Origin of the sequence: Saccharomonospora cyanea NA-134, from assembly GCF_000244975.1 — a bacterium.
Taxonomy (GTDB): Bacteria; Actinomycetota; Actinomycetes; order Mycobacteriales; family Pseudonocardiaceae; genus Saccharomonospora; species Saccharomonospora cyanea.
In genome coordinates this window covers 3727352-3785022 of record NZ_CM001440.1, presented here as the reverse complement: position 1 = coordinate 3785022, position 57671 = coordinate 3727352, and the positions used below count along the sequence as shown (strand labels likewise).

Sequence of the window (57671 nt, the reverse complement as noted above, 5' to 3'; positions counted from 1 at the left end):
CTGGTGGTTCGGCCGGTGACACACGGAAGGGTGGACGACTGTGACGACGAGGGGCACGGTGGCCGTGCTCGATGTGGGGTGCTTCAGCGCGCGACTGCTGGCGGTGGACCCCGGTGGGTCGCTGCTGGAACCGGTGGTGAGCCACAAGACCCGGCTCCGCCTCGACCGGTCGCTCGATGCCTCGGGACGGTTGCGTGGCGACGGGGTGGACGCGATCGTCTCCGCCGTCCGCGTGGCCGGTGAGATCGCGCGGCGACACGGCGTCGAGGACCTGTTCTGCCTCGCGACGTCGTCGATCCGCGACGCACGCAACGCCGACGAGGTGATCGCGCGTGTGGAGTCCGACACCGGACAGAACCTGCGGTTCCTCAGCGGGGCGGACGAGGCTCGCCTGTCCTACCGGGCCGCGCGTGCCTGGTTCGGTGCCGGTGTCGGCCCTCTGTCGGTCCTCGACATCGGTGGCGGCACGCTCGAACTGGCGGCCGGTCACGGGATGCACGCCGACTTCGCCCGGTCACTGCCCCTTGGCGCTCGCGAGACCACACGGGCGTGGCGGCTCGACGTCGAGCGTCCCCCGGAGCACACCATCGCGGCGCTGCGGAACCACGCCATCGAGGAGATCCGCGAGGCGCTCGGCGAGGACGAGGAACGACTGCGCGAGTTCGGCATCGTGGGCTGCTCCAAGATGCTGCGCCAGTTGGCCGTCCTGGCGGGACGCCGTCGCAAGGGCGCGCTCAGGACCAGGGAGCTGCACCTCGACGACGTCCGGCAGGTGATCCCGAGGCTGGCGGCGCTGCCGCCGTCGCGGCGCGCCGAGCTCCCGGGTATCTCCCGGCCCAGGGCCCGGCAGTCGCTGGCGGGTGCCGTGGTCGCCGAAGCCCTTCTCACCGTGTTCGGCGGGCCCGCCGTCATCTGCCCCTGGTCCACCACGCACGGGCTGCTGCTGTCGCTGATGGAAACCCCGGACGAACTGTGGGAACGACCGGGAATGCGAGCCAGCGCCGCCTGAGGAGCGACAGAAGAGGCAAGGAGAGTGAGACCGATGCGACCGGACGACCACGTCCCCGGTGGGACCGAGCCGGAGCCGCCGGAGCGGCCGGACTCCGGCAACGACCGCACCCCGGCGAGCGACGGTCGTGACCTCGGCGGGTTGCCGTCCCGCGACGTCCCCGAGCCGCCGAACCGGGACGAGGTACGGCCCGACGACGACGTGACTCCCGACGCGGGCACGATCGAGCCGCCAGACTGACGGCCCGCCCCACCTACGCCTGCGACACTGTGGCAGCCGGGCTCGGAGACTCCGCCGGGGTGACGGGCGCGGGCTGTGCGACCCGCCTCAGCGGTGCGCGCCACGCGGGCTGGGAGGGACGTTCCAACTGCTCGCCCACCGGGATCGGCATCGTGACGGGCTCCTCGGACACCGTCACCGGCACGCCGTAGTGGGTGATGGTGAACGGCGTGCCGTACGAGAGCCGGTAGCGAGCGAGGTCCTGCTGGATCTCCACGGAGAACTGGTTGCCGCGGAAACACATGCGGAACGCGATGCGGCGGGGCACCGGGGGCAGCCGGGGTTTGAAGCTCAACTCGCCGTCGTAGTCGCGCATGCCACCGAAGCCGGCCACGATCGCCAGCCACGACCCCGCCAGCGACGCCATGTGCAGGCCGTTGCGGACGTTGTTGTGCAGGTCGTGCAGGTCCGTGAGCACGGCCTCGGCGAAGTAGTCGTAGGCCAGGTCGAGATGACCGCACTCGGCGGCCATCACCGACTGGGTGGCGGCGGACAGCGAGGAGTCCCGCACGGTCAACGCCTCGTAGTACGCGAAGTTGCGGCGCTTCTGTTCGAGTGAGAACGCGTCGCCGCGCAGGTGCATGGCAAGCACGAGGTCGGCCTGCTTGACGACCTGCTTGCGGTAGAGGTCGAAGTAGGGGTAGTTCAGCAGCAACGGGTAGCGGTCGGGCGGGGTGTTCGCGAAGTCCCACTTGGCGTGTTCGGTGAACCGCTCGGACTGCGGGTGCACCTTCAGCAGTTCGTCGTAGGGGATTCGCATCTTCCGGGCGGCTTCCCGCCAGCCCGCGACCTCGATGTGGTCGACCCCGAGTGCGTCGGCGATGTCGGGTTGCCGCTCGCAGGAGTCGGCCGCGGCGCGCAGGTTCCGTTGCGCCATCAGGTTGGTGTAGACGTTGTTGTCCACGACGGCGGAGTACTCGTCGGGTCCGGTGACACCGTCGATGCGGAAGCCGCCGTGGGGGTCGTGGTGGCCGAGTGAGATCCACAGCCGTGCGGTCTCGGTGAGCAGTTCGGTGCCGCACTCACGTTCGAACTCGACGTCGTGGGTGGCGTTCAGGTACCGCAGCACGGCGTCGGCGATGTCGGCGTTGACGTGGAAGGCCGCCGTGCCCGCGGGCCAGTACGCCGAGCACTCGGCACCGTTGATCGAGCGCCAGGGGAACGCCGCGCCCCGAAGTCCGAGTTGCCTCGCCCTTTCCTTCGCCTTGTCCAGTGTGGAGTGTCTCCAGCGGAGTGCGTCTCTCGCGGCGTCGGGCAACGTGTAGGTCAGCAACTGCAGAACGAACGTCTCGGTGTCCCAGAAGGCGTGCCCGTCGTAGCCGGGGCCGGTGAGGCCCTTGCCCGGGATCGCGCGGCTCTCACCTCGGGCCCCGGCCTGCAACACGTGGAAGAGCGCGAACCGGATGGCCTGTTGCAGTTCGGGGTCGCCGTCGAGCTCGACGTCGGCACTTGCCCAGAAGCTGTCGAGGAACGCCCGCTGCTCGGCCAGCAGCCCGTCCCAGCCGGTCTGGAGCGCACCCGCCAGCGCCGCGTCGACCTGAGCGCGCAAGGCGGGGATGGAGCGCTGCGCCGACCAGCCGTAGGCGAGGTACTTGGTGAACCGGAGTTTGCTGCCCATCGGCACGTCGACGGCGAGGGTCAGGCGGGCGAGGTCCTCCTCGCACTCCATGTCGGTGCGCAGGCCGGGGCTCACCTCGATCTGGTGGTCCATGGCGGCGGCCATGCGCAGACCGGACCGCTTCGTGCGGTGGACGAGCACAGCGCGGTAGTCCTCGGCCTTGGAGTACTCGCAGAGCAGTGGAGCCTCCAGCGCCGCGGCTACCCGCGGGTCGCCGGATTCCTGCTCGATCGGTTCGTTGGTGATCAGATCGGACTGGGCGACCAGCTGGATGCGGCCGTCGAGGGGTTCGACCTCGTAGCGAACGGCGGCCACCGCGCGTTGGGTGAACGACACGAGCCGTTCGGTGCGGACGCGGACGCGGCGGCCCGTGGGGGAGGTCCACTCGGTCTCCCGCCGCAGGGTCCCGGAGCGGAAGTCGAGCACCCGGTGATGACTGGTGGCCTGGCCGTAGCGCATGTCGAGCGGCTCGTCCTCCACCAGTAGGCGGATGACCTTGCCGTCGGTGACGTTCACGACCGTCTGCCCCGCCTCCGGATAGCCGTAACCGGCTTCGGCGTAGGGCAGTTCGTGCTCCTCGTAGAAGCCGTTGAGGTAGGTACCGGGCAGACCGCGAGGTTCGGCCTCCTCCAGTGTGCCCCGCATCCCGATGTGCCCGTTGGACAGCGCGAACGTCGATTCGGTGCGCTGCAGCTGGTCCACGTCGAGCCCCTGCCAGCGCAGTTCCCACGGTGAGCGGGCGTATCCGCGTTCCGCTCTCGGCACGTTGCCGGTCACGCTCCCTCCTCCAGCAGTTCGGCGAGATCGTCCACGACGATGTCGGCGCCCTGTTCTCGCAGGGCCTTCTCCTGGTCGGCGTGCGCGTCGCCCTCGGCGCGGTTGACGCCCACGACGTAGCCGAAGCCACCGTCCCGCCCGGCGCGTACCCCGGCCTGCGCATCCTCGAACACCGCTGCCGAGGAGGGCCGGACTCCGAGCTCGGCGGCGCACGCGAGGAACGAGTCGGGCGCGGGCTTGCCGCGCAGCCCTCGGTCCCGGATGACGATGCCGTCGACGCGGGCCCGCACGTAGTCGCTGAGCCCGGCCGCGCTCAGCACCGTCGCGCCGTTGGCCGACGACGTGACCACGCCGATGGCGAGTCCGTGCCGGCGGGCGGCGTCGAGGTAGCGGACCGAGCCCGGGTACGGGGTGACGCCGTCGGCGATCAGCCGCAGCAACAGGCGGTTCTTGCGGTTGCCGACACCGTGCACGGTTTCGGCGTCGACGTCGTCGTTCTCCGCGCCTTCCGGGAGCTCGATGCCCCGGGACGCCAGGAACGCCCGGACGCCGTCGAGCCGGGAGCGGCCGTCGACGTAGGTGACGTAGTCCCGTTCGCCGAACGGGGCCGCACCGGGGTCGTGCTCGTTCAGGAACTCGTCGAAGGTCTGCTTCCAGGCGCGCATGTGCACGGTGGCGGTGCTGGTCAGAACGCCGTCGAGGTCGAAGAGGCACGCGGTGACCGCGTCGGGTAACCCGATCATGCCCATCACGCTAGTAGCCGGACGACCACTCGGCATGACGAGCAGCCCGGGCAGTCGAACGACCGACGGGCCCTGCCACGTCGTTCGCGCTACTCGCGCGCCGCCTGGAGCCGCTGTGGGGTTTCGTCCTCGATCGTGTCCGGCGACGGGCCGGTCGGCCCGCCCCACACCAGCTCGGTGACGAATGCGACCGCCTGGTCCACTGCGGCCTCGACCTCGGGGCTGAGCCCGACGCCCGTCGTGGTCCGAGGCTCGCAGCCGACGATGACCAGCCGCGCGGCATCACCACCGAGCAGCCGCAGGAGTGTGAGTGCGGCGGTCGGGGTGATGCCGTGGGCGTTCGGCGGAGTGAGTGCGTCGGCGACCCCGGCACCGGTGAGGTCCACGTCCGTGACCCGTAACCGCCCCGGACGTCCACCCCGGGGCGAACCGTCCACCAGCACGGTGGTGTCGTAGTCGCCGAGCAGGTCACAGTCGAGCCTGCCCGAACCGATGCCGTGATCGGCGAGCTGCACCCACGCGGGCAGCCGTTGCTCCGCCAACCGCTGGACCACTTCCAGGGCGAAGCCCTCGTCCCCGCGCAGGATGGTGCCGATACCCGTGACCAGCACGCGTGGCCTCATGGTTGCCACGGTATGCGCGGGCGCGGGTGAACACAACGCCTCGGGCGGCGGTCCGACCGGGCGCGCCGGTCACGTGGCTTCAGGTGGCGGGTTTCAGCGGATCGTGGCCGATCGTCATCAGCCGGTGGCGCCAGTTGGCGTCCCCGGCCGTGGGTTCGAGATCGTCGCGGCGTTGCCCGTGTACGCGGTCGACGACCCGCTGCATCACGTCCACGTCGTCGTCGACGAGGTCGGTCTTGCGCTTGCCGAGGATCTCCAGCACCCGCCTGCCCAGCTGCGGCCCGGCCCGGTCCGGCAGCTCCTCTTCCTCCGGCGTGGCAGAGCGGGTCCGCAGCCATTCGGAGAGCTCCCGCGACGACATGTTGACGACCCGGTGGAACTCGTCCCACAGCTCGTCGGTCCTGGGGTCCATGCAGCACCTCCTCGGTGGTTGCCTGTCTGTCAGCCCGGGGTCGTCTCGCCGCCGAGTGCGGCCATGACCTCACCGGTGTAGTACGACGACATCTGGTTCGCGGCGAGGAACACGTACGACGGCGCGAGCTCGTCCGGGTCGGCGGCACGGCCCATGGGCACCTGCTGGCCGAACTGCTCGACGTGTTCCTCGGACATCGTGGCCGGAATCAGCGGAGTCCAGACCGGGCCAGGGGCGACGCAGTTGACCCGGATTCCCCTCGGCACCAGTGACTGGGCCATCGCGAACGTCCACGAGTGCACGGCGCCCTTCGTGGCCGAGTAGTCGATGAGCTTCTTGTTGCCCCTCAGGCCGTTGACGGACCCGCTGTTGATGATCGCGCTGCCTTCGGGCATGTGCCGCAGTGCCGCGGCGGTCACGCGGAAGTAGGAGTGGATGTTCACGTCGAAGGTGCGCATCCACTCCTCGTCGTCGATCTCGTCGAAGGACTCGTGCTCCTGCTGGGTCGCGACGTTGTTCACCAGCAGGTCGAGGCCGCCGAACTCGCGCACGGTGTCGGCGACCACCTGCTCGCAGTGAGTCCGGTCGGCCAGGTCCCCCGGCAGCAGCAGGCACCGGCGGCCCTGGTCACGCACCAGCTTGGCGGTGTGCTCGGCGTCGTCGTGCTCGGTGAGATAGGCGATGGCGACGTCGGCGCCCTCCTTCGCGAACGCCACGGCGACGGCACGGCCGATGCCGGAGTCGCCGCCCGTGATGAGCGCCTTGCGGTCGCGGAGCAGGTCACGACCCACCCAGTCGCGCATCTCGTCTCGTGGTTGCGGGGCCATGCGGCCGGTGTCGCCGGGCGGTTGCTGGCTCTGCTGCGGCTGGTTCACCGATCACTCCTCACACGGTCAGGTTGGGGTCGAACACCTTGTCGTTCGTGATGGGCAGGTCGCGGACCCGCACGCCGGTGGCGTGGTGGACGGCGTTGGCGATCGCGGCGGCCGTGCCGACGATGCCGATCTCGCCGATGCCCTTGCTGCCCATGGGATTCGGGTACGGGTCGTCCTCGGCGATCCAGGTGGCCTCCACCGAGGGCACGTCCGCGCACGTCGCGATGTGGTACTCGGCGAAGTCGTGGTTGACCACGAAACCGAAGCGCTCGTCGAGCACGCTCGTCTCGTGCAGAGCCATCGACAGCCCCATCGTCATGCCACCGACGAGCTGCGACCGGGCCGTACGCGGATTGATCACCCGGCCGACGGCGAACACGCCGAGCAGTCTCGGCACGCGGATCTCGCCGGTGTACACGTTGACCCGCACCTCGGCGAACTGCGCGCCGTAGGCGGCCATGGCGAACCGCTTGCCGTTGCCGTCGTCGGGCATGGCGGCGGTGCACTCGTCGCCGTCGGCGGGGTCGGGCCCGTACTTGTCGCGGAACTGCCGGGCCGCCGCCACGACGGCCGAACCCCAGTTCGTGGTGCCCGACGACCCACCCGCCACCGGTGCGCGCGGAAGGTCGCTGTCGCCGATGCGCACGTCGACGTCGGTGGGGGAGACGTCGAGTGCGTCGGACGCGATCTGAGTCAGCACCGTCCACGCTCCGGTACCCAGGTCGGCGGCTCCGATCGACACCTCGTACCGGCCGGTGCCGGCACCGCCCTTCCCTCGGTAACGCACCGACGCCCACGCCGAACCGGGTTGCCTCATGACCGGATACGTGGAGCCGGCCACGCCGGTGCCGACCCACCAGTCGCCGTCGAGCGTCGACCGAGGCAGGCGGGGCCGGGAGCCCCAGCCGAACCGCCGCGCGCCCTCGGTCAGGCACGCCACGAAGTTGCGCGTCGAGTGCGGCTTCCCGCTGTCGGGATCGTGCGAGGGCTCGTTGCGGATCCGCAGCTCGATGGGATCGAGGCCGCAGGCTTCGGCGAGTTCGTCCATGGCGACCTCGGGGGCGAACATGCCGGGACACTCGCCGGGCGCGCGCATCCACGACGGCACCGACACGTCGAGAGCCGCCAGGCGATGCGTGGTGCGCCGGTGAGCGGCGGCATACATCGTCCGAGTCGGTATTCCGGTCTGCTCGGCGAACTCCTTGTAGCGTGAAGTCAGCTCGACGATGTCGTTGCTGATGCCGGTGAGCCTGCCGTCGACGTCGGCGGCCAACCGCACCCGCTGGATGGTGGGTGTGCGGTACCCGACGAACGAGAACATCTGCTGCCGGGTCACGGCGAACTTGACGGCTCGCCCCTCGGTGCGGGCGGCGGCGAGTGCCGCGAGAGCCACGTGCGCGTGCGGGGTGCCCTTCGACCCGAACCCACCGCCGACGTACGGGGCCACGACGCGCACGCGCTCCGGTTCGAGCTCGAACATCGCCGCCACGGCGTCGCGCAGCGGATGCACGCCCTGGGTGGAGTCGTACAGGGTGAGCGCGGGGGAGCCGTTCTCGCCGTGCCAGAGCGCCACGGTCGTGTGTGGCTCCAGCGGGTTGTTGTGGTACATCGCCGTGGTGTAGGTGGCTTCCACCGCCCTGGAGGCGGACTCGAAGGCCGAGTCGGGATCGCCGGTGAGGGTGTCGGTGGGATGGCTCGGGTTCACCACGTCGGGCTTGTAGAGGTCGTCGCGATCGGCTGACAGCGTGACGTCGTGCGGCCGGACGTCGTAGGTGACCCGGACCAGATCGGCGGCCTGGCGGGCGACCTCCGGCGTCTCGGCCACCACCGCCGCGACGATCTGTCCCCGGAACCACACCTCGTCGGACTGCAACACCTCCAGCTCCGTGTCGTAGCCGCGTCGCAGCCGGGGCGCGTTGAACGGTGTCAGCACCGTGAGCACACCGTCGAGCGCGGTGGCCGCTCTCGCGTCCACCTCGGTGACCCGCCCCCTCGCGACGGTCGACTGGACGGGACGCAGGTACGCGGGCTCGGGAACCGGATGCTCGTAGGCGTACGGAGCCGTGCCCGTCACCTTCGCCCACCCGTCGACCCGCTCGTGAGCGGTCCCTACGGCCTGCGGGCGTAGTGGCTCGCTCATGCTCCGCCCTCCTGTGCCAGCTCCCGCAACACGGACACGAGCATCGAGCGCGCCATGGGGATCTTGAAGGCGTTGTCCCGCAGCGGCCTCGCGTCGGCGAGTTCGGCCTCGGCCGCCGCGCGGAACGCCTCGGGCGTCGCCTCGGCACCCCGCAACGTGCGCTCGGCGGCCGTCGCGCGCCACGGTTTGTGCGCGAGCCCTCCGAACGCGATGCGCACGTCCCGCACCACCCCGTCGGCGAGGTCGAGAGCCGCCGCCACGGACACCAGCGCGAAGGCGAAGGACGCGCGGTCGCGGGCCTTGGCATACCGGGACCGCACGGCGAACGGCAGCACGGGCAGGTCCACGGCGGTGATCAGCTCACCGTGTTCGAGCACCGTGTCCCGGTCGGGGTGCTCACCGGGCAGTCGATGCAACTCGACGGCGGGTACGGTGCGCTCACCGTCCGCCGTGCGGATGCGTACGACGGCGTCGAGCGCCGCGAGTGCCACGGCCATGTCGGACGGATGCACGGCGACACAACGTTGTGAGGCGCCGAGCACGGCGTGGTAGCGCGTGTAGCCGTCGAGCGCCGAGCAACCCTCGCCGGGAGCACGTTTGTTACAGGGCGTCGTGACGTCCTGGAAGTACACGCAGCGGGTGCGTTGCAACAGGTTGCCGCCCACCGTGGCGAGGTTGCGCAGTTGACCGGACGCGCCGGTGAGCAGGGCCTGCGACAGCACGGGGTAGCGGTGGCGGACCAGTGGATGGGCGGCGACCTCGCTGTTGAGGGAGCCCGCGCCGAGCCGCACCCCGCCGCCGGGCAGCTCCTCGATGCCGTCGAGCGGCAGGTTCGTGATGTCGACGAGCACCTCGGGCGCCGCGATGCCGAGCTTCATGTGGTCGACGAGGTTCGTGCCGCCCGCGAGGTAAGCGGCCCTGCGGTTGCCCGTCACCGTCGCGACCGCGGTCTCGGTGTCGGTGGCCCTCTCGTAGTCGAAGGGGATCACGACGCCGCGCCCCGCTGTTCGTCGTCGGCCGGGCTGCTCAGGCCCTGAGCCGCGGCCACCGTCTCGACGGCCGCGACGATGCCCTGGTACGCGCCGCAGCGACACAGGTTCCCGCTCATGCGTTCGCGGATCTCGTCGGCGTCGAGAGTGGGCGTGACCGCGGTCGGAGGGGTCACCGAGCTCGGCCAACCGGCCTGCGCCTCGGCCAGCACCCCCGCCGCCGAGCAGATCTGACCCGGGGTGCAGTACCCGCACTGGAGACCGTCGTGGTCGAGGAAGGCGCGGTGCAGCGAGTGAAGGGCACCGTCGTCGCGCAGACCGTCGCTCGTGGTGATGGTGGACCCGTCCGCCGCGACGGCGAACGTCAGGCAGGTCGTGACCCTCCGGCCGTCCCGCAGCACGGTGCACGAACCGCACTGGCCGTGGTCACAGCCCTTCTTCGGCGACGTGACGCCGAGCCTGTCGCGTAGCGCGTCGAGGAGTGTGACGCGGGTGTCGACCGACACCCGGTGGTGCTCGCCGTCGACGATGAGCGTGATCTCGCTGTGCATGCCACCCCGTCCGGATCGTCGCGAACACGTGCCTTGCGCGGCTCGGCTGCGGCTTACCCCGCCGGTGGTGGCACCAAACGACGCGTCCTCACCACCGGCTCACTCGGTGAGCCTGCTGCGGAGGAACTCGAGCGTGCGCGCGAGAAGTCGCGACACGTGCATCTGGGAGATGCCCACACGCTCGGCGATCTGGGTCTGCGTCATGTTGCCGAAGAAGCGCAGGATGAGCACCCGGCGTTCTCGCTCGGGCAGGCTTGCGAGCAGTGGTTGGAGTGACTCGTGGAACTCGACGTTCTCCAACTGCACGTCGTCCTCGCCGACGGTCTCGGCCAGCGGCAGCGTGCCCTCGTCGTCGTAGGCGGCGTCCATCGACACCGACTGGTAGGCGTTGCCCGCGAGCAGGCCGTCCCACACGTCCTCGGGGGAGAGGTCGAGTTCGGCGGCGAGTTCACTCGGAGTCGGAGCCCGGCCGAGCCGCTGGGCCAGTTTGCCGCTCGCCTGGCTCAACGACAGGTGCAGCTCCTTCAGTCTCCTGGGAACCCGGACCGCCCAACTGGAGTCGCGGAAGTGGCGCCTGACCTCGCCCATGATCGTGGGCACGGCGAAGGCGACGAACTCGGTGCCCCGGGACGCGTCGAAGCGGTCGATGGCGTTGAGCAGTCCCAGCCTGGCGACCTGCACCAGATCGTCCCGCGGCTCACCACGGCCGACGAAGCGCCGGGCGATGTGCTCGGCGAGTGGGAGGCAGCGGGTGATGATCTCGTCGCGTACGGCCGTCCTTCGCGGATCATGCGGGTCCAGTGCGGCCAGTGTGTTGAACAGTGGAGCGAGATCCTCGTATCCGCTTGAGCCTCCCGCTTGTTCGCGCGCCTGCACGCGGGATTGCTCGTCAGGGGTCACGGGAGCGTGGCTACCCCGCCGCGAGGGGGGCCACACCCCCGCAACGGCTGGTCGGGCGAGGGGGCTTGACACGTCCGGCACCGCTCCGGGAGCCCTCTCCGGTACTCGCGGTCAGTGACAATCGACGCTGGTCAGCTCGCAACGGCGTCACCCGATGGCATGACGCTACGAGCGATCCCGCGGGCCGCTGCCGAGCGTCGCACGGGCGAGCGAGGAGGACCGACCGCGTGGGTGGGTGATTATGTATCCACTGTGGACGTTTGTCCAGTGTTGTTACCGGCTGTGTTCACTAATCGTTGTGCTTGCGACATGAACGGCGCTGGGCGTACGGTCTGAGGCGGTGGTTGTGACCCAGCCGTGCCGGGAGAATCCGTTCAGACGGAAGGCGGCGACCGGATGGCGTGCACGAAGGACGACGTCGACGTACAGGTCGACCGGCCGGTGGTCGGGCTGGTCGTGATCAGGGTTGTCGGCGAGGTCGACATCCTCGGAGCGCCGAAACTCCGTGAGCGCGTGGAAGCCGTCCTCCCCGGCGTGCGTGCGCTCGTCCTGGATCTGAGCCGCACCACCTTCTTCGGCGCCGCCGGACTGTCGGTGCTGGTGCACACGTCCGCTCTCGCCGAGCGGCTTCGCGTGCGCTGGGCGTTGGTGTGCCCCGCCGTGATACTGCGACTCCTGCGGATCACCGACCTCGACCGCGAGTTGCCGGTGTGCGCGGATTTCGCCGAGGCGGTGCTGACGGCCACGGCGCCGTCTCCCGCGCTCTCGTGACGGTCCTCCCGGATCACCCGGCGTGTCGCGAGCGGTAGGTGCGCATCTTCTGCCGCGCACCGCAGACGTCCATGCTGCACCAGACGCTGTTCTGGGCGGGAGATCGGTCGTAGAACACCCACCGGCAGTCCTGGTTGCGGCAGACCTTGAGTCGCTCCAGTTCGCCGGTCAGGCCGGATGTGAAGACCAGTGCGAGGCACTCGCCGAGGTAGGTGTCGAGCGGGCCGGTCTTCTTGGGAGGGAGAACGGGTTCCCCCCGCGACGACCACCGGGGCGGCGCCAGCAGCGACTTCGCGAGCTTGTTGAGTTCGGACGTTCGTTCCTGGCCGTCGAGGTGGTCTCGCACGGTCTCCCGCAGCTTCAGCAGCAGCTCGTGTTCCTTGCGGTTGAGCTCACCGGCGTCCACGCCGGTCGCTCGCAGCCACGCGGAGGCACTCGCGGCCGTGATCAGTGCGTCCTCGGTGTAGAGCAGCCGTGCCGAGTTGCAGAGTTCCTCCAGCTTCTTCAACTCGCCCGGCGCCTCTGTCCTTGGGAACGACATGTCGACGATGTTACCGTCTGAAGGTCTAAGACGGTAACTGGGGAAGGATTGGACATGGCGATTTGGGAACTGCCGGAGCGATTCGAGACGCCGGGCGGCACGGTGCGGTGGGGGCGGTTCGGTAGCGGACGCCCCGTCGTGTTACTGCACGGTACGCCGTTCTCGTCCTGGGTGTGGCGGGACGTGGCGACCGCGTTGGCCGACCGGTACGAGGTCTTCGTGTGGGATCTACTGGGGTACGGCGAGTCGGAGCAGCGTGACGGTCAGGACGTGTCGCTGCGGGCGCAGGGGGAGATCTTCGCGGCCCTGCTCGACCACTGGGGGCTGACCGCCCCAGATGTGGTCGCGCACGACTTCGGCGGCGCGGTCTCGCTGCGCGTCCACCTGTTGCACGGCGCGCGCTACCGCAGTCTTGCCCTGGTGGACGTCGTCGCCCTCGCGCCGTGGGGATCGCCGTTCTTCCGCCTCGTGGCCGATCACGCGGCCGTGTTCGAGCAACTGCCTCCGCGGCTGCACGCGGCACTGGTGCGTGAGTACGTCGCGGGGGCCCTGCACCGGCCGACGTCCGCTGCCGTCCTGGACCGTCTGGTGAAACCCTGGCTCGGTCGGCGGGGACAGGCCGCGTTCTACCGGCAGATCGCCCAGGCCGACCAGCGGTACACCGACGAGATCGAGGAGCGCCTCGGTGAGTTGGAGCTGCCCGTGCTGGTGTGCTGGGGTGAGGACGACGAGTGGCTGTCACCGCAGCATGGTGACGAGCTGGTGCGCCGCATCCCGGGTGCGCGGCTGCGCCGGATCGCCGATGCGGGACATCTGGTGCAGCACGACGCCCCCGCCGCGCTGACCGCGGCGCTGCTCGACTTCCTGGGTTGATCCGGCGGGCGGGTCAGTCGCGGGGAGAGACGAACGTGCCCTTCGACTTCAGTGTCTGCACCAGCCCGCGCTCCCGCAGGATTCTCGTGGCCTTGCGTACCGTGTCCAGGGCGACGCCGTATTCCTCGGACAGGGCGCGCTCGCCGGGGATACGGCTTCCGGCCGGCCATTCGCCCTTGTCGATGAGACCTGCGAGATGGTCGGCGAGCAGAACGTATTCGTACCCCGTCTTGTTGTCCGGGTTGTACTTCTTCCGTTCGGGACCGTTCATGGCAGCACGATAGAACTGCGCCGCGCTGCGCTCACGTGCGGACCGCGGCGCGACGCGGCGCGCAGCGTCGGCTCCGTTCCGTCAGGCCGGACTTGGCACGCTGGTGCGCTGCTCGGGGATCGGGCTGGTGGCGATCTGGCGGGTCACCTCCAGCAACCTCGTGGCCGCCTTCTCGGCGTCGGCCGCCGAGAACCGTACCGCGGGAGCCGTGACGCCGATCGCCACGGGAAGGCGCGTGCCGGGCAGCGGAGCGGCGACACACCGGCTGTCCTCGTCGGTGCTGGTCACATAGCCCTGTCGCCGTGCCTCGGCGAGTTCGGCGAGCAGGGTGTCACCGACGGTGTCCTGGCCGCTCGCGTTGCCGGCGAGCTCGCGGGTCTGGGCCTCGGTGAACCGGCTGACGATCGCGCGGCCGAGTGCGGTGGCGAACAGTGTCTCCCGGGATCCCCTGGCCGAGGCGAACCGGACCTGCTTCCGGCTCTCCACGACATCGAGGTAGACGACGTGATCACCGTCCAGAATGGCTAGATTGACCGTTTCGCCGAATTCGTCGCGTAGCTTTTCCAACCACGGACGAGCGCGTTCCCTCAGCACTTCCAGGTGTCGTGACTGCATGCCGACGAACCCGAGCCCGAGCCGGTAGAGGCCGGTGGTGCCGTCACGCTCGACATAGCGGTGGGCTTCCAGGGTCCACAGGTAGCGGAACGCCGACGACTTCGGCAGTTCGGTTTCCTGGGCGACCTCGATGAGGGACGCACCCTCCACGGATTCCTGTAGCAGGTTGAGGATCGAACAGACCCGCTCGACGGCGCGAACGGTGTAGTCACGCTCCTCGCCTCTGCTGGTGTTGTCCGCGTAGTCGTGGTGTCCCTGGCCGCGTCGTGCTGGCACGCCTGCTCCCTGCGAATTACGGATGACGTGTTGCAAAACTCTAGTGGTTGTGCTGTTCCGGAGCAGGGGGCCAGAAATGGAGGTCCGTACGATTTTCCGGGCGAGTATTCCGGTATTGCCGCGCACGGTGGTGCTCGGCCGGTAACGACTCGTTCGCTCCGGCGATATTGATTCTGGTGCCGCCTGCTTTATTGCAGCGACGGGGGTGGACCCATCGGCATCCTCGGTGGGTCCGCTGTGAGGTGAATTGCATTTGCGGAAAATAGCCCGTTTGGTGGTAGCAGCTTCCGTGCCGGTCCAGGAAGCTGGTGCGGCGTCGATCGTGGTGCGGTCGCGCAGCTGGGGGTTTGCGGGATGTGTCCGCCTGCTGTGACCTGTCGCTGCCACGACGAGGCGGAAACCGTTCCCAAACCTCGCAGACGATGCCGATGTCAATTCATGAGGCCGCGTCGCGGGCCGGTGTGCCCGCGGCCCGGGAGGCGCACCCGGTCACCGTTGACGGGCCGGCCGCGCCGAGTCCTGGTTTGTTACGCCAATCAGTTCCGGAGGGAGCAGGCGAACCGATCTGGGATCTGATGCGCCGGGTTCGCAAACTACGCGGACTGACGCAGTATCAGCTCGCCGATCGGCTGGCGGAACTTTCGAACAACTCCAGTGTGAGCCGCGACGAGGTGGCCAGGTGGGAGCGGGGCAAGCGTGTTCCCGGCCCCTACTGGCGCCAGTGGCTCAGCGTCGCGCTCGACGTGCCCTCCGACCAGTTGCTCGAGGCTGTCCGGTGCGGGCGGATCAGGAGGGCGTCGCGGTGACCTGTTGAAAGGTGCGTCAGGTGCCGCGGTGTAGCGCGCTGCCCACGTAGCGTGCTACAGTCTCGACGGCTGTCGCCGCGGGACCGTTCATCGTGCGACGGCGGCCGTGGTGGTGCGGCCGGGACTGCCCCTTCCGGCCCGGCCGCACCGCCCTGCACCAGCACACCGAACGTCGCGGGCGACGTCACCGCTCCAGGGGGGAAGGCATGGCAGAAGAAAGCCTGGAAAGCCGGGAGAGCCGGGAGAGTCGTGGACCGCGTGGTCACTGTGCCGCGCGAGGTGGGTGGCGTTCAGGCGCGACTCGGCGATGTGGCACGCCGTTCGTATGGTGTCCTGCCACGGGCGGCAGGTGTCTGGCACCGCCCAGGGTGGGCCTCAGGAGGCGTCCTTGGTGAGCTGCCGCGCGAGATCGGCAAGGATCTCCGCCGACTCCTCGGGGGAGAGGGCCGACCGCCACGCCTGCTCCCAGAGCGCCCGGAAGACGGCGAGGGCCTCGGGGCTCTCGTAATGGATGCGATCGACCGGAGTGCTGACGTACACCACTTCGGAGAAGTCCTGGATGACCTCCGGCGGCAACAGCAACTCGGTGAAGCCGCCTGTGGCTCCCGCCGGCCTTCCGCCGCTGTCCGGCAACACCCGGATCTCGATGTTCTCCCGGTTCGCCAGTGACGCCAGCGCACCGAGCTGCTCGCCGAGGACGAGTGGGCCTCCGACGGGGCTGCGCAGGGCCGACTCGCCCAGTACGCAAGCCAGGCGGGGTGCGTCGGCTCGGTTGAGGACGGCCTGCCTGCCACGCAGCATGCGCAGGTGCAGTGTCAGCTGGTCGGCCCGGTGGTCGGTGAGTCCGGCGCGTAGCAGGGCCTCGGCGTAGGCGGGGGTCTGCAGGAGCTCCGGCACGTGCTGTGGTTCGAAGATCCGCAGGTCCGTGGCCGAGTACTCGAATCCGGCGAGCAGAGCCATGGAGCGGGGTGGGAAGTGCTCGGGGAACTCGTCCTCCCACCAGTCGGGCGAGTGCATCTCGACGCGGTCGCGTAGCTGCCGGTAGTACGTGGCGCGTTCACCGTGGCCGTAGGCGTCGAGCATGATGTCGAGGCTGTCGTGGCTCGGCAGATAGCGGCCCATTTCGTAGTGTCCGATGGTCGCGCGGCTCTTGCCGATCCTGCGAGCGATCTCGCTCTGGTTGGAGTTCTCGCTCGTCTCACGCAGCTTCTTCAGTCCTTGGGTGAACGCCCACTCCGCGACGACGTGGCTCACCTCGACCAAGGGCCTCACCTTTCGGCTACGGGTGAAGTGGACGGTCTTCACCCGAATGGACCACACCGCGCTGTAGCGCGCTAGCTGGGTAGCGCGCTACATTCGATGTGGCTACGGACGGTTGAACACTTGTCACGTTAGCCCCCGGCGACGTCGGCCGTGGGGAACCCCCTCGCCTGGTCACGTCGCCGGGCCTGCGCGACGGAAAACGGTGAGGACAGGGTGGGGGCCCGTGCGCGAACGCGGCGCGTCAGGCGGCGACGCCGACGCCGGAGGTGAACTCCGGCCACGTTGGCCCGGGGTCGTCGGTCACCGCAGCGTGGGGGACCACACGCCGCTCACCGTGGCCGTTCTGGACACGCGGCTGCGGGCTCTTGAGTGTGTCACCGGGTCCGGTCCGGCCGTCGAGCGTGTGAGGCGTGAGGCGGCCGACGTGGAGCGCTGGGAGTCGCGTCGCCGTCGGCGCCACGTGCGGTTGTGGGTGGTGTGCCTGGAGGTCCGCGCCGCCGCATGCGATGCCGTCGAGGCCGAATTCCGACTGAGCCGCTACGTGCGCAGGCCCCAGCATCGGATCGGTGACGTCCCCGTGCTCCGGCATACCGGCGTGCCCGAGCCCGATGCCTCCGGGGGTGACGACCTGGCGACCTATCCGAGTGGCGCGCGGGCGTGCCGCCACGATCGGACGCCGTTCGGGGAGCTGGAGCGGGCTCATGTCGCCGCCTATGTCCAGGGGCTCGCTCTGGCGCGGGCTCGGCTGCTGGAGCCCTCGGTGGCGGTGGGCCCCGCGAGGGCGGACGACGGGCCGTCGCTGTGCGCCGACGACCCCGAGCTGCGCTTGTGGCGGGTACGTCACCGGGTGCTGTGCCTGGCCGGTCCGGGGGAGGCGCCGGCCCGCGCGGCGGAACTCGCCGCGACGGTCGTCGACGACGCGGGGCGGACCGCCGCCCGGGTTGTCGACCTTCGAGCTGACGACGGTTACGTCGATGGCGAGGGGCGACGGGTGCATCCGGCCGCGATGCTCCAGCCTCACGCCGCGACGGCTCTGTGGGACGACTACGACGCGGTCGAAGCCGATCTCGGGCAACCGTCGGTGGTGGCCGATGTGCTCGGGAGGGCCGCTGTCGCGGTGTGGAAGAAGTTCGCCGACGAGGCGCGGTCCGTGTTCCGGTGAACGGAATGCGGCTAGGTGGAAAACTATGCAAGCATCAGGCTCCCGCGTATGCTCGGACATGAAGCCGACGGACTGTCATTCATGTTTTGTCGGCCGGCCGTGCGCCTGCATCCCTCCCCAAGGCGCACTGGCAGTGAAGTGTCCCGGTGCTGAACCCCCAGCAGCACCGGGACACTTGTTTGGGTGCCACCGGTTTCGTCCGCATCGGCAGCTCTTCGTCGACGGATCCGGACTTCGAACGTTTTGTCGTGGCGCGTTCGTCTCCGCATTTCTCGCTGGTCGCGAAGGGGTGGGCGGAGCGTGCTGGGAATCCGCTGTGGGCGCGTCGGTTTTGTTGTCGTTGGGCCGCCTTGTCGTGGTGTCCTGGTTGTTCATGGCGCAACGAGTTGCCGGATGCGGCACACAACCGATGAGAAATCAAACTCACACTCGGCCGACATGATCACCAAGGGTGTCTTCTTTCGAGAATCACCATCGGTGGTGCTGCTCTGGTCGGGTGAACGGTGATTTCCTGTGCCGGGTGATCCGGACTCCCCTCGACGTGACAGCGCCGCAGGCCTGAGGTGGTTGTCCTGCGCAAAGCCCGGACCACGGCTTTCTTTCGTGTCGGAGATGTTCGCCGGGTGTGTCGCATTTCCCGGTACCGGCCGAATTCGGCACCGAATCCCGCCCTTCCGAGTTGTACGGCGGGTGAGAATCCGGGTCACGCAAAAGACCCATCGCTGCCGACGTAGTGCTCCCGGAGGTCGAGCCATGGCATATTGCGGAGATCATCGTCGATGTGTTGCAATCGGGCCCGGTCGTCCCGGAGTCGGGAAATCGGCTGCCGGGGAGGCCGAGTCGTGCGCGTGGAGAAAGTGACTCCGGAGTGCGGTTCGTTCCGGTCCGGGTATGCGGTTCGGCGTGCCTGGAAAATGTCGTTCCCTGCGTGTCTGCGTTGAGGAGGAATGACGACGAAGAAGTCGTGGAAAAAGCATTCTGGTCGAGCGTGGAAGGAATGTGTGATGGAAGGTTCGAGGCCCGCCCCCGCCCGGGTGGGACAGGCGGAGACCGAGAACAGCGGCCGGCCTGAGGCCGATGCGCACCCAGCGCAGGAGTTCGGGCACGATCCGCTCACCGTGCGCGACACCGACCACTACACCAGCGAGTACGTCAGAGGCTTCGTCGAGAAGTGGGACGAGCTCATCGACTGGAAGAAGCGCTACGAGAGCGAGGGCAGCTTCTTCGTCGACCTGCTCAGGTCCTACGGCGCGAAGTCGGTGCTCGACGTGGCCACCGGGACGGGTTTCCACTCCGTCCGGCTCGTCGAGGAGGGTTTCGACACCGTGAGCGTGGACGGCAGCGCGGAGATGCTGGCCAAGGCATTCGAGAACGGCCTCGACCACGGGGGCCACATCCTGCGAGTCGTGCACGCCGACTGGCGGTGGCTCAGCAAGGACGTCCCGGGGCAGTTCGACGCGGTGGTCTGCCTCGGCAACTCGTTCACCCACCTGTTCTCCGAGCGAGATCGGCGCAAGGCGCTCGCCGAGTTCTACGCCGTGTTGAAGCCGGACGGCATCCTGGTCATCGATCAGCGCAACTACGACGCCATCCTCGACGGCGAGTTCTCCGGTGAGCACACGTACTACTACTGCGGCGAGGAGGTCACGGCGGAGCCGGAGTACGTCGACGAAGGTCTCGCGCGGTTCCGCTACCGCTTCCCGGACGACTCGCAGTACCACCTCAACATGTTCCCGCTGCGCAAGGATTACCTGCGCAGGTTGTTGAGGGAAGTAGGGTTCCAGCGCGTGGAGACCTACGGAGACTTCCAGGAAACGTTCAGAGCGGACGATCCCGACTTCCTCGTCCACGTGGCGGAGAAGAGCTATGTCCCCGCAGGTGCTCGACAGAAGCGGTACTCGGCGGCGGTCGTGGTCGCTCGCGACTACTACGACTCGGACGACGCCGACCACTTCTACTACTCCGTCTGGGGCGGTGAGGACATCCACATCGGCCTCTACGCCGACGAGCACGAGGACATCGCGACGGCGAGCAGGCGCACCGTCGAACACATGGCCGCCAAGGTCGGTCTCACGCCGTCGACCCGGGTACTCGACATCGGCTCCGGCTACGGTGGCGCGGCGCGTCACCTCGCGAGAACGTTCGGTTGCCGGGTCACGTGCCTCAACCTCAGTGAGGTGGAGAACGAGCGCAACCGCCGCCTCACCGAGGAACAGGGGCTGTCGGCACTCGTCGAGGTGGTGAACGGCTCGTTCGAGGACCTGCCGTTCGAGGACGACGAGTTCGACGTCGTCTGGTCACAGGACGCGATGCTGCACAGCGGCGACCGCGTCCGCGTGCTGGAGGAGGTCGCACGCGTGTTGCGACCGGCGGGTGAGTTCGTCTTCACCGACCCCATGGCGTCGGACGACTGCGACCGGGCGGTGCTGCGGCCGATCCTCGACCGCCTGCGTCTGGACAGCCTCGGCTCGCCGGGTTTCTACCGCCGAGAACTGAGCAAACTCGGTTTGTCCGCAATCGAGTTCGACGACCACACGGAGCAACTGACTGTTCACTACCGGCGAGTGCTGGAGGAGACCCAGCGGCGTCACCAGGAGATTTCCTCCCGTGTCAGCGAGACCTACCTCACGCGCATGAAGATCGGTCTCAAGCACTGGGTCGACGGTGGACGGGCCGGTAACCTCGCTTGGGGCATATTCCACGCGCGCGCCTGACGTGGAACTCCGGGAGGCGAACGGCGAATTGTCAGCGACGAGAGACGAGGATGCATAAGTGACTGCTAATCGAAGGCTGTTCACCAGTGAGTCCGTCACGGAGGGCCACCCCGACAAGATGTGTGACGCCATCAGCGACACCATCCTGGACGCCCTGCTGGCCGCAGACCCCAGCAGCCGGGTCGCGGTGGAGTCCCTCATCACCACCGGGCAGGTGCACGTGGCCGGTGAGGTGACCACCGAGGCGTACGTGGACGTGCCCACGTTGGTGCGTGACACGATCCTGGAGATCGGCTACGACTCGTCGGCGAAGGGCTTCGACGGTGCCTCGTGCGGCGTGAACGTGGCCATCGGTTCGCAGTCGCCCGACATCGCGCAGGGCGTGGACACCGCCTACGAGACCCGGTTGGAGAGCGCGCTCGACGAGCTCGACCGCCAGGGTGCGGGTGACCAGGGGTTGATGTTCGGCTACGCGTGCTCGGACACCCCGGAGCTGATGCCGCTGCCCATCGCGCTGGCCCACCGCTTGTCCCGCCGGCTGACGGCGGTCCGCAAGGACGGCACGGTGCCGTACCTGCGGCCGGACGGCAAGACGCAGGTGACCATCGAGTACGAGGGTGACCGCCCGGTGCGGCTGGACACCGTGGTGATCTCCAGCCAGCACGCCGAGGGCATCGACCTCGACGGAATGCTCGCTCGTGACCTGGTGCAGCACGTCATCACCCCGGAGATCGAGTCGCTGGGGCTTGACGCCGCCGAGCCGAGGACGCTGATCAACCCGACGGGCCGGTTCGTGGTGGGTGGTCCGATGGGGGACGCGGGGTTGACGGGTCGCAAGATCATCGTCGACACCTACGGCGGTATGGCGCGGCACGGTGGGGGTGCCTTCTCGGGTAAGGACCCGTCGAAGGTGGACCGCTCGGCGGCCTACGCGATGCGGTGGGTCGCCAAGAACATCGTCGCCGCCGGGTTGGCCGAGCGCGCCGAGATCCAGGTGGCGTACGCCATCGGTAAGGCGGCGCCGGTGGGGTTGTTCGTGGAGACCTTCGGTACCGAGAAGGTCGATCCGGCCAAGATCCAGGCTGCGATCACCGAGGTGTTCGACCTGCGTCCGGCCGCGATCATCCGCGACCTCGACCTGTTGCGGCCGATCTACGCGCCCACGGCGGCCTACGGTCACTTCGGTCGTACCGACCTCGACCTTCCCTGGGAGAGGACCGACCGGGCGCCCGCGCTGAAGGACGCCGCGAGGGCGTGATCTTCCGAGGGCGCTCACTCCCTTCGAACCGTTCGACGGCGCGCTGCCGGGGGCCGAGAGCCTCGGCCACCCTGGCGAGCCCGCCCGTTGCTTCCAGTTCCCGAGGTCCACGACACCCCACCAGGAGTGTGTTTGCATGCGCATAGCGGTGACCGGCTCCATCGCCACCGACCATCTGATGGTCTTCCCCGGAAAGTTCGCCGACCAGTTCGTGACCGACCAGCTCGACAGGGTGTCCCTGTCGTTCCTGGTCGACAAGCTCGACATCCGCAGAGGTGGCGTGGCAGCCAACATCGCGTTCGGTCTGGGCAGCCTCGGGATGACACCGGTGCTGGTGGGCGCGGTCGGCCAGGACTTCGACGACTACCGCTCGTGGCTGGAACGGCACGGGGTCGACACCAGGTCGGTGCACGTGTCACAGACCAAACACACGTCGCGGTTCCTGTGCACGACCGACCAGGCGCAGGCGCAGATCGCGTCGTTCTACGCCGGGGCGATGGAGGAGGCCCGTGACATCGAACTCCAGGCCGTGGCCGACCGCGTGGGCGCCCTCGACCTGGTGATCGTCGCGCCGAACGACCCGGTGGCGATGGTGCGTCACACCGAGGAGTGCCGGGCGCGGGGCATCCCGTTCGCCGCCGATCCGTCCCAGCAGTTGGCGCGCATGGACGGCCCCGAGATCCGCGTCCTGGTGGACGGCGCCGCCTACCTGTTCACCAACGAGTACGAGACGTCACTGCTGCTGAAGGAGACGGGCTGGACCGAGGCGGAGGTCCTCGACCGGGTCGGGTGCTGGGTGAAGACCTACGGGCCCGACGGCGTGCGGATCGAGTCGAAGGACGCCGTTCCCCTGGCCGTTCCTGCGGTGCGGGTGGTCGACGAGGTGGACCCGACGGGGGTCGGCGACGCCTTCCGCGCCGGTTTCCTGTGGGGCCTTGCCGCGAAGCTCGGGCCGGAGCGATCCGCGCAGGTCGGGTGTACCCTGGCTGCCATCGTCCTGGAGACTGTCGGCACGCAGGAATACACCCTGGATCGGGCGGAATTCTCCAAACGGGTGGCCACGACCTACGGCAACGACGCCGCGGCCGAGATCGAATCCAAGCTGCGGGTGTGAACATGGACAGTCGGTTTCTCGTCGAGCTGGACCGGCGAATCCTCGTCGCGGACGGCGGTATGGGTACCGCCCTCCAGGCCTTCGACCTGTCGCTCGACGACTTCGCCCAGCTGGAGGGCTGTAACGAGATCCTCAACGACACCCGTCCCGACGTGGTGTCGGCGGTTCATCGCAGTTTCCTCGAAGCCGGGTGCGACGCCGTCGAGACCAACACGTTCGGCACGAACTACGGCAACTTCGGTGAGTACGGCATCCTCGACCGCATCCGGGAGCTGGCCGAGAAGGGCACGGTCCTGGCGCGGCAGTGTGCCGACGAGTACTCGACACCCGAGCGCCCCCGGTTCGTCCTGGGGTCGGTGGGACCGGGCACGAAACTGCCCACGCTCGGGCACGCTCCCTACTCCGTGCTGCGCGACGCCTACGTCGAGAACACGCTGGGAATGCTCGACGGCGGCGTGGACGCCGTGCTCGTGGAGACGTCGCAGGACCTGTTGCAGACCAAGGCGGCCGTCGTCGGCGCGAAGCGGGCGATGGCGCGAGCCGGGCGCCGGGTGCCGATCATCGCGCAGGTGACGGTGGAACAGACGGGAACGATGCTCGTCGGCTCGGAGATCGGTGCGGCGCTCACGGCGCTTGAGCCGCTGGGCATCGACGTGATCGGCATGAACTGTGCCACCGGGCCCGCCGAGATGAGCGAGCACCTGCGGGTGCTGTCCGAGCAGGCGCGTGTGCCTATCTCGGTGATGCCGAACGCGGGCCTGCCGGAACTCGGCCCGAACGGCGCGGTGTACCCGTTGCGGCCGGACGAACTCGCCGAGGCGCTGGCCACGTTCGCCAAGGACTTCGGGGCCCGCCTGGTGGGCGGGTGCTGCGGCACGACGCCGGAGCACTTGCGCGCGGTGGTGGAGGCGGTCTCGTCGCTGTCGCCCGCACAACGGCGGTCTCGGCACCTGCCGTCGGTGTCGTCGGTCTACCAGTCGGTTCCGTTCGAGCAGGACGCCTCGATCCTGAACGTGGGGGAGCGGACCAACGCGAACGGCTCGAAGAAGTTCCGCGAGGCGATGCTCGACGAGCGCTACGACGACTGCGTCGAGATCGCCAAGGCACAGACCCGCGAGGGCGCGCACGTGCTCGATCTGTGCGTCGACTACGTGGGCCGTGACGGCACGCGCGACATGGCCGAGCTGGCCTCCCGGCTCGCCACGGCGTCGACGCTGCCGATCATGGTCGACTCCACCGAACCCGACGTCGTGCGCACCGGCCTCGAACACTTCGGCGGGCGGTGTGCGATCAACTCGGTGAACTACGAGGACGGCACCGGACCGGAAAGCCGCTACCAGCGCGTCATGGAACTCGCGGTCGAGCACGGCGCCGCGGTGGTCGTCACCTGCATCGACGAGGAGGGCCAGGCTCGCACGGCAGACTGGAAGCTCCGGGTGGCCGAGCGCGCCATCGAGGACCTGACCACCAACTGGGGCCTGACGACGTCGTCGATCATCATCGACTGCCTCGTCTTCCCGATCACCACCGGTCAGGAGGAGGTCCGCAGGGACGCTCTCGAGACGATCGAGGCGATCCGCGAGCTGAAGAAGCGCCACCCGGACGTCCTGACCACCCTGGGGTTGTCCAACGTGTCGTTCGGTCTGAACCCGGCGGCGCGCCAGGTGCTGAACTCCGTGTTCCTGCACGAGTGCCGGGAGGCGGGACTCGACTCCGCGATCCTGAACTCGTCGAAGATCCTGCCGATGAACAAGATCGACGACGAGGCGCGGCAGGTGGCGCTCGACCTCGTCTACGACCGCCGGCGTGACGGTTACGACCCACTGCGGCGGCTCATGGAGCTGTTCGAGGGCAAGACCGCGTCTTCCGCCCGGGCCTCCCGCGCGGAGGAACTCGCGAGGCTGCCGCTGTTCGAACGGCTGGAGAAACGCATCGTCGAGGGTGAGGTCAACGGCCTCGAAGCCGACCTCGACGCCGCCATGCGGGAGAAGAACCCGATCGACATCATCAACGAGAACCTGCTCGCGGGCATGAAGGTCGTCGGCGAGCTGTTCGGCTCCGGTCAGATGCAGCTCCCGTTCGTGCTGCAGTCGGCCGAGGTGATGAAGACGGCGGTGGCCCACCTCGAACCGCACATGGAGAAGACCGACTCCGGTGGCAAGGGCAAGCTCCTGCTGGCCACGGTGAAGGGCGATGTTCACGACATCGGCAAGAACCTCGTCGACATCATCGTGTCGAACAACGGCTACGACGTCGTGAACATCGGCATCAAGCAGCCCATCAACGCGATCCTGGAGGCGGCGGAGGAGCACCGGGTCGACGCCATCGGGATGTCGGGCCTGCTGGTGAAGTCCACGGTGGTCATGAAGGACAACCTGCAGGAGATGAACTCCCGGGGGGTCGCGCGGAAGTACCCGGTGTTGCTCGGTGGGGCCGCGCTGACCCGCACGTACGTCGAGAACGACCTGGACGAGGTGTACGAGGGCGACGTCCGCTACGCCAAGGACGCCTTCGAGGGCCTGAAGTTGATGGACCGCGTGATGGCCGTCAAGCGTGGCGAGGCCCCCGAGGAGGACGAGGCCGAGCGGGCGAAGAAGGCGGAACGCAAGGCCCGCCGTGAGCGGTCGCTGCGCATCGCCGAGAAGCGCAGGGCCGAACAGGGTCCCGAACCCAGCCTGCACGACACCGCCCGTTCGGACGTCGACCCCGACGTACCCGTGCCCACGCCGCCTTTCTGGGGCTCCAAGGTGGTCAAGGGCATCGCCGTGGCGGACTACCTGTCGATGCTCGACGAGCGCGCGACGTTCCTCGGGCAGTGGGGGCTGCGCGGCGCGAGGAAGGGCGAGGGCCCCTCGTACGAGGAACTCGTGGAGACCGAGGGCAGGCCGAGACTGCGGGCCTGGATCGACGAGCTGTCCACCCGCGGCGTGCTCGCGCATGCCGCACTCGTGTACGGCTACTTCCCCTGCTACTCCGACGGCAACGACCTCGTCGTGGTGGACAAGGACGAACCGGACGCCGCCGAACGGTTGCGGTTCAGCTTCCCCCGGCAGCGCCGCGACCGCAGGCTGTGCCTCGCGGACTTCTTCCGGTCGAGGGAGAAGGCCGAGCAGACGGGACAGGTCGACGTGCTGCCGCTGCAGCTCGTGACGATGGGGCAGCCCATCGCCGACCACGCGAACGAGTTGTTCGCCCGCAACGCCTACCGGGACTACCTGGAGGTCCACGGGCTCGGCGTGCAGCTCACGGAGGCGCTGGCCGAGTACTGGCACCGCCGCATCCGGCAGGAGCTGCGCTTCTCATCGGGCACGCCGGTGGCGGCCGAGGACCCGGACGACGTGCGGCAGTTCTTCAAACTGGGCTACCGGGGCGCGCGGTTCTCCTTCGGCTACGGTGCTTGCCCGGACCTCGAAGACCGCGCGAAGATCGTGGAGCTGTTGGACGCCGAACGCATCGGTGTGACGTTGTCCGAGGAGTTCCAGCTGCATCCCGAGCAGTCGACGGATGCGATCGTGGCCCACCACCCCGAGGCCAAGTACTTCAACACGTGACCAGTGGGCTCACTCCCACGAGAAGAAAGGACATCATGAGCGCGAAGTTGCAGAAGGTGAACGGCCTCGAGTTCGCCGTCGCCGATCTGTCGTTGGCCGAGGCGGGTAGGCACCAGATCCGGCTGGCGGAGCACGAGATGCCCGGCCTGATGGCGACTCGCAGGGAGTACGCGGACTCCAAGCCACTGAAGGGCGCGAAGATCGCGGGTTCGCTGCACATGACCGTGCAGACCGCCGTGCTCATCGAAACCCTCGTGGAACTCGGCGCCGAGGTGCGCTGGGTGTCGTGCAACATCTTCTCCACCCAGGACGAGGCCGCAGCGGCGATCGTGGTCGGCCCGAACGGTACGCCGGAGAAGCCCGAAGGCGTGTCGGTCTTCGCCTGGAAGGGCGAGACCCTCGAGGACTACTGGTGGTGCACCGACCAGCTGTTCCGTTTCGGCGAGGACGGCCCGACAGGGCCTGACGGTCGGACCCTGCCAGCAGGTCCGAACATGATCCTCGACGACGGCGGTGACGCCACCCTGCTCGTGCACAAGGGTGTGGAGTTCGAGGCCGCGGGTGTCGTGCCGGAGCCGTCGGAGGACGACTCCGAGGAGTACAAGGTGGTGCTGGACACCCTGCGGAAGAGCCTCGCCGAGGACGCGGGCCGGTTCACCCGCATCGCGAAGAACATCAGGGGGGTCACCGAGGAGACCACCACGGGCGTGCACCGCCTGTACGAGTTCGCTCGTGGTGGGGACCTGCTCTTCCCGGCCATCAACGTCAACGACTCGGTGACGAAGTCGAAGTTCGACAACAAGTACGGCTGCCGCCACTCGCTGATCGACGGAATCAACCGTGCCACCGACACGTTGATCGGCGGCAAGGTCGCCGTGGTCTGCGGCTACGGCGACGTCGGCAAGGGCTGCGCCGAGTCGCTGCGTGGCCAGGGCGCCCGCGTGATCGTCACGGAGATCGACCCCATCTGCGCGTTGCAGGCGGCGATGGACGGATACCAGGTGACGGTGCTGGACGACGTCGTCGAGACCGCCGACATCTTCGTCACCACCACCGGTAACTTCAACATCATCACCGCCGAGCACATGTCTCGGATGAAGCACCAGGCGATCGTCGGCAACATCGGCCACTTCGACAACGAGATCGACGTCGCGGGCCTGGAGAAGACCCCCGGCATCAAGCACGTCGAGATCAAGCCGCAGGTCGACGAGTACGTCTTCCCCGACGGCCACTCGATCATCCTGCTGAGCAAGGGCAGGCTGCTCAACCTGGGCAACGCCACGGGGCACCCGAGCTTCGTGATGTCGAACAGCTTCACCAACCAGGTGATGGCGCAGATCGAGCTGTTCACCAAGCCCGGCGAGTACGACAAGCAGGTCTACGTCCTGCCGAAGAAGCTCGACGAGAAGGTGGCACGCCTGCACCTCGACGCCCTCGGCGTCAAGCTCACCAAGCTCACCAAGGAGCAGGCCGCCTACATCGGCGTCGACGTGGAAGGGCCCTACAAGCCCGACCACTACCGTTACTGACGGTGCTCGCTCGTGGAAGTCGTCGGCGATCCGAACGGATCGCCGACGCTTCCGCGGCGCCCGAAGGGAGTTGATCGTGCGGAGGGTTGTCGACCGGCTGGCGAGCGCGCGGTGCCCGACTTTCTCGGTGGAGTTCTTCCCACCCCGCGACGAGGCGGACGAGGCCGTCCTGTGGCGGTCGATCCGCGAGCTGGAGCCGCTTGACCCCGCGTACATGTCCATCACCTACGGAGCGGGCGGGTCCAGCCGCGAGGGGACCATCCGCAACATCGCCCGCGTCGCCACCGACACCACGCTGGTGCCCATGGCGCATCTGACGGCCGTCAACCACTCCGTGTCGGAACTGCGCCACGTCATCGGGCACTTCGCCGCGGTGGGTGTGCGCAACATCCTCGCGCTGCGCGGTGACCCGCCGGGTGACCCGATGGGGGAGTGGGTGGCGCACCCGCAGGGCCTGTCCTACGCCGAGGAGCTCGTGCGTCTCGTCCGTGAGCTGGGCGACTTCTGCGTGGGTGTTTCGGCGTTCCCGTACGGCCACCCGCGCTCCGCCGATCTGGAAACGGACACCAGGTACCTCGTGCGGAAACTGAACGCGGGAGCCGACTTCGCGATCGCGCAGTTGTTCTTCGAGGCCGAGGACTTCCTGAGGTTGCGCGATCGGGTGGCCGCGGCGGGCAGTGACGCGCTGATGCTGCCCGGCATCATGCCGCTCACCACTCCCCGGACCTGGCACAAGACCATCGAACTGTCCGGTGCGACGCCACCCCGGTGGCTGTCCGAGCGCCTCGAACCGCTGACCGGCGACCCGAAGGCGTTCCGGGCCGAGGGGCTCGACACCATCACGGAGCTGTGCGAACGGCTCCTCGCCGAGGGAGTCCCGGAGCTGCACTTCTACACCTTCAACCGGTCGAAGGCCACCAGGGAGCTGGTGGACCGGCTCGGTCTGCGATCACCGCGGGCGGAGCCCGCAGCCGCCGCCCGGTGGTGAACCGGGCGGCGGCTGCGCGACGCTCGCGTATGCGGTGTGGTGGCTGGACCATGGTCGCCACACCGCACACACCGGTTGACTGCTGGTGTGGACACCTCGTTTCTGACACACGATCTTCCGTTTCTGCTCACCGTGGGTGCCGCTCTGGGTAGCGGTGTGGTCGCGGGCGTGCTGTTCGCGTTCTCGTCCTTCGTGATGCGGGCACTGTCGACCCTGCCCGCCGACACGGGGATCGCCGCGATGCGGGCGATCAACACGGCCGCGTTGAAGCCCGCGTTCCTGTCGGTGTTCGGGGGAACGGCTGTGCTCGCGCCCTCACCGCTCGTGCTTTCGCTGGTCGGTGACGGCGATTCCGTGGGTTCGCTCGCGGTGGGCTGCGTGCTCTACGTCGCCGGAACCGTGGGAATCACCAGGATCGCCCACCTGCCCAGGAATTGGGCGCTCGACAATGTTCCGGACGGGCCGGAGGCGACGCGATTGTGGGCGCGTTATCTGAAGGAGTGGACGCGCTGGAACCACGTGCGTACGGCCACCTCCGCGGCGGCGTCCATTGTGTTCACTGTGTCCGCCGTCTCGGCTCTCGTCGCGTAGCCGAGGGCCACGGCGGCGTCTCAGAAACCCTTACTAGTCTGGGAAGTGGCAATGCGTCTATGGTTGGCGATTCGCACTGATGCCGGGCGAGGTGGGTATGACGAGTGCACGGGACCGCAACGGTCGGCCGCAACAGCCAGGTGAATTCCGCGTGACGTGGCGGGGCTTCGATCGTGACGAAGTCAGAAAGCACGTGCGAGAACTGCTGGACGCCCTTCACGCGGTGACCGCCGACCGGGACGCCGCGGCCGAATACGTTCGCTCCCAGTCGGCGGAACTGGCCGCGTTGCGCCAGGAAAACGAGAAATTGCGGCAGCGTCTCGACCGCGTGTGCCGGACTCCGGTGGAGATCGACGGTCTTTCCGAGCGGTTGTGGCACATGGTGGACCTCGCGCAGCGGGAGGCGCAGGACATCCTCACCGGGGCTCGGGCCGAAGCCGACCGCCGACGAGCCGAGCTCGACAAGCGCGAGGCCGAGCTGGAGGAGCGTCGGGCCGAGCTGGAGTCGCAGCACCGGGAACTCGTGCGTCGCGTCAAGGCCGATGCCGCCGCCGAGGCGGAGCGGGCCGAACGCGAGCGCAGGGAGGCCGACGAGCGCGCCACGCGCCGCAGGCAGGAACTCGAGCGGGACTTCGCGAAGAATCTCGCCGTGCGCAGGGACGAGCTGAACCGGGCGCTCGCGCGACGCGAGGAGGCCGCGAAGGCCGAGGCCGAGCGGATCCTGTCGGAAGCCACCGTGCGAGCCGAGCGCATCGTGGCCGACGCCACCGCGCGCGTGCGCACTCTGGAGGCGGCGCGCCGCAAGGCGGCCTCGGAGCTGCGCGCGGCCCGCGACGCGCTTGCCGGTGCGTTGCCGCTGTTGGAGCCGCTGCCCGACGAGGTCGCGGCCGACCGCACCGGTCCGAAGGCCGCGGCCGAGTCGCCGGAGCCGACGCCGGTCGAGGCGACGAAGCCCGCAGCACCCACCGGGCCCGGGCTGCCCAGGTTGCCTGCCGTGCTGTCGGTGGCCGCGGCGGGTAACGGTTCCGGTCCGCGACCGGTGCCCCCGCACACGCGGGCGGCGAGGGCCGAACTGCCTGCTCGGCGCATTGCGGGACCGACCGTGTCGAGCGCGAGGTGAGGGCCGGTATCGTCGTCATGATGGTCCGGATGAAGACGCCGGATGAAGGCTCCGGGTGAAGGCGAGGAGGTGAGCGGATGGCTCGGCCGTGCGTGCTGTTGAAGTACGGCGAACTGATGCTCAAGGGCCGCAATCGCGGCAGGTTCGAGGAGTACCTGCGCGAGTCCCTTCGGCATGCGGTGGAGGGCGCGTCCGTTCCCGTCCGGATCTCCCAGCGACCGGGAGTGGTGGTGCTCTCCGGAGCGCCGGTGCCGGAGCTGCTCGAGTGTGCGCACAGGGTGATCGGCGTCAGCGTCGTGCAACCCGCACTGCGCACGAGCCGCACCGTGGACGACGCGGTGGCGGCGGTGTCGCAGGCGCTCACCGAGCGGTTCGGCAGCCCCGAGACGGCCGAGCGGCGGCGGTTCGCGGTCCGCGCCCACCGCAGGGACAAGACGTTCCCGATGGGTTCGGAGCAGGTGGCCGCCCACGTGGGCAGCCGCGTCGTCGAGGAGTGGGGCTGGCCCGTCGACCTCAGCAACCCCGAGGTCGAGATCACCATCGAGGTGGACCAGCGCGAGGTGTTCGTCTCCCTGGACAAGCAGCGCGGCCAGGGCGGCCTGCCGGTCGGTGCCAGCGGGCGGGCGCTCGTCATGCTCTCGGGCGGGTACGACTCGCCGGTGGCCGCCTACCGTGCCATGCGACGCGGCCTTCGATGTGACTTCGTCCATTTCACGGGAGCTCCGTTGACGGGGCCGTCGTCGACGTACAAGGCGTACGCGTTGGTGCGTCAGCTCGACCGGTTCCAGGGCGGCTCCCGGCTGCACGTGATCCCCATCGGCAACGCGCAGCGTGCGCTGGCGACGGCGGGCGCGGGAAACCTCCAGATCGTCGCGCAGCGCAGGTTGATGGTGCGCACCGCCGACGCGCTTGCCGCCGAACTCGGTGCGCAGGCGCTGGTCACGGGCGACAGTCTCGGTCAGGTGGCGAGCCAGACGCTCGCCAACATGGCGACGGTCGAGCAGGCGGCGGAACTGCCGCTGCTGCGCCCGCTCCTGGCCTGGGACAAGGAGGAGATCATCGCCGAGGCACGCCGCATCGGCACGGCCGACATCTCGAAGCTGCCCGACGAGGACTGTTGCAGCCTGTTGACGCCTCCCCGTGTCGCCACGAGAACCACCCCGTCGCAGCTGGTGAACGTCGAGCGCCGGATGGAGCTGGACGAGCTGGTGCCCAAGCTGCTCGCGGACGTGCAGGTTCACGTCCCCGGCGCGGCGTGAACGTCGTTCAGCGCCGTCCCCGGGCGTAAGCGGAGGGTGTGACACCGAGCAGGCGGGTGAAGTGCCGGGTCAGATGCGCCTGGTCGTAGAACCCGGCCGATGCCGCCGCCTCGGCGCAGGTGCTTCCTGCGAGGATGTGGCGGCGAGCGAGCTCGATGCGGCGCTGGGTGAGACAACGGTGCGGAGGCGCCCCGTACTCGCGGCCGAAGGTCCGTACCAGGTGTGCTCGGTGGGTGTGCGGCTGTCGTGCGGACTCCTCCAGCGTCACACCCGGGACCACACGGGCGTCGAGCAGTTCCCGGAGAACGCGGGCGAGTTTGCCGTCGTGCCGGCGCGGAGGCGCTGTGGCGTGGCGTAGGTGTTTTCGGAGCCGGTCGACGACGAGTGCGAGTTCGCTCTCCACGGCGAGGCCCTCGCCTTTCATCGCGACGGTGGTGTGCAGGTGATGGAGTCGCCTGCACAACCACACGTCCCGTACGGAGGGACGGTCGACCGCTGGGCCTATGAGCCGTTCGGCGTCCATGCCGAACACCGCGGAATCCAGGTACACCACCCGCTTCCGGAACCCGTGTGATGTCGCGGCGCTCCCGTCGTGAGCCACGTGTGGCGGCAGCACCGTGACGACCGAGCGCAGAGCACCGTGGTCGTGCCGGTGAAGGATGTACCGCACGGCGCCGTGGTCGACGATCAACAGCGCCCAGGTCTCGTGGGTGTGGAGCGGGTAGGCGTGGTCGGTGAAGTGGGCGTGGAAGACCTCGCGGATGCCCTCCACCGAGGGTGCCCATGCGGCGACGCGCGCGGTGTGCCGGAAGGGGCCGACCATGCGACGAACGTACAAGACCCAGGCGGCGGTTCCCTGCGACGGTGTGTTCGTGACTTCCACCAAGATCGCGGTCGTGCTGCGTACCGACCTGCAGACCTGGCAACGGTTGAACGTGTGTTCCTTCCTGGTGAGCGGGCTCGCCGCCACCGAGCCGACGCTGGTCGGCAAGCCCTATCAGGACGCCGACGGCACTGGGTACCTTCCGATGCTCGGCCATCCCGTCCTGGTCTTCGAAGCGGAGAAGGAGGTACTCACCAGTGCCCGCACACGGGCGTTGGAGCGGGGACTGCGCCCGGCCGTGTTCACGTCGGAGTTGTTCGCCACCGGCAACGACGAGGCCAACCGCGCGGCTGTGAGGGCCGTGCGAGGAAACGATCTGGACCTGGTGGGACTGCTCGTGTTCGGTCCGCGCAATTCCGTGGACAAAGTGGTCAGGGGAGCGCGGTTGCATCCCTGACGAGGCCTTGCCGGGAGTGCCACTCAGGTGCGGTGACCGAGGTGTTTTCACCGGTCACCACCTGCGGGATTCACCCGGTTGATACTGTGTGCAGCCGTGGGGAATCTCCGGTCGCGAGTGGTGTCGTGGTTCACGCGTCGCTACTTCGCGCGTGTACAGAAAAAAGGCCTCGACCTTTCGAAGATGGCCTTGTTGCCGGACGGCGTGTTGATGCCACTGCGTCGCGACGGTCTGGACCCGGTGGCGGAACTGAGGCGGAAGCGGGCCGAGGAACCGGTCAGCAAGTTGCCCGTGCCGTTCGGTCTCAACCTGTGGTTGGTGTCGGGTTACGACGAGGCCAAGGCCGTACTCGGTGACGCCAAGACCTTCAGCAACGACTTCACCAACCTCGTCGGCAAGACCAGCGTTCAGGCCGACGACAATCCCGGCGGCCTCGGTTTCGCGGACCCGCCCGTGCACACGCGCCTGCGGCGGCTGTTGACGCCCGAGTTCACGATGCGCCGCCTGTCCCGCCTGAAGCCCGGTATCGAGCGGATCGTGAACGAGCGCCTCGACGCCATGGCCAGGGCCGACGGTCCGGTCGACCTCGTGGAGGAGTTCGCGCTGCCGATTCCGTCGCTGGTGATCTGTGAGCTTCTCGGCGTTCCGTACGAGGACCGCGACGAGTTCCAGCACCTCGCGGTGCAGAGGTTCGACCTCTTCGGTGGCGCGGGAGCCTCGCTCGGTGCGATCTCCGAGTCACTGGAGTACCTGCTGGGGGTGGTGCGCAAGGAGCGCGAGAACCCCGGTGACGGACTCCTCGGCATGATCATCAAGGAGCACGGCGACGAGGTCGAGGACCGTGAGCTCGCCGGGTTGGCCGACGGGGTGCTGACGGGTGGCTTCGAGACGACGGCGAGCATGCTCTCGCTCGGGGCTCTCGTGCTGCTGCGCGACCAGGACTCCTTCAAGCGCGTCCACGACGACGACGAGGTGGTGCACGGCTTCGTCGAGGAACTCCTGCGGTACCTCACCGTGGTGCAGGTGGCGTTCCCCCGCTTCGCGCGGGAGGACATCGAGATCGGCGGCAAGAACATCGGGAAGGGCGACATGGTGGTGGTGTCGCTGAGCGGTGCCAACCGTGACGAGAAGCTGGGGGAGAGCCTCGAGATCTTCGACGGCACCAGGCCCGCGTCGTCCCACCTCGCGTTCGGTTACGGCGTGCACCGTTGTGTCGGGGCCGAGTTGGCCCGTATGGAGCTGCGCGCGGCCTACCCGGCCCTTGTGCGACGGTTCCCGAAGATGCGGCTGGCCGTTCCCGCCGAGGAGCTGGAGTTCCGCAAGACGTCGATCGTCTACGGCGTGGAGAAGCTCCCCGTCCTCGTCGACTGACCGCGCGGTTCAGCCGCCCGCCATCGCTCCGACCACGAGCAGCGGCTCGGTCCCGCTGACCACGGCGGTGGGCAGCGGGGTGTCGGGCGGCTGGTGCGACAGGTCCTCCTCACATGCGAAGAACCGCACGAAGGCCCGTCGCCGCTTGGTGTTGTGGTCGCGGATCGCGCCGCGCAGCACCGGGTAGTCGGATTCGAGGGCATCGAGCACAGCGCCCAGCGTCACCGCCCCGGTGACGTCGAGCACCACCTCCCCGTCGACGCGGGCCAGGGTGCGCAGATGCGGAGGAAGAGTCACACGGATCATGGCAGTGTCTGCACCTCCACGGAGAGCACGGGCGGAAGGTCGCGAACGATCGGCGTCCAGTTGTCCCCGGCGTCGGCGGACGCGTACACCTGCCCGCCGGTGGTGCCGAAGTAGACGCCGCACTCGTCGAGGGAGTCGACGGCCATGGCGTCCCGCAGCACGTTGACATAGCAGTGTTCCTGGGGCAGTCCGCCTGTGAGCGGTTCCCATTCGTGTCCGCCGCTGCGGCTGCGGTACACGCGCAACCGGCCGTCGAGCGGGACGTGCAGGGAGTCGCTGGTGATGGGGACGACGTACACCGTGTCGGGGTCGTGGGCGTGGACGTCGATCGGGAAGCCGAAGTCGGTGGGCAGGTCGCCTGAGATCTTGTACCAGCTCCGGCCGTCGTCGTCGGAACGCATCACGTGCCAGTGCTTCTGCATGTACAGCGTGTCGGGCCGGTCGGGATGGCGGGCGAGATTGTGCACGCAGTGCCCGACCTCGGCGTCGGGGTCGGGGATGCCCTCGCTGACCAAGCCCTTGTTGGCAGGCGTCCAATTCACGCCGCCGTCGTCGCTGGCGAACACCCCGGCCGCCGAGATGGCCACGCGGAGGCGCTGCTCGTCGCGTGGATCGAGCAGGATGGTGTGCAGGCACATGCCTCCCGCGCCGGGTTGCCACGACGGGCCGGACTCGTGCGTCCGGAGCCCCGGCAGCTCCTGCCACGTGCCGCCACCGTCGTCGCTGCGGAAGAGGGCGGCGTCCTCCACGCCCGCGTAGACCCGATCCGGGTCCGTGGGGGAGGGTTCGAGGTGCCAGACGCGTGTGAACTCCCACGGCCGCTGACTGCCGTCGTACCACTGGTGGGTGCCCGGCTCACCGACGTAGGCGAACTCGTTGCCCACGGGTTGCCAGGTCTTCCCTCCGTCGTCGGAGCGTTGCACCTGCTGGCCGAACCAGCCACCCGACTGTGACGCGTACAGCCGGTCGGGGTCGGCGGGAGAAGCGGCGACGTGGTAGATCTCCCAGCCCCCGAAGAAGGGACCGTCGACCTCCCACTCGTCGCGTCGGCCGTCGGCGGTCAGCACGAACGCGCCCTTGCGTGTCCCCACGAGTACCCGGACTCGGCTCATCTTGATCTCTCCTTCGAGGTCACAGCGGTGACGTCATGAATGTAACGGAAGTCACTTTCAAATAACAAGTCGTTACTTCGGATAATGCATCGTTCGTGTGTTCGATTTCGAGCCACTTCGACGTCTACCAGCCGACTCCGACAAAAAGGGACCTTCTGCCTCGACTACCCCTGCATGGGCCATCCCCACCCGGGTAGCCGGAACTCGACGGGACGTGTCTGACCAGGGAGGACGACATGAAGGCCGTGGTGTACCGGGGTCCCAACGAAATCCAGGTCGAGCAGGTGGAGGACCCCAGGATCGAGCAGCCGACCGACGTGATCATACGGGTCACCACGACGGCGATCTGCGGGTCCGACCTCCACATGTACGAAGGCCGCACGGTGGCCGAGCCCGGCATCGTGTTCGGTCACGAGAACATGGGCGTGGTCGAGGAGGTCGGCTCCGGCGTCGCGAGTGTGAAGAAGGGCGACCGCGTCGTCCTGCCGTTCAACATCGCGTGTGGTTTCTGCCGTAACTGCCTCGCGGGCAAGACGGGGTTCTGCCTGACCGCGAACCCGGGGTTCGCGGGAAGTGCGTACGGCTATGTCGGCATGGGCCCGTACAAGGGCGGCCAGGCCGAGTACCTGAGGGTGCCGTTCGCGGACTTCAACTGCCTGCAACTGCCACGCGGTGAAGAGCACGAGGACGACTTCGCCATGCTGGCCGACATCTTCCCCACCGGCTATCACTCGACGGAGATGGCCGGGGTCTCCCCGGGCGACACCGTCGCCGTGTACGGGGCGGGGCCGGTCGGGCTCATGGCCGCGTACTCCTCGATCCTCCGGGGTGCCTCGAAGGTGTTCGTGGTCGACCGGGTGGCCAACCGGCTGCGGGTCGCCGAGGAGATCGGCGCGATCCCGATCGACTTCACCAAGGGCAGCGCACCCGAACAGATCGTGGACCAGACGGACGGTGGGGTCGACCGCGGTCTCGACGCGGTGGGCTACCAGGCCACGGTGCCCGAGGGTGAGGAGCAGCCCGCCGTGGTGTTGAACGACCTCATCGAGACGGTGCGGCCGACGGGTTCGCTGGGTGTCGTGGGGCTCTACCTGCCGAAGGACCCCGGAGGCCCGACGGAGGACGCCCGCAACGGAAGGCTGCTCATCAACATCGGTCGCTTCTTCGAGAAGGGGCTGAGGATGGGCACCGGTCAGGCGAACGTCAAGGCGTACAACCGGCAGCTCCGTGACCTCATCATCGCGGGACGGGCGGAACCGAGCTTCGTGGTCTCGCAGCGCCGCCCCCTCGACGAGGCCGCCGATGCCTATGCCCGGTTCGACCGGCGCGAGGAGGGCTACACGAAGGTGGTGCTCAAGCCCTGAGTCACCCTCACGGAGGACCTTCTCCGAGCGCGGACCACGTCCGGGTGGAACCGGGCGTGGTTCGTCCAGGTGGATTACGCCGATCAGGTGTGAAACGCACGTAGGGGGGAATTCCCCACTACCCGAGGAGGGAGGGAACGATGAGTTACTCGTCCGCGCAGCCCTGGCGTGCCACGGCGGGCATGCGTTCGCGTCCGGCGCTGCAGACGGCCGCGGGTGTGGTCGGCGCGGTGTTCTTGCTGGTCGGAATCCTGGGATTCATTCCCGGTGTCACGACCAACTACGGCGAAATGCAGTTCGCCGGGCACGAATCCGAAGCCATGCTGTTCGGCGTGTTCCAGGTGTCGATCCTGCACAACATCGTGCACCTGCTGTTCGGTATCGCCGGGCTCGCCATGATGCGTACGGCGAGCGCTGCTCGCGCGTTCCTCATCGGCGGTGGCCTGATCTACCTCGCGTTGTGGATCTACGGCTTGATCGTCGGCAACGAGTCCGCCGCGAACTTCGTGCCTCTCAACACCGCTGACGACTGGCTTCACCTGGGTCTGGCGATCGGCATGATCGGGCTGGGCTTGCTGCTGGGAGCGGGAGGTCGCCAACAGGCCGAAACGTCGCGCTGACGCTTTCGCGCGTTCGGCAACGGACGAACCACCCTGTCCGGCGGACCAGGGTGGTTTCGTCGTGTCCGGAACACTCGCCCTGAATGTCCACAATAGACATAGCAATCGGGCTTTTCGCTCGGACAGGGCGTCAACTCTTCCTCTTGCGCAGCCGTAGATTTCGATGTGCCCCAGGCGTGGGCGTCGTATCGGCTCGCGCCTCACGCTTACTCAGATACGTCCATCCCGGACTGTTGGTCACTGCTCTGTCGTTTTGGACCGAGCACGGACGACACGTGCGCCAGGGTGGCTGCGGAGCGTGCCGGCACGGTGACGAGCGATGTCGACGACCGCCAGGGAGGAAGGGCAGACGTGTCTTTCGGGGTTCTCCGGACGCCCGCCGCCGACACCGCTTCGACTGCAGGCCCCACGGGAAACGGTCGCGACCTGGCCCGGACGGGCTGTGTCGTGCTCGCCCTGCTGCTCCTGGGAGCGTGCTCGGCCGAGCCGGTCGCCCGACGGGTTCCCGCCGCCCCGTACGTCTACGTTGGAAAAGACCTTCCACCGCTGACGGACATCGCCGTCTCCACGGGGGTCGACCGGTTCGTGCTGTCGTTCCTCCTCGCGGAGGACGGACGTTGCGCGCCCGCGTGGAACGGTCGACGCCCGGTGGCCGACCCCGCCATCACCGCGGAGGTGGATCGGCTGCGCGACAGAGGTGGTGCGGTGACGGTCGCTTCGGGAGGCGCCCGCGGGCACTACCTCGAGAACGAGTGCGCCACGCCCGAACAGCTCGCCACCGCCTACGGCACCGCTCTGACGAAACTGGGGGCCGACACCCTCGACGTCGATGTCGAACAGGACGTACCGGTCGTTCGGGTCGCGGAGGCGCTCGCACTCGTGCGGCAACGGCACGCCGTCGCGCTCGTCGTCACCGTCCCGGTCGAGGACGCGGCGACGGGCCTCACCCCCTCGGGACTAGCCCTGCTGCGGGCACTGCGGGAGCGGGGGCTGGACGTGACGGTGAACGCGATGGTGATGAACCTGCCCGCACGCGGTGACTGGCTCACCACCCTGACCACCTCGGCCGAGCGGGTCACCGACCAGATCCAGCGGCTCTGGGGACACGACGACCGGGCCGACGCGTACGCGCGTCTCGGCATCACGTACATGGCCGGGCGCAACGACACCGGACCCGTCACGACGGTCGCGAACGCGCGAGCGTTGCGTGAGTTCGCCACCGACCGTTCCGTGGGGTTCCTCGGCTTCTGGTCGCTCAACCGTGACAACGGCGACTGTCCCGGACTCAGCACCGCGTCCAGCCGGTGCAGCGGCCTTCGGCAACGTCCACACGCCTTCACCCGGTCGCTGGCGCAGGAGCCGCGATCGACTCACCAGCAAGCAGGAGGGAACCAACCGTGACCCAGCCCAGAGGGGCCGAGGACCACTCGGTCGCCCCGGACCAGCCCATCTTCCTGGACACCCGTGGACGCCGGCGGATGTGGTTGCGGATGACGGCCGGGGTGACCGCGGGCAGCAGTGTCATGGCCCTGGCCGCCTGCGGCGTGCTCTTCGCCGACAGCCCGTCCGCGACCGCGTCGTTCGCGCTACCGATCCGGCAGGCGATGTCCCCTGACCCCCTCGGCGACACGATGACCTCACGCGCCGGTGGAGACCGCGTGGCACCCACCGAACCCGAGGCGAGTCCGGCGGAGAACGCGACCGAGGACGCTACCCGGAACGGAGCCGAGGCTCCGACGCGAAACCTGGTCGGGGACGAGTTCGAGGAAGCGGAACCTGTGGGGGACGAGCTGACGCCGCGGCCCCAGTCGTCGTACCTCGGCCAGGTCCGGGTGACCTCGCCGTTCACCGAGGACCCCGATGGTGAGCCCGAGGTGGACGAGGCCGTTCTCGAGGACGCCGAGCCGGACGAGACCGCCGACTCCGACGAGGAGCCGACCGCAGAGGCGGAGCCGGAGGACGAGCAGGGGGAAACCGAGGAGGACACGGGGGAGGAAACCGAGGAGGGCACCGGCAGTGACGAAGGCGCCGACGGTGGGGAGTCCGACCGGGAGCACGATCAGCACTCCGGTGCGGACAACGTCGAGGACACCGAGGACACCGAGGACACCGAAGACACTGGAAGCACCGAGGACGCCGAAGACTTCGGAAGTCCTGAGTACCCCGGTGGTGTGGAGGGGGGCGAGGACGGAACGGACGGTGCGACCCCGTACGACTCCGAAGGCGCCGAGGAACCCGAAGACGTCGCGGGCACCGAGGGTACCGAGAACGCCGAAGGCTCCGAAGGCTCCGAAGGCGCTGAGGAAGCTGAGGAAGCTGAGGAAGCTGGGGGGACAGGGGGTGCTGAAGATACCGAAGGCACCGAAGGCACCGAGTCGGTGAAGCCTTCGGTGTTCAGCTTCTCCGCGGAAGAGTGGTTCTCGTCCGTCGGCGATCGGCCGACCACCCGGCCGCACGTGTTCGAGTTGTAAGGAGTGCTCGTGCGCGTACGGGGATCGTGGATCGTGGCCGGTGTGCTCGGTCTGCTTTTCGCGCTGCTGCTGCTCGTGGCCGGCTGGGCCACGTCCGAGATAGGCAACGACGCGAAGCCCGGGCGGAGCTTCCAGAGTCGGTCGGAGGTACCGAACTCGGTGAACGAGGGTGGAGCCCTCGTTCACGCCGACGGTGACTCGGTGGTGTCCACGGCGATGCCACCGCGCACCCTCGCGTTGACCTTCGACGACGGACCCGACCCGACGTGGACACCGAAGGTGTTGGAGGTGCTCGAACGCCATGACGTGCCCGCGACGTTCTTCGTGGTCGGGTCCATGGCCGCCCGGCACCCCGAGCTCGTGCGGCGGATCCACGAATCCGGCTCCGAGCTCGGCGTACACACGTTCACCCACCCTGATCTCGCGCTGGTCTCGCCCTGGCGGGTGGAACGTGAACTGCACCAGACCCAGCTCGTGATCGCGGGAGCGGCCGGTGTGACGACCCGGTTGTTCCGCCCGCCGTACTCGTCCGGTGTGGAGGCCATCGACAACCCCGCGTACGACGTGGTGCGCACAGCGGGGGAGCTCGGCTACGTCAGCGTGTTCAGCGACATCGACAGTGCCGACTGGAAGCGCCCCGGGGTGGAGGCCATCGTGCGCAACTCCACACCACCCGACGGGCGCGGCGCCACGGTGTTACTACACGACGCCGGGGGCGACCGGTCGCAGACCGTCGCCGCGCTGGACGTGCTCATTCCCCGGCTCAAGGAGCAGGGGTACCGGTTCACCACGATCACGGACGTACTGGGGACCAACCGTGCCGATCCGGCCTCCACCGTGGACCAGGCGTCGGGTACCGCACTGGCCGTCTTCGTCAACGTCGCCCTGGCCGTGGTGGAGGGTCTGAAGTGGCTCCTCTTCGCGGTGGGCGCCCTGACGGTGTTGCGGTTGCTGTTGCTCGTATTCGTGGCACGCAGGCACGCCGCGCGGCGCCACCGGCCCCGACCACAGTGGGGGCCGCCTGTCCACGACCCGGTTTCGGTGATCGTTCCCGCCTACAACGAAGCCGCCGGCATCGAGGCCACGGTGCGGTCGGCGGTCGCCAGCAACCACCACGTCGAGGTGATCGTGGTCGACGACGGGTCGACCGACGGCACAGCCGACCTCGTGGAGAGCCTCGGGTTGTCGGAGGTTCGGGTGCTGCGCAGGCCCAACGGCGGCAAGGCCGCCGCTCTCAACGCGGGCATCGCCGCCGCGAAGTACGAGCTCATCGTCATGGTGGACGGCGACACCGTGTTCGAACCGACCACCGTGCACGAACTCGTGCAGCCGTTCGCCGATCCACAGGTCGGAGCTGTCTCCGCCAACGTCAAGGTCGCCAACCGGGAGACGCTGCTGGCTCGCCTCCAGCACATCGAGTACGTCATCGGTTTCAACGTCGACCGCCGTGTCCACGACGTGTTGCGCTCGATGCCGACCGTGCCGGGTGCGGGTGGTGCCTTCCGGCGTTCGGCACTGCTGCAGGTGGGGGGACTGAGTTCCCAGACGCTCGCGGAGGACACCGACCTCACCATCAGCATCGGCCGGGCGGGTTGGCGCACGGTGTTCCAGGAGAATGCGGTGACGTGGACCGAGGCGCCGACCACCGTCCGACAGCTCTGGCAACAGCGCTACCGGTGGACCTTCGGCACCATGCAGGCGTTGTGGAAGCACCGCCGCGCCGTCGTGCAGCGCGGGGCGGCGGGACGTGTCGGCCGCTTCGGGCTGTTGCACGTGGTGCTCTTCCAGATCGTGCTGCCCGTCATCGCGCCGGTGATCGACATCTTTCTTCTCTACGGTCTGCTGTTCCTCGATTCGCAGACCACCGTGTTGCTGTGGCTGGGCATGCTCGCCGTGCAGACGGGAGTGGCCGCGTACGCGTTCCACCTCGACGGCGAACGCCGGACGGTGCTGTGGTTGCTGCCCGCTCAGCAGCTCCTCTACCGCCAGCTCATGTACGTGGTGCTCGTGCAGTCGCTCACCGCGGCGGCCTCGGGGGTGCGGGTGCGATGGCAGCACATGCGCAGGGCAGGTAGCGCCGCACTGCCGTCCAGGGTGCGACCCGCCCCGCCACCGCACGAGGCTCAACCCACCGCGCCACAGCGCGCGGCGCGACCCGCCGTCCCCGCGCCGAGGACTCCGGACGACAGCGGCGCGCGGAAGGAACCGGCACCTGTGGCGGAACGTCCCCGCCGCGAACGCTGGCTGGACGTGCTCAGGGCCGCGGCGCTGGGCCGGGTGATGCTCTACCACACCGTCGGCTGGCCTTGGCTGAGCATGGTGTTTCCCGCGATGGGCGTCATGTTCGCCGTCGGCGGGTCGCTGATGGCCCGCTCGATGGAGCGGCAACCGCCCGTGGACGTCGTCGGCAGGCGCATCGTGCGGTTGCTGCCGCCGCTGTGGGTGCTGGCCGTGGTGATGGTGCCGCTGATGCTGGTGTTCGGCTGGAGCGCGGCCACCGGGGAGAGCTGGGCGAGCGACACGCTGCGCTGGTCCGAACTCATACTGTGGATCTTCCCGATCCTCGATCCGCCACACAGCGACTGGGGGTTGGGCCGCGACGCGGCGATCGTCCTCTGGTACGTCCGCGCGTACCTGTGGTTCGTGCTGCTGACGCCGTTGCTCCTGCGCCTGTACCGCCGTCGGCCACTGCTGACGATCCTGACACCGCTGGCGCTCGTCGCCGCGGACGCGCTGACGGGATCCCCGCTGTCGGGGATGGCGGACTTCGGTCAGGGCTTGCTGGACTTCTGCACGTTCGGTGCCTGCTGGGTGCTCGGCTTCGCCCACCGTGACGGGTCGCTGGCCCGCGTTCGCTTCGCCGTGCTCGGCGCCGTGGCGGCGGTGTCGATGTCGGCGGGACTGTGGTGGGCGGCGACCCATCCGTCGTGGGGTTCCTACGACCTCAACGAGATCCCGCTGGCACAGGCGCTGGTCAGTGCGGGCTTCGTTCTCGTGGCGCTGCGGGTGTCGCCGTCGATGGCGTGGCTCGATCGCGTTCCCGTACTGGGGCGGCTCGTCACCGTGCTCAACGCCAGGGCGGTCACCGTGTACCTGTGGCACAACGTGGCTATCTACCTGGCGGCGCCGATCGTCGTGTGGTGGGGCGATTACTCGCGAACGGAGCACTTCGCTCTCGCCGTGGCGCTGACGGCGGCGGCGGTGCTCGCGTTCGGCTGGGCCGAGGACCTCGCCGCACGGCGCCGGGTCCGGCTGCTGCCGGGGGCACCGCCGAAACCCCGACACGCCCGGCCACTGCTCCGCCGGTGACCCGACATCGTGTCCGCAGTCTGTGTCCGGGTGTCCGCGCCGTGTGACGTGAACACCCGTACGAGAGATGCGGACACGATGTCGTGGGTCAGCCCCAGATCTCGGCCGCCCACTCCGGGTGGTCGATGAACGGGTTGCGGTTGTGCTGGAACCGCTCGTAGACGACTTCGTTGCGGTTGCGCTCGAAGTCGTCCACCGGGTCGGCCTCGTGCCACTCCAGCAGCACGGACAGCCTGCCGTGGTACGGCGCTGATCCGTTGTTGACCTGGTCGTTGAGTTCCAGGTCGGGGTAGCTGTCGGTGCCCTCGTACCGGACCGCCATGTAGAAGACCATCCGGGCGACGTCGCCCTTGACCTCGTCCCGCGGCTCGAAGGAGTCGTCGTCGGTGTAGTTGTCCGGGGCACCGTCGACGGCGCCACCGCCGTTGTCGAAGTCCTTGTTGCCCCGGACGCTGTTCACCTGCACGTCGGTGGGACGCAGGTGGTGCAGGTCGGCGCCGGGCCCGGACGTACCGAAGTCTCCGTGGGACTTCGCCCACACGTGTTCCCGGTTCCAGTCACCGACGTTGCCGCCGTTGTCGTTCTTCGACCGGGACTCGCCGCTGTAGAGCAGGATCACGTTGTTCGGGTTCGCGGGGTCCTCGTCCGTGGCCTTGATCCCGTCCCAGATCTCGCTGTAGGACAGTTGTTCGGCGTCGCTGATGATGTCGTGCAGGGCGTCCTTCAGGGCCTCACCGCTGAGCCCCTCGGTTCCGGAGTAGTAGTCGTCGGACGGTGCCTCGGCCGACGCGGGCACTCCCACGCCGACGACGAGAGCCGCGAGCGAGCCCGCGATCAGACGTCCGGTCCGATTACGCATGTCCCCGACCTCGTTTCTGTGCGCAGCATCGAACTGGGTCATGTGGACGGTGGCATGGATTCACTCTTTGGCGACACCGACGATCGTTGTGACTACTGAAGGTAGTCGTGTTGCTTGGAGGCACGTGAAGGTTTCCGCAACATGGCGGCTGCCGGAACGACCGCTGACAGTACGGCGACGAGTCCGCACGCACCCGTCACGGCTGCGAGGACGGGCCACGGCAGGGAGACGGCCACGGGCGCGCCGAGCCGCGTCAGGGCAGCACCGAGTCCGGTGAGGACGGTCGCCGTCGTGACCGCGGCCAGACCGGTCCCGAGCGCGACCACCGACAGCGCGTCGGTCGCCACCACGCGCAGGAGCTGCCCGTTCGTCGCGCCGGACAGCCGCAGTGTCCGGAACTCCTCACCACGAAGCCGTGTCGAGCTGATCAACGTGCTGCTGACCGACAGTCCCGTGTAGACCAGGGCGAGTCCCAGGACGGCCCACATTCCGAGCTCGCGCACGTCCGATCCGCCTTCCGCCGAAGACGCCGACCACTCCGCCACAGGTGACACGCTGACCCCGAGCCCGGACAACACCCCGGTGAGATCGTCGCGGGTGCGTTCCGTCCGCACGAGCAACCGGTGCGCTTCCCCGCCGCGCACGTGGGCGCGGGTGACGAACGCCCCGTTGCCCCCGGCGCCGGTGCTGATCACCGCCACCACCCGCAGCCGGGCCGAGGTGCCGTCGGCGCGCCACACGTCGACCTCGTCGCCGACGGCCCGCCGCCATTCGGTGTCCACCACGACGGTGTCGTCGGTGAGGTCGGCGAGTGATCCCTCCTCGACCGGCAGGTGGAGGAGCCCCTGTCGCAACGCCGACGGATCGACGGCTGTCGCCGTCCGCTTCAGCAGCGCCGTGCCGTCCTCCACGTCGTACAGCGTCGTGTCCGCCATCGCCGCGACCTCGACGCTCGCCGTGTCCCGAAGCCGCTGCAGTGCGCCGTCCGGTACGTCCCGCCCACCGTCGGACGTCACCACGTAGTCGGCGCCCAGCCGGTCGCGCACCTCGTCGGCTCTCGCGTGTTCCACGCTCGTCGCGCTGCCCAGCAGTCCGGCCGCGAGCCCGACGGTGAGCAACACGGGAGTGGCCGTGGTCGCCGTCCTCCGGGCGAAGCCGGCGGCGCTGGCTCCGGCCACGAGGCCCACCGCACCGCGCGACCGGGACAGCGGAGCGACGAGCAACCGGGCCAGCGGCGACACCAGTGCCGGCGCGAGTACCGCCACCGCCATGAGAAGCACCATGACCATCGGCACGTAGTGTTTGCTCTTCAACGCCGAGCCGGGATCGGACACCAGCGGAGCCACGCCCATCGCCACACCCGTCGCGAGCAGGCCTGCGCCCAGCAGCCACCGTGACAACGGCATGGCGCGCCGCTCGGTGGCGGACTCGCGCAACGCCTCTGCCGGGTGCACGGAGGCCGCTCGCCGGGAGGCGGCCCATGCGCCGAGTTGAGCCATCACCAGTCCCGTGCCACCGGCGAGAACGAGCGGCCAGTCAGCCAGCCCGCTACCACCCAGCTGGAACCAGTGGGGGGCGAGACCTCGGTCGACCAGCCAGGACGTGAGCGCGGGGCTGACGGCCCGGCCCGCGAGACACCCCAGCACCGAGCCGAGGCAGCCGACGACGAGGGCCTCGGCGAGGACGACTGTCCGGACCTGCCGCGGAGTGGCCCCGGCGACGCGCAGGAGCGCGAACTCCCGACGGCGCTGCGACACCGTGTAGGCGAAGGAGGACGCGACCAGGAACGCGGCGACGAAGACCGCGATGCCGCTCGCCGTGCCGACGAGTGCGTTGGCGCTGATCAGTGCCTCGGCGTCCCGGTCGACGTCGGGATCGAGCGATCGGCGTTCGGGTCCGGCGACCACTGTCGCGGCGTCACCCACCTCGCGGGTCACCACCGTGGGGTCCGCGTGGACCACCAGAGCGTCGAGCCGGGGCGAGAGCCTGCGGGCTTCGGCGTCGGTGAAGAAGGCCGCCCGCTCGAACGACCTCGCCGGTACGACACCGGTGACGGTGTACTCCGCGGCGCCGACTCTCAGCGTGCCGCCGAGTTCGGCGATCCCTTGCGTCACCACGACGTCGGAGTCCGTACGCGGGGCGTTCCCGGCGGTGAGGCGATACGGCGTGAACGCCGCGGCCGACCACGGATGTCCCACCACTCCGTCACCGACGTCGAAGGTCCGGTCCTCCACCACGGCACCGACCTCGGCGAGCAGGTCGCGCAGCCCGGTGCCGAGGCCGGGCGGGTCGGTCAGCGTCGCCACGCGTTCGCCGTGCGGGGTGGTGACGCGCAACTCGTCGTGGGGTACGACCACGACGGGGGCGGCGGCGTAACGCTGTGGTTCCCGGGCCGGAGTGTCGAGTGTCGCGGCCAGAACCAGGCCCGTCGCGGTGACCAGGGCGACGCCCAACGCCAGTGCGGGGATGGTCGCGAGCAGTCCGGCCGCGCGGGAACGAACGAGCCTGAGCAACAGTCTCAGCACGGCGCCGCCTCCAGCCTCGACATGCGCGCGGCCACGGCGTCGGGCGTCGGGTGGTCGAGCACACCGGTGGGTCTGCCGTCGGCGAAGAACAGCACCCGGTCGGCGAAGGACGCCGCCACGGGGTCGTGGGTCACCATGATGATGGTCTGGCCGTGCGCGGCGACCAATCCGCGCAGCAGCGACAGGACCTGCCTGCTCGTCGTGGAGTCGAGCGCGCCCGTCGGTTCGTCGGCGAACAGCACGGAGGGCCGGGTCACGAGAGCCCGCGCGATGGCGACCCGTTGCTGTTGACCGCCGGAGAGCTGGCCGGGCAGGTGACGTTCCCGGCCTTCGAGGCCGACGTCGAGCAGTGCCCGCCGGATCTCCCGCCGGTCCGGACGGCGGCCCGCGAGCCGGAACGGCAGCTCCACGTTCTGCTCGGCGGTGAGCGCGGGCAGCAGGTTGAACGACTGGAACACGAAGCCGACGGTGTTCCGGCGAAGCAGCGTGAGTTCCCGCTCGCTCATCGTGCCGAGGTCCGCCCCGTCCAACGTCACCGTGCCGCTGTTAGGGCGGTCGAGGCCGGCCGCGCAGTGGAGCAGTGTGGACTTGCCCGAGCCTGACGGGCCCATGACCGCGGTGAAGCTCCCCGTCTCGAACCCCACCGTGACGTCGTCGAGTGCGGTCACCGAACCGTAGGTCTTCGTCACCGACCGCAGGTCGACCGCGTGGTTGTGTTTCATGGCCGGAAGTCAAGCCGCCGACTCGGGTCGCGCACACGGTGCCGAGGGGGAGTTCGGTGGTGGGGTTTTCTACACCCCACGAGTCGTACCGACCACCTGGGTCGACCGCTGCCCGGCGCCCTAGGGTCCCAGCTGTGATCGCGGAGATCGTGCGGAAAGCGATGCGGCGGCGCGGGTTCGTCGTGTCGGCGTGGCCCTGGCGTGCGTGCGTTTATCTCGCCTCGGGCGTCGTGGTGGGTGTCGCCACGCTCGTCGTCGTGGTGTCGTTGCTGGCCGTGGGCGCGGTGTTCGCGGTGCTTCTGGTGGGACTTCCGCTGCTGGTGGCCTTCGGTCTGCTCGGGTTGCCCGTGGCCGCGGTGGAACGCGTCCGGGCGCGGCTGTTGGGCGACGATCCCGTGCCGAACCCTCACAGCGTGCCCGACCGACCCGGGCTGGTGCCGTGGCTGCGGACCAGGTGGTCGGAACCGGCCACCTGGAGGGAACTGGCCTACGCCGTGCTGCTGGCTGTGGTGCTGTGGCCGATCGATGCCGTGGCGGTGGCGCTGCTCGTCGTCGTGCCCGGGGCGTTGCTCGCCACCCCGCTGTTGCTCGCGGTGGACGGCGAAGAGGTCAAGGTGCTCAAGGCCGTGCTGGTCACAAGCGGGTGGCAGGCGGTGCTCGCGGTGCTGGTGGGATTCGTAGTGTTCGCGCTCGCCGCGTACACCACCACGTTCTGGGCGGTGGTCCGGCTCGCTCTGACCCGCTCACTCCTGGGTGGACGCGACTCGGAGCTGCAGGGCCGGGTCGTGGAACTAGTGCGGTCCCGCGCCCGGTTGTCGGAGGTGTTCGAGGCCGAACGGCGGCGCATCGAACGCGATCTGCACGACGGAGCCCAGCAGCGCCTCGTCGCCCTCGGCATGACGCTCGGACTGGCCCGGGTGGCCACCGAGGCGGAGATCCCAGCCCTGGTCGTCACCGCGCACGAGCAGGCGAAGGCAGCGCTTGCCGACCTCAGAGAACTGGTCCGCGGCATCCATCCCCGGGTGCTGTCGGACCGGGGACTTCCCGCCGCGGTGGAGGAGCTGTCCGACCGCTCGGTCGTCCCGGTGGACGTGGACGTGGATCTGCCCCGCAGGCTGCCGACGCCGGTGGAGTCGGCGGCGTACTTCGTGGTCGCCGAAGCGGTGGCCAACATCGCCAAACACAGCGAAGCACGCCGAGCGGTGGTCACCGGGCGGCTGGTGGACGACCGGCTCGTGCTGACCGTGCGCGACGACGGCGTGGGAGGGGCCGACCCGGCGCGCGGAAGCGGGTTGACCGGGCTGGCGGACCGCGTGGCGGTGGTGGACGGCAGACTGTCGTTGTCCAGTCCGCCGGGTGGTCCCACGCTGTTGCGTCTGGAGGTACCGTGCGTCCCGACCGTCCCCTCCGCGTCGTCCTCGCCGAGGACGGCCTGCTGATCCGCGAGGGCATCGCGGGGCTGCTCGCTCGGTTCGGTCACGACGTCGTGGCTCAGGTCGGCGACGCGGACACGTTGGTGTCGGCCGTGTCGGCCTACCGGCCGGACCTCGTGCTCACCGATGTGCGCATGCCGCCCGGTTTCGTCGACGAGGGTCTGCGTGCCGCCATCGAACTGCGCCGTCGTGATCCGGCACCGGCCGTTCTGGTGCTGAGCCAGTACATCGAGCAGACCTACGCCGCGGAGCTGCTGGAGGCCCCGGGCGGTTCGGGGGTCGGCTACCTGCTCAAGGACCGCATCACCGACGTCACCGAGTTCGCCGACGCCGTCGAGCGCGTCGCCTCCGGCAACACGGTGGTGGATCCCGAGGTGGTGCGCCAACTGCTGCGGCGCCGACGTGACCCGCTCGCCCCGCTCAGCCCGAGGGAACGCGAGGTGTTGGCGCTGATGGCCGAAGGCCGCTCGAACGCCGGCATCGCGCGCGCACTCGTGGTGAGTGACGCGGCGGTGGGCAAGCACATCGGCAACATCTTCGCGAAGCTGAACCTGCCCCCCACCGACGACGCGAACCGCAGAGTGCTCGCCGTGCTCCACTTCCTCAGGACGGGAGCGCAGGCCGGGTGATCCCGTCCTCGGGGCCGTCGTCGCGGTTCCCGGGTTCCGCCTCCACGACGTCGTCCGGGCGGGACAGCGTGTCCGCCGCCGCGGTGAGCCCGTGGACACGCAGGAGCTCAGCCAGCCGACGGTGCAGCGTGGCCCGCAACGCGGGTTCGTGGCCTTCGGCGAGTTCGTCCACAGCGGCCGTGAGACGTCGGACCGGATCGTCGTTTCCGTTCGGCGTGACGGGAGGCGATGGCTGGGCCGGGAACACGGTGAGCGGTCCTCCACTGCCGGAATCCCAGGTGGGGACGTGTGTCGCGTGCGCGGCCGAGGTCAGCCTGCGCAGGTTGTCGATGTCGCGCACCGTGGTGGCGATCGCATCGGGTTTGTCGAGATTGCGGGCGAACCACCAGGTGACCGCCGAGCCGGGATCACGCAGCACCTCTTTGCCGAGATAGTCCCGGACACCGAGTTCGTGAGCGCGTTCGAGTTCCCACAGCGCCCGCTGCTTGCGGAGTTCGGCGATCCTTTCCAGGCGCCGGGCGTCGGCGTCGGACAACGTGAGCGTCACGTCGGTGGCCCACACGTAGTGACCGTTGGCGACCGTGATCCGTTCCGACAGGATCGCGCCCAGATCGACCGTCGCGACGGCGTGTTCGTCGGGCCCGTACTGCCGTGCCCGGTCGACGGCCCTCGCGATGACGTTCTGTTTCGCCATCGCGGCCAGATCGGCGGTCATCGCGGGAACATGGGGGTCGTGCAGCCACGACACGGTGGCGGAGAACAGGAAACGGTAGTCGCGATCCTTGGTGGGTAGCGGCAGACCGGAGACGGCCTCGCGCCGAGGAGCGGGAGGCGGTGGTGGCTGGGGAGCCGCCGGAGTGGCCCGTTGCGGGTGGGGCGCCGGTTCGTCGTCGCGGTCCAGCAGGACCGACCGCAGCACGATCGCCGTGGCCGGACCGAGGACCGCGGCCAGCGGAAGCCACACCCACGTCGCCCAGTCGAAGACGAGGGCGAGGACGACGACGAGCACGGAGACGGCCGTGCCCACACCCACGGCGATGCGGTTCGGAATGGCGGTCATTGCTGGGGTCCTTTCAGAAGGAATGACGGACCGCGGTCCTGGGCGCCGCCGTCGTACCGTCCGTCACGGTGAGCCTTCGGTCCCGGCGTACCGGTACGACGGGTCCCCACGCGACCACTTCGCGTGAATTCCGCTCTTTCAGAGCAGTCTTTCGGCCCGCGGCGGAAACGGGGTTGGCCGTGGGTGCGCGGGTCGGGACACTTCGGGGGTGACCGACACCGAGGACGGTGGAAGACGCTGACGATCGCGAACGACTGGGTCAAGGTCGCCGCCACCAAGACCGGAGCGTGACCCCCGGCGATCTGGTGTCTCGTGGCGGGACTGCTCGTGGCCGTCGTAGCCGGTGCCGTGCGCGCGTGAACGGTCCCCGGATCGGGTCCGATCCACTACGGTGATCGACAACGCGACGAGAAGGGGTCCGTGGTGTCCAGCGTCGGTGATCTCGTCATCAACCTGCTCGCCAGTGTCATCGCCGGTACCGCGGTGTGGTCGTTCCAACGCTTCCGGCGCAGGCGGCGCGACGAACGGCGCAGGCGTTTCTTCGGGCTCTCCACCCGCGCCGAGTGCGTGATCGTGGCGCCGAGGCACGCGTCGTCGCCCTCGCCGCACAGCGTGAACCAGCTCGACGTCGCCGCGATCGTCGAGCTCGCCACCGTGGCCAGGGAGTGCGGTGCGGACGTCGCGTTGAAGGTGCAGGGGCACAGCGTCCTGTTCGACAGCGCGTTCGACTCCGCGACGGAGTTCTGCGTCGGGGGGCCCGAAGGGAACAGGCGAACGGGGGCGCACCTCGCGACGTTCGTGCCCGGTGCGTCGATGGACCCCTACGAGGAGGTGGGCGACCTGCTCACCCTGAGGGTCGGGGACGAGGAGTTCCCCCGCAAGCCGGGGGAGGCGGAGTTCGTCCTGCTCGCCAAGGTCGACACCGGGAAGGAGGGGCGGCCGCTGTTCCTCGTGTGCGGGCAGACGGCCGTCACCAACCGGGCAGCCGCTCGCTACCTCACGAGGAACTACCGGACGCTGGCGTCACGGCACGGGTTGGACGGTCGGTTCTGCCTCATCCTGGAGGTCGTCCGGCCCTCCACCTACGGTGATCGCGTCGTGCGGGAACGGGGCGACTTCACCTCGGTGGCGTTCACCTCACCGGCCTGAGCCTTCGCCCGAACGCGACATCCCGCCCTGTTACGTTGACGTGCGTGGCGAGGGAGAACACGGGCGCCGAACCGGTCTGGCAGCGATGGCGGCGCCCACCGCCCACGCCGAGGCAGCAACGCAACGACGTCCTGTTGGCGCTGGTCGTGCTCGCCGGTGCGGCGTTCACGGTCGTCGTCGTCAACAGCATGGGGGTGCTGGCCTTCGGCAAGGCCCCGTCGTTGGGCGAACAGCTCCTGCTGGGCGCCGCCGTCACCGCGCCGCTGGCCGTGCGGCGACGGTACCCGCTGGTCACCCTGATCGCGGTCGGCGTGCTGTTCATCGTCGTGCAGGCACGCCAGATCGGTGACAACTTCGTACCGTCCATCGCCCTGTTCCTCGCGATCTACAGCACAGGCGCGTGGGAACGCAATCGCACCGTGGCCCGGTGGGCGAGAGTCGGTGTCATCGCGGCGATGTTCGTCTGGCTCGGGGTGGGGCTCGTCGAACTGCTGCTGAACCCCGCCCCCGACTTTCCCGGCGCGAGCGGCCCGCTCAATCCGGTACTGGCCACGGTGCTGTACGGCCTCGGATTCAACGTGATGTTCTTCCTGGCGGCCTACTTCTTCGGCGAGATGGCGTGGCTGTCGGCGCGCAGGCAGGCGGAGCTGAAGTACCGGGCGGAGCAACTGAGGCGTTCCCAGGAGGAGAACACGCGGGGCGCGATCGTGGCCGAACGACTCCGGATCGCGCGTGAACTGCACGACGTCGTGGCCCACCACGTGTCGGTGATGGGAATCCAGGCGGGTGCCGCACGCCGGGTGCTCGACTCCGACCGCGAACTCGCGCGCACCGCGCTGGACACGGTGGAGGAGACCGCGCGCACAGCGATCACGGAGTTGCGGGGACTGCTCGGGGTGTTGCGTGCGGAGCCGACCGGCACGCGGGCGGAGCCGGAGGAACCCGCGACCTCGCACGCGGCGTCCCCGGGGCTGGACGACCTGCCCGACCTGGTGGAGCGCACGCGCTCAGCCTCCCTCGACGCGGCGTTCGCCGTCTACGGCGAGGCCTACCCCGTGTCGGAGGGTGTCGCGCTCTCGGTCTACCGCGTGGTGCAGGAGGCGTTGACCAACGTCGTCAAACACGCCGCGGCCCGCTCCGTGGAGGTGAGGTTGCGTTACCTCGGCACGGGGGTGGAGGTGGAGATCACCGACGACGGCCGAGGCCCGTCGGGGCCCGGACGCAGGCAGGGGAGTGGACTCGGCCTGGTGGGCATGCGCGAACGGGTCGCCGTCCACGGCGGGGAGCTGGAGACAGGGGCGAGGCGCTCCGGCGGGTACCGTGTTCGGGCCACCTTTCCCGAACCCACCCGCCGCCAGCAGGTGAGTGGGGACGACGTCCCGTGAGGAGGACAGTGAACTCGTGACCGACGCCGGCACCGAAGCCCAGGACCACGACGACGGATCGTTGCGGGTCCTCCTCGCGGACGACCAGGCTCTCGTGCGTGCCGGGTTCCGGGTGATCCTGTCCTCCGGCGAGGGCATCGAGGTGGTCGGCGAGGCCGGTGACGGCGCGGAGGCCGTCGAACTCGCGAGGCGGCTGCGCGCCGACGTGGTGCTCATGGACGTCCAGATGCCGAAGCTCGACGGGTTGGAAGCCACGCGCCGCCTGCTCGGCTCCGCCGGAAGCGACCATCCCACGAAGGTCATCATCCTCACGACGTTCGACCGCGAGGACTACCTCTTCGAGGCCCTGCGGGCGGGTGCGAGCGGGTTCCTGTTGAAGAACGCCTCGCCCGAGGACCTGATCGAGTCGGTGCGCGTGGTCGCCCGAGGGGACGCGTTGCTGTCCCCCGAGGTGACGCGCAGAGTGATCGCGCGGTTCTCCACGCCGGTGGCGGCCACACCTCCTCGTCGCCCACCGGAACTCACCGACCGCGAGTTCGAGGTGTTGTCCCTGCTGGCCAAGGGCGCGAGCAACGCCGAGATCGCCGAACAGCTCTTCCTCGGCGAGACCACCGTCAAGACCCACGTGTCGCGCATTCTCTCCAAACTGGACCTGCGCGACCGCACTCATGCCGTCGTCTTCGCCTACGAGAACGGCATCGTCACCCCTGGCGGAGCGTGACCGGTCGGCATCCTCCTCGCGGAGGACGCCGATGATCGTTCCGGTGCCTGACGACGCGGGGGCCCGTTCCTGCTTGACTGACCGGCATGTTGACAGTGACCAGCATCAGCCGCCGCTTCGGCGAACACAGGGTGCTCGACGACGTGTCGTTCGAGGTGCGCCCCGGCCGGATGACGGGTTTCCTCGGTGCCAACGGCGCGGGCAAGACCACCACGATGCGCATCATCCTGGGGGTGCTCGCCGCGCACGGTGGCTCGGTGACGTGGAACGGCGAGCCGGTCACGGGGTCACTGCGGCAACGTTTCGGCTACATGCCGGAGGAACGCGGGCTGTATCCGAAGATGAAGATCGCCGAGCAGGTCGCGTGGCTCGGCCAGCTGCACGGTCTGGACCGCGCCACCGCCCGGCGTAACACCGAGGAGCTGCTCGACCAGCTCGACCTCACCTCCCGGGCGAACGACAAGCTGGAGGATCTGTCGCTGGGCAACCAGCAGCGGGTCCAGGTGGCGGCCGCGCTGGTGCACGACCCCGTGCTGCTGATCCTCGACGAGCCGTTCTCCGGGCTCGACCCCATCGCTGTCGGGGTGGTGCTCGGTGTGCTGCGAGAGCGGGCCGCGCGGGGCGTGCCCGTGCTGTTCTCCAGCCACCAGCTCGCCATCGTGGAACAGCTCTGCGACGATCTCGTGATCCTCTCCGGCGGCACGATCGCCGCGAGCGGTGACCGGGAGGAACTGCGCCGCGACTACGGCACGGCGCGTTGGGAAATCGTGGTGGACTCCGACGCCGGGTGGCTGCGCGACCTCGCGGGGGTGCGCGTGGTCGACCTGGACGGGCCTCGCGCGGTGTTCGAGCTCACCGACGGCACCAGCGACCAGGACGTGCTGCACGCCGCGCTCGGCAAGGGTGCCGTACGCAGCTTCGCCCCGATGCTGCCCTCGCTGGAAGAGATCTTCAAGGAGGCCATCTGATGACCACCACGACTGTGCGGCAGTCCCCGGAGAGCGGTTCGGAACACGGCAAGGCGGGCGGCACCTCGTTCTGGTCGGCGACCTGGCTCGTCGCGGAACGCGAGGCCAAGTCGTTCCTGCAGCTCAAGAGTTTCTGGATCGGACTCGCGGTCGTCGTCGTCGGCCTGTTCGCGATGTCCGTGCTGCCGTCCGTGTTCGGCGGGGGGCAGACGAGCGTCGCCGTCGTGGGCAGCGCCGAGGTCCGGCCCGTACTGGAGCGACTCGACACCGAGATCGTCGAGGCGGAGGACGTCGCCACCGCGAGGGAACTCGTCCGCGCGGAGGAGGTGGACGCGGCTGTCGTGCCCGACACGACGGGCGAGTCGGTGACGGGCGTGCGCGTCGTCGCCTTGTCCGACCCACCCGCCGAGATCGTCGCGGGGCTGGGCGCGGTTCCACCGGTGGACCTGTTGGAGACGTCCGAGGTGTCCAACGGTGAGAACGCCGTCGTGGTGATGGTCCTGGCGGTGTTGTTCCTGATGTTCGGCATGGGCGGGGTCGCCATCGCCCAGAGCACGGTGACGGAGAAACAGACCCGGGTCGTGGAGATCCTCGTGTCGACCGTACCGGTGAAGGCGCTGCTCGCGGGCAAGATCGTGGGCCACACGCTGCTGACGCTCGGTCAGGTCGTGGTGGTGGCGATCGCCGCGCCTCTCGCACTGCGGGCAGGCGGCCACGGCGACCTGCTGACGGTGGTCCTGCCCGCGCTCGGCTGGTTCGTGCCGTTCATGATCCTCGGGTTCCTGCTGCTCGCCGCGATGTGGGCGGTGACGGGGTCGCTGGTGAGCCGTCAGGAGGATCTCGGTGCCACCATGGGACTGGCCATGATGCTGGTGATGGGGCCGTACTTCGCGGTGATGTTCTTCTCCGACAACGAGACCGTGATGACCGTGCTGTCGTACGTGCCGTTCTCCGCCGCCGTGGCGATGCCGGTGCGGATGTTCAACGGTGAGGCCGTGGTGTGGGAGGCCGTGGCCTCGCTCGGACTGCTGGCGGTGTTCGCGGCGCTCGTGACCCTGTTCGGGGCGAGGCTGTACTCGGGTGCACTGCTCCAGACGCGCGGCAAGGTCGCGCTGTCGAAGGCATGGGCGCACGCGGACTGACCGGGGGAAGGAGAAGGCGGGGTGGGTCGTTCGCGCCCACCCCGCCTTCTCGCGTCTTCGTCGGAGTCGTCAGAGTTCGGGGTCGAGCAGGTCCTCCAGTTCGTAGACCGCCGTGGTGAGGTGGTCGGCGAACGCGGCCATCTCGTCGGCGACCGCCGCCGGTGTGCTCAGGTAGATGTTGACGCGGTCGGGCAGCAGCACGTACGCCACGCCGATGCAGTGGCTGCTCGTGGAGCCGAAGCCGAAGTACCGGATGTGCTCCGACGGCGCCGAGCTGGTGCTGAGATAGTCGTCGCGCATGACCGTCCAGCCCGGCGTGGAGTACAGCGGTAGGTCCGGGCTCACGCCGAGCTCCGGGCGCCGGGCCGCGATGAGCTGGAGTTCCCACAGGTGCTGTTCGGGTGCCATCCCGGCCTGGCACTCCCTGGCCCTGGCGACGTGCTTGTCGGCGGCGCTCTTCAACGCGGCCACACGCTCGTCGACGTCGGCGTCCGGGTTCTCCATGACCTCGACGAACCGCACCACCTCGGGCGTGACCACCCGCATGGCCTCGGTTCGCCCGGCCCGGTACTGGCGGGTGGCGATGGACTCGTAGGTCGCGCCGACGAACCCCTTCGCGCGCTGGTGCGCCAACTGGTAGGCCAGTTGCATGAACGCGTCGGGGGAGATACCCAGCCGCTTGATACGGGCCGAGCCGATGTCGTCGAACGACACCAGGGTCGAGGCCGTGGCGGCGGCGTAGTCGGCGAACGCGGTCGCGGCGGACCGCACGTCGTGCCGCAGCGTCTCGTCGAGGGTGAACTCGACGAGATCGACGGGGGGCGTGCCCTTCGGCTCACGGGCGGCGGGCTCCGTCGTGAGCACCGTGTCGACGAACGACAGCACCGTGGTGCCGTCGAGCTCACAGTGCTCGATGTTGATGCCCGCCGTCCCGTCCGCGAACACGACGAACGACACCGACTTGTCGAACCAACGGTTGCCGCTGTCGCCGTGCAACAGGTGGTCGCACGCGTCCTTCGTGTCGGTCGGGGTGTGGTCGTCGAGGCAGACGCAGAACAGTGCGGTCTCCACCGCGTCGAGCGCGTCGGCGTTGCCGTCGAGAAGCAGTAGGGCGTTCCTGCTCTCGGCCCACTCGGCGCGGGCCTTGGTGGTGAGGTGACCGACCGGGAACTCGGCGGGCGTGGCACTCGCGTCGACGATCGCCCGCAGCCCGTTCTCCAGATCGGTCACCGACAGCGGCTCACCGTGCGGGTCGATGACGTCCATGCGGAAGAGGTTGCCCCGGTGGAACACGGCGACGTGCCGAGCGCGGGAAGGGCCGGGCTCGGAGTCGCTGTACGGGGCGCGGACGGTGTCCTGCCGGGCGCCGGGGATGCGCGTGGTGGAGAACAGGTACCTGACCTGGTCCATGGACAGTGGCCTGCCCCGCTGCACCACCGGCGGGATCTCCTCGGCGTCGAGGCGCAGTTTGTAGTCCACTGTGGACGCGATGAGGCGGGCGGCCCTGGCGGTCCGGCCGTGTTCGGACTCCTGGAACAGGAAGAAGAAGTTGGCGTTGAGCGCGATGCGGTCGCGCCTGCCGAGGTAACGGGAGGGCCAGAAGAGGTCCAGCCAGCTACGCACGCCG

At 69.0% G+C, this 57671-nt stretch carries 50 protein-coding genes (1 of these 50 cut by a window edge); 29 read left to right on the top strand and 21 right to left on the bottom strand.

All coding sequences use genetic code 11. The features are described from left to right. Positions 1-40 precede the first annotated feature (40 nt). Both SACCYDRAFT_RS17550 and SACCYDRAFT_RS17545 read left to right on the top strand, forming a co-directional pair. Positions 41-1009 carry a Ppx/GppA phosphatase family protein gene (locus tag SACCYDRAFT_RS17550; RefSeq protein WP_043536606.1) on the top strand — a complete coding sequence of 323 codons (969 nt, stop codon included), beginning with the start codon at positions 41-43 and terminating at the stop codon, positions 1007-1009. Positions 1010-1042: 33 nt separating this feature from the next. Continuing rightward, positions 1043-1249 carry a hypothetical protein gene (locus SACCYDRAFT_RS17545; protein ID WP_005458221.1) on the top strand — a complete coding sequence of 69 codons (207 nt, stop codon included), beginning with the start codon at positions 1043-1045 and terminating at the stop codon, positions 1247-1249. Between the two features lie 13 nt (positions 1250-1262). Here the strand turns inward: SACCYDRAFT_RS17545 and SACCYDRAFT_RS17540 are convergent, their stop codons facing one another. The 9 genes from SACCYDRAFT_RS17540 to SACCYDRAFT_RS17500 all read right to left on the bottom strand — a co-directional run bounded on the left by SACCYDRAFT_RS17540 (position 1263) and on the right by SACCYDRAFT_RS17500 (position 10916). Continuing rightward, positions 1263-3683 carry a glycoside hydrolase family 65 protein gene (locus SACCYDRAFT_RS17540; RefSeq protein ID WP_005458220.1) on the bottom strand — a complete coding sequence of 807 codons (2421 nt, stop codon included), beginning with the start codon at positions 3681-3683 and terminating at the stop codon, positions 1263-1265. Further along, complete coding sequence (locus tag SACCYDRAFT_RS17535; RefSeq protein WP_043537374.1) at positions 3680-4426, bottom strand: beta-phosphoglucomutase family hydrolase; 747 nt, start codon at positions 4424-4426, stop codon at positions 3680-3682. Before SACCYDRAFT_RS17535 ends, SACCYDRAFT_RS17540 begins: the two co-directional genes overlap by 4 nt. A gap of 89 nt (positions 4427-4515) precedes the next feature. Next, positions 4516-5049 (bottom strand): hydrogenase maturation protease, encoded by a 534-nt coding sequence (locus tag SACCYDRAFT_RS17530; RefSeq protein WP_052309128.1) that lies wholly within the window; start codon positions 5047-5049, stop codon positions 4516-4518. A gap of 79 nt (positions 5050-5128) precedes the next feature. Next, a complete protein-coding gene (locus tag SACCYDRAFT_RS17525) occupies positions 5129-5461 on the bottom strand; it encodes a DUF3140 domain-containing protein (RefSeq protein WP_005458216.1) in 333 nt (110 codons plus the stop codon). Positions 5462-5490: 29 nt separating this feature from the next. Beyond that, on the bottom strand, positions 5491-6336 hold the full coding sequence (locus tag SACCYDRAFT_RS17520) for an SDR family oxidoreductase (RefSeq protein ID WP_005458215.1): 846 nt from the start codon (positions 6334-6336) through the stop codon (positions 5491-5493). A gap of 10 nt (positions 6337-6346) precedes the next feature. After that, positions 6347-8476, bottom strand: coding sequence for a xanthine dehydrogenase family protein molybdopterin-binding subunit (locus SACCYDRAFT_RS17515; protein WP_005458213.1), 2130 nt, complete (start codon positions 8474-8476; stop codon positions 6347-6349). Continuing rightward, positions 8473-9465: an FAD binding domain-containing protein gene (locus SACCYDRAFT_RS17510; RefSeq protein ID WP_005458211.1), complete on the bottom strand. Its 993-nt coding sequence runs from the start codon at positions 9463-9465 to the stop codon at positions 8473-8475. Before SACCYDRAFT_RS17510 ends, SACCYDRAFT_RS17515 begins: the two co-directional genes overlap by 4 nt. Further along, positions 9462-10016 (bottom strand): (2Fe-2S)-binding protein, encoded by a 555-nt coding sequence (locus SACCYDRAFT_RS17505; protein ID WP_005458209.1) that lies wholly within the window; start codon positions 10014-10016, stop codon positions 9462-9464. The genes SACCYDRAFT_RS17510 and SACCYDRAFT_RS17505 overlap by 4 nt, the downstream gene beginning before the upstream one ends. A gap of 99 nt (positions 10017-10115) precedes the next feature. Next, the gene (locus tag SACCYDRAFT_RS17500; protein WP_043536603.1) at positions 10116-10916 is read right to left on the bottom strand and encodes a SigB/SigF/SigG family RNA polymerase sigma factor; all 801 of its coding nucleotides are present in this window, start codon (positions 10914-10916) and stop codon (positions 10116-10118) included. A 396-nt stretch (positions 10917-11312) separates the two neighbouring features. Between SACCYDRAFT_RS17500 and SACCYDRAFT_RS17495 the strand changes: the two genes are divergently transcribed. Then, positions 11313-11687 carry an STAS domain-containing protein gene (locus SACCYDRAFT_RS17495; protein WP_005458205.1) on the top strand — a complete coding sequence of 125 codons (375 nt, stop codon included), beginning with the start codon at positions 11313-11315 and terminating at the stop codon, positions 11685-11687. A gap of 13 nt (positions 11688-11700) precedes the next feature. Here SACCYDRAFT_RS17495 and SACCYDRAFT_RS17490 read toward each other — a convergent pair whose 3' ends face one another. Further along, on the bottom strand, positions 11701-12228 hold the full coding sequence (locus SACCYDRAFT_RS17490) for a CGNR zinc finger domain-containing protein (protein WP_005458204.1): 528 nt from the start codon (positions 12226-12228) through the stop codon (positions 11701-11703). Between the two features lie 54 nt (positions 12229-12282). Between SACCYDRAFT_RS17490 and SACCYDRAFT_RS17485 the strand changes: the two genes are divergently transcribed. Then, entirely contained in the window at positions 12283-13101 is an 819-nt protein-coding gene (locus SACCYDRAFT_RS17485; protein ID WP_005458202.1) for an alpha/beta fold hydrolase, read from the top strand. Between the two features lie 13 nt (positions 13102-13114). On the opposite strand, the gene SACCYDRAFT_RS17480 is transcribed toward SACCYDRAFT_RS17485, so the two are convergent. Further along, entirely contained in the window at positions 13115-13372 is a 258-nt protein-coding gene (locus SACCYDRAFT_RS17480; protein ID WP_005458200.1) for a GntR family transcriptional regulator, read from the bottom strand. A gap of 81 nt (positions 13373-13453) precedes the next feature. Next, positions 13454-14263, bottom strand: a complete 810-nt coding sequence (locus tag SACCYDRAFT_RS17475) for an IclR family transcriptional regulator (RefSeq protein WP_005458198.1) — start codon at positions 14261-14263, stop codon at positions 13454-13456. Positions 14264-14838: 575 nt separating this feature from the next. Between SACCYDRAFT_RS17475 and SACCYDRAFT_RS17470 the strand changes: the two genes are divergently transcribed. Then, entirely contained in the window at positions 14839-15069 is a 231-nt protein-coding gene (locus SACCYDRAFT_RS17470; protein ID WP_005458196.1) for a helix-turn-helix domain-containing protein, read from the top strand. 375 nt (positions 15070-15444) lie between these two features. On the opposite strand, the gene SACCYDRAFT_RS17465 is transcribed toward SACCYDRAFT_RS17470, so the two are convergent. Further along, positions 15445-16332, bottom strand: coding sequence for a helix-turn-helix domain-containing protein (locus SACCYDRAFT_RS17465; protein WP_043536601.1), 888 nt, complete (start codon positions 16330-16332; stop codon positions 15445-15447). 223 nt (positions 16333-16555) lie between these two features. On the opposite strand from SACCYDRAFT_RS17465, the gene SACCYDRAFT_RS17460 reads away from it, so the two are divergent. The 10 genes from SACCYDRAFT_RS17460 to thiI all read left to right on the top strand — a co-directional run bounded on the left by SACCYDRAFT_RS17460 (position 16556) and on the right by thiI (position 31618). Further along, positions 16556-17494 (top strand): hypothetical protein, encoded by a 939-nt coding sequence (locus tag SACCYDRAFT_RS17460; protein WP_005458191.1) that lies wholly within the window; start codon positions 16556-16558, stop codon positions 17492-17494. Between the two features lie 1004 nt (positions 17495-18498). After that, positions 18499-20208, top strand: coding sequence for a glycine/sarcosine N-methyltransferase (locus tag SACCYDRAFT_RS17455; RefSeq protein ID WP_005458189.1), 1710 nt, complete (start codon positions 18499-18501; stop codon positions 20206-20208). A 58-nt stretch (positions 20209-20266) separates the two neighbouring features. Beyond that, entirely contained in the window at positions 20267-21466 is a 1200-nt protein-coding gene (gene metK, locus SACCYDRAFT_RS17450; protein ID WP_005458187.1) for a methionine adenosyltransferase, read from the top strand. 136 nt (positions 21467-21602) lie between these two features. Continuing rightward, positions 21603-22580 (top strand): carbohydrate kinase family protein, encoded by a 978-nt coding sequence (locus SACCYDRAFT_RS17445; protein WP_005458185.1) that lies wholly within the window; start codon positions 21603-21605, stop codon positions 22578-22580. Between the two features lie 2 nt (positions 22581-22582). Beyond that, positions 22583-26131, top strand: a complete 3549-nt coding sequence (metH, locus tag SACCYDRAFT_RS17440) for a methionine synthase (protein ID WP_005458183.1) — start codon at positions 22583-22585, stop codon at positions 26129-26131. Between the two features lie 35 nt (positions 26132-26166). Then, on the top strand, positions 26167-27660 hold the full coding sequence (gene ahcY / locus SACCYDRAFT_RS17435) for an adenosylhomocysteinase (protein ID WP_005458181.1): 1494 nt from the start codon (positions 26167-26169) through the stop codon (positions 27658-27660). A 76-nt stretch (positions 27661-27736) separates the two neighbouring features. Beyond that, the gene (locus SACCYDRAFT_RS17430; RefSeq protein WP_005458179.1) at positions 27737-28648 is read left to right on the top strand and encodes a methylenetetrahydrofolate reductase; all 912 of its coding nucleotides are present in this window, start codon (positions 27737-27739) and stop codon (positions 28646-28648) included. Between the two features lie 87 nt (positions 28649-28735). Beyond that, on the top strand, positions 28736-29239 hold the full coding sequence (locus tag SACCYDRAFT_RS17425; protein WP_005458178.1) for an anthrone oxygenase family protein: 504 nt from the start codon (positions 28736-28738) through the stop codon (positions 29237-29239). Between the two features lie 97 nt (positions 29240-29336). Then, positions 29337-30359, top strand: a complete 1023-nt coding sequence (locus tag SACCYDRAFT_RS17420; protein WP_005458176.1) for a hypothetical protein — start codon at positions 29337-29339, stop codon at positions 30357-30359. A 77-nt stretch (positions 30360-30436) separates the two neighbouring features. Continuing rightward, on the top strand, positions 30437-31618 hold the full coding sequence (thiI, locus tag SACCYDRAFT_RS17415) for a tRNA uracil 4-sulfurtransferase ThiI (protein WP_005458173.1): 1182 nt from the start codon (positions 30437-30439) through the stop codon (positions 31616-31618). Positions 31619-31625: 7 nt separating this feature from the next. Here thiI and SACCYDRAFT_RS17410 read toward each other — a convergent pair whose 3' ends face one another. Further along, positions 31626-32441: a helix-turn-helix transcriptional regulator gene (locus SACCYDRAFT_RS17410; protein ID WP_005458171.1), complete on the bottom strand. Its 816-nt coding sequence runs from the start codon at positions 32439-32441 to the stop codon at positions 31626-31628. Here SACCYDRAFT_RS17410 and SACCYDRAFT_RS17405 point away from each other — a divergent pair. Both SACCYDRAFT_RS17405 and SACCYDRAFT_RS17400 read left to right on the top strand, forming a co-directional pair. Further along, on the top strand, positions 32440-32898 hold the full coding sequence (locus tag SACCYDRAFT_RS17405; RefSeq protein ID WP_005458169.1) for a DUF2000 domain-containing protein: 459 nt from the start codon (positions 32440-32442) through the stop codon (positions 32896-32898). The two genes, SACCYDRAFT_RS17410 and SACCYDRAFT_RS17405, sit on opposite strands and share 2 nt — an antisense overlap. Positions 32899-32994: 96 nt before the next feature. Next, positions 32995-34269 carry a cytochrome P450 gene (locus SACCYDRAFT_RS17400; RefSeq protein ID WP_198284938.1) on the top strand — a complete coding sequence of 425 codons (1275 nt, stop codon included), beginning with the start codon at positions 32995-32997 and terminating at the stop codon, positions 34267-34269. A gap of 9 nt (positions 34270-34278) precedes the next feature. On the opposite strand, the gene SACCYDRAFT_RS17395 is transcribed toward SACCYDRAFT_RS17400, so the two are convergent. Beyond that, the gene (locus SACCYDRAFT_RS17395; RefSeq protein ID WP_005458166.1) at positions 34279-34575 is read right to left on the bottom strand and encodes a MoaD/ThiS family protein; all 297 of its coding nucleotides are present in this window, start codon (positions 34573-34575) and stop codon (positions 34279-34281) included. After that, complete coding sequence (locus SACCYDRAFT_RS17390) at positions 34572-35687, bottom strand: WD40/YVTN/BNR-like repeat-containing protein (protein ID WP_005458165.1); 1116 nt, start codon at positions 35685-35687, stop codon at positions 34572-34574. The genes SACCYDRAFT_RS17395 and SACCYDRAFT_RS17390 overlap by 4 nt, the downstream gene beginning before the upstream one ends. A gap of 236 nt (positions 35688-35923) precedes the next feature. Between SACCYDRAFT_RS17390 and SACCYDRAFT_RS17385 the strand changes: the two genes are divergently transcribed. The 5 genes from SACCYDRAFT_RS17385 to SACCYDRAFT_RS17365 all read left to right on the top strand — a co-directional run bounded on the left by SACCYDRAFT_RS17385 (position 35924) and on the right by SACCYDRAFT_RS17365 (position 43451). After that, entirely contained in the window at positions 35924-37051 is a 1128-nt protein-coding gene (locus tag SACCYDRAFT_RS17385; protein WP_005458163.1) for a glutathione-independent formaldehyde dehydrogenase, read from the top strand. Between the two features lie 140 nt (positions 37052-37191). Next, the gene (locus SACCYDRAFT_RS17380; protein WP_005458161.1) at positions 37192-37671 is read left to right on the top strand and encodes a DUF4383 domain-containing protein; all 480 of its coding nucleotides are present in this window, start codon (positions 37192-37194) and stop codon (positions 37669-37671) included. A 351-nt stretch (positions 37672-38022) separates the two neighbouring features. After that, the gene (locus SACCYDRAFT_RS17375) at positions 38023-39072 is read left to right on the top strand and encodes a glycoside hydrolase family 18 protein (RefSeq protein ID WP_005458159.1); all 1050 of its coding nucleotides are present in this window, start codon (positions 38023-38025) and stop codon (positions 39070-39072) included. Beyond that, positions 39069-40142, top strand: coding sequence for a hypothetical protein (locus SACCYDRAFT_RS26665; RefSeq protein WP_005458158.1), 1074 nt, complete (start codon positions 39069-39071; stop codon positions 40140-40142). The genes SACCYDRAFT_RS17375 and SACCYDRAFT_RS26665 overlap by 4 nt, the downstream gene beginning before the upstream one ends. Before the next feature lie 9 nt (positions 40143-40151). Next, positions 40152-43451 carry a glycosyltransferase gene (locus SACCYDRAFT_RS17365; RefSeq protein ID WP_005458157.1) on the top strand — a complete coding sequence of 1100 codons (3300 nt, stop codon included), beginning with the start codon at positions 40152-40154 and terminating at the stop codon, positions 43449-43451. Between the two features lie 88 nt (positions 43452-43539). Here SACCYDRAFT_RS17365 and SACCYDRAFT_RS17360 read toward each other — a convergent pair whose 3' ends face one another. The 3 genes from SACCYDRAFT_RS17360 to SACCYDRAFT_RS17350 form a co-directional block, all read right to left on the bottom strand. After that, positions 43540-44310 (bottom strand): endonuclease I family protein, encoded by a 771-nt coding sequence (locus SACCYDRAFT_RS17360; RefSeq protein ID WP_005458156.1) that lies wholly within the window; start codon positions 44308-44310, stop codon positions 43540-43542. Positions 44311-44402: 92 nt separating this feature from the next. Further along, positions 44403-46835: an FtsX-like permease family protein gene (locus SACCYDRAFT_RS17355; RefSeq protein WP_005458155.1), complete on the bottom strand. Its 2433-nt coding sequence runs from the start codon at positions 46833-46835 to the stop codon at positions 44403-44405. Continuing rightward, complete coding sequence (locus SACCYDRAFT_RS17350; protein WP_005458154.1) at positions 46829-47557, bottom strand: ABC transporter ATP-binding protein; 729 nt, start codon at positions 47555-47557, stop codon at positions 46829-46831. The genes SACCYDRAFT_RS17355 and SACCYDRAFT_RS17350 overlap by 7 nt, the downstream gene beginning before the upstream one ends. A gap of 134 nt (positions 47558-47691) precedes the next feature. Between SACCYDRAFT_RS17350 and SACCYDRAFT_RS17345 the strand changes: the two genes are divergently transcribed. Both SACCYDRAFT_RS17345 and SACCYDRAFT_RS17340 read left to right on the top strand, forming a co-directional pair. After that, positions 47692-48996, top strand: a complete 1305-nt coding sequence (locus tag SACCYDRAFT_RS17345) for a sensor histidine kinase (RefSeq protein ID WP_005458153.1) — start codon at positions 47692-47694, stop codon at positions 48994-48996. Then, positions 48945-49619 (top strand): response regulator transcription factor, encoded by a 675-nt coding sequence (locus SACCYDRAFT_RS17340; RefSeq protein WP_005458152.1) that lies wholly within the window; start codon positions 48945-48947, stop codon positions 49617-49619. The genes SACCYDRAFT_RS17345 and SACCYDRAFT_RS17340 overlap by 52 nt, the downstream gene beginning before the upstream one ends. Here SACCYDRAFT_RS17340 and SACCYDRAFT_RS17335 read toward each other — a convergent pair. After that, entirely contained in the window at positions 49594-50679 is a 1086-nt protein-coding gene (locus SACCYDRAFT_RS17335; protein WP_005458150.1) for a hypothetical protein, read from the bottom strand. The genes SACCYDRAFT_RS17340 and SACCYDRAFT_RS17335 overlap by 26 nt on opposite strands. Before the next feature lie 420 nt (positions 50680-51099). Here SACCYDRAFT_RS17335 and SACCYDRAFT_RS17330 point away from each other — a divergent pair, with 420 nt between their 5' ends. The 5 genes from SACCYDRAFT_RS17330 (at position 51100) to SACCYDRAFT_RS17310 (ending at position 56044) form a co-directional block, all read left to right on the top strand. Next, a complete protein-coding gene (locus SACCYDRAFT_RS17330; protein WP_005458148.1) occupies positions 51100-51828 on the top strand; it encodes a hypothetical protein in 729 nt (242 codons plus the stop codon). A 44-nt stretch (positions 51829-51872) separates the two neighbouring features. After that, positions 51873-53213, top strand: a complete 1341-nt coding sequence (locus tag SACCYDRAFT_RS17325; RefSeq protein ID WP_005458147.1) for a sensor histidine kinase — start codon at positions 51873-51875, stop codon at positions 53211-53213. Between the two features lie 16 nt (positions 53214-53229). After that, positions 53230-53934 carry a response regulator gene (locus SACCYDRAFT_RS17320; RefSeq protein WP_005458146.1) on the top strand — a complete coding sequence of 235 codons (705 nt, stop codon included), beginning with the start codon at positions 53230-53232 and terminating at the stop codon, positions 53932-53934. An 86-nt stretch (positions 53935-54020) separates the two neighbouring features. After that, positions 54021-54902, top strand: a complete 882-nt coding sequence (locus tag SACCYDRAFT_RS17315) for an ABC transporter ATP-binding protein (protein ID WP_005458145.1) — start codon at positions 54021-54023, stop codon at positions 54900-54902. Further along, positions 54902-56044, top strand: a complete 1143-nt coding sequence (locus SACCYDRAFT_RS17310) for an ABC transporter permease (RefSeq protein ID WP_005458144.1) — start codon at positions 54902-54904, stop codon at positions 56042-56044. Before SACCYDRAFT_RS17315 ends, SACCYDRAFT_RS17310 begins: the two co-directional genes overlap by 1 nt. A gap of 69 nt (positions 56045-56113) precedes the next feature. On the opposite strand, the gene SACCYDRAFT_RS17305 is transcribed toward SACCYDRAFT_RS17310, so the two are convergent. Then, positions 56114-57671: the 3' portion of a choline/carnitine O-acyltransferase gene (locus SACCYDRAFT_RS17305; protein WP_005458143.1), read on the bottom strand. Its footprint extends 224 nt past the window's final position; only the last 1558 of its 1782 coding nucleotides appear in the window; its start codon lies off the right edge, out of view; the stop codon is at positions 56114-56116.

Bases quoted from the DNA above. Each gene is read 5' to 3' on its own strand.
- SACCYDRAFT_RS17350 (WP_005458154.1), bottom strand. From the start codon at position 47,557: ATGAAACACAACCACGCGGTCGACCTGCGGTCGGTGACGAAGACCTAC.
- SACCYDRAFT_RS17505 (WP_005458209.1), bottom strand. From the start codon at position 10,016: ATGCACAGCGAGATCACGCTCATCGTCGACGGCGAGCACCACCGGGTG.
- SACCYDRAFT_RS17485 (WP_005458202.1), top strand. From the start codon at position 12,283: ATGGCGATTTGGGAACTGCCGGAGCGATTCGAGACGCCGGGCGGCACG.
- SACCYDRAFT_RS17525 (WP_005458216.1), bottom strand. From the start codon at position 5,461: ATGGACCCCAGGACCGACGAGCTGTGGGACGAGTTCCACCGGGTCGTC.
- SACCYDRAFT_RS17515 (WP_005458213.1), bottom strand. From the start codon at position 8,476: ATGAGCGAGCCACTACGCCCGCAGGCCGTAGGGACCGCTCACGAGCGG.
- SACCYDRAFT_RS17335 (WP_005458150.1), bottom strand. From the start codon at position 50,679: ATGACCGCCATTCCGAACCGCATCGCCGTGGGTGTGGGCACGGCCGTC.
- SACCYDRAFT_RS17385 (WP_005458163.1), top strand. From the start codon at position 35,924: ATGAAGGCCGTGGTGTACCGGGGTCCCAACGAAATCCAGGTCGAGCAG.
- SACCYDRAFT_RS17310 (WP_005458144.1), top strand. From the start codon at position 54,902: ATGACCACCACGACTGTGCGGCAGTCCCCGGAGAGCGGTTCGGAACAC.
- SACCYDRAFT_RS17420 (WP_005458176.1), top strand. From the start codon at position 29,337: ATGACGAGTGCACGGGACCGCAACGGTCGGCCGCAACAGCCAGGTGAA.
- SACCYDRAFT_RS17535 (WP_043537374.1), bottom strand. From the start codon at position 4,426: ATGATCGGGTTACCCGACGCGGTCACCGCGTGCCTCTTCGACCTCGAC.
- ahcY (WP_005458181.1), top strand. From the start codon at position 26,167: ATGAGCGCGAAGTTGCAGAAGGTGAACGGCCTCGAGTTCGCCGTCGCC.
- SACCYDRAFT_RS17530 (WP_052309128.1), bottom strand. From the start codon at position 5,049: ATGAGGCCACGCGTGCTGGTCACGGGTATCGGCACCATCCTGCGCGGG.
- SACCYDRAFT_RS17455 (WP_005458189.1), top strand. From the start codon at position 18,499: ATGGAAGGTTCGAGGCCCGCCCCCGCCCGGGTGGGACAGGCGGAGACC.
- SACCYDRAFT_RS17390 (WP_005458165.1), bottom strand. From the start codon at position 35,687: ATGAGCCGAGTCCGGGTACTCGTGGGGACACGCAAGGGCGCGTTCGTG.
- metH (WP_005458183.1), top strand. From the start codon at position 22,583: ATGGACAGTCGGTTTCTCGTCGAGCTGGACCGGCGAATCCTCGTCGCG.
- SACCYDRAFT_RS17495 (WP_005458205.1), top strand. From the start codon at position 11,313: ATGGCGTGCACGAAGGACGACGTCGACGTACAGGTCGACCGGCCGGTG.
- SACCYDRAFT_RS17470 (WP_005458196.1), top strand. From the start codon at position 14,839: ATGCGCCGGGTTCGCAAACTACGCGGACTGACGCAGTATCAGCTCGCC.
- SACCYDRAFT_RS17315 (WP_005458145.1), top strand. From the start codon at position 54,021: ATGTTGACAGTGACCAGCATCAGCCGCCGCTTCGGCGAACACAGGGTG.
- SACCYDRAFT_RS17360 (WP_005458156.1), bottom strand. From the start codon at position 44,310: ATGCGTAATCGGACCGGACGTCTGATCGCGGGCTCGCTCGCGGCTCTC.
- SACCYDRAFT_RS17410 (WP_005458171.1), bottom strand. From the start codon at position 32,441: ATGGTCGGCCCCTTCCGGCACACCGCGCGCGTCGCCGCATGGGCACCC.
- SACCYDRAFT_RS17395 (WP_005458166.1), bottom strand. From the start codon at position 34,575: ATGATCCGTGTGACTCTTCCTCCGCATCTGCGCACCCTGGCCCGCGTC.
- SACCYDRAFT_RS17490 (WP_005458204.1), bottom strand. From the start codon at position 12,228: ATGTCGTTCCCAAGGACAGAGGCGCCGGGCGAGTTGAAGAAGCTGGAG.
- SACCYDRAFT_RS17545 (WP_005458221.1), top strand. From the start codon at position 1,043: ATGCGACCGGACGACCACGTCCCCGGTGGGACCGAGCCGGAGCCGCCG.
- thiI (WP_005458173.1), top strand. From the start codon at position 30,437: ATGGCTCGGCCGTGCGTGCTGTTGAAGTACGGCGAACTGATGCTCAAG.
- SACCYDRAFT_RS17405 (WP_005458169.1), top strand. From the start codon at position 32,440: ATGCGACGAACGTACAAGACCCAGGCGGCGGTTCCCTGCGACGGTGTG.
- SACCYDRAFT_RS17445 (WP_005458185.1), top strand. From the start codon at position 21,603: ATGCGCATAGCGGTGACCGGCTCCATCGCCACCGACCATCTGATGGTC.
- SACCYDRAFT_RS17480 (WP_005458200.1), bottom strand. From the start codon at position 13,372: ATGAACGGTCCCGAACGGAAGAAGTACAACCCGGACAACAAGACGGGG.
- SACCYDRAFT_RS17380 (WP_005458161.1), top strand. From the start codon at position 37,192: ATGAGTTACTCGTCCGCGCAGCCCTGGCGTGCCACGGCGGGCATGCGT.